We start from the raw sequence: 44341 nt of genomic DNA on the forward strand, positions 1-44341 counted from the left end.
CTTCTGCATCGGAGCAGAAAACCGTGAAGAGATCATGCAGGCGCTTGAAAACCGGCAAATCCACTCAGGCATATACTATCCGTGCTGTCTTCATCTTCAGGACGTCTACTCTTCATTGCAATACAAAAAAGGAGATTTCCCGGTGGCCGAATCATTGTCTGACACGCTTTTTGCGATTCCGATGGACCCTTTCCTTACAAGCGATGAACAGGATCAGGTCATCTCCGTGCTGCTTGCAAAAGGAGGAGGGAAGACGTGACGGTTCGATTTGGACTGATCGGCTGCGGCTATATATCAAAAAAACACCTGTTCACCTTAAGCAGGCGCCCTGAAGCAGAGCTTGCAGCGGTCAGCGATGTAACCGAAGAGCGTATGGACGAAGCAGCTGACTACTACCAGTCATTGAGAAGCTTAAAGCCTGAGGTCGCCCGCTATCGGGAATATCCCGACATGCTGGCAGATCCGTCGATCGATGCGGTAATCGTTGCGGCTGTGTCGGGTCTTCATGCAGAAATGGCGAAACGGTCCCTGCTAGCCGAAAAACATGTCATTCTCGAAAAACCGATGACACTGTCGCTCGAGAAGGCCGATGAGCTCATCCGGCTGGCGAAAGAGAAAAAACGTAAGCTCATGGTCTGCCATCAAATGCGTCATCGGCCGATCATGAAAAAAATTAAAGAAACGATCGAAGAGGGAAAATTAGGGGAGCTGTACTTAGGTACTGCGGCGCTTCGGCTCAACCGGTCTCCGGCCTACTACGCAGCGGCTTCATGGCGCGGGAATTGGGAAAAAGACGGGGGGATGCTCATCAATCAGGGGATCCATCTGGTCGACCTTCTGCAATGGTTTTTAGGAGACGTGACAAGCGCATACGGCGATATCCTGACTGCTTCGCCAGGGAAAGAAACGGAAGACGTAGCACTCGGCATCCTGACGTTTGCCAATCAGGCAAAAGGCGTCATAGAAGCCAACATCATCACACAGCCGAACAATCTGGGAAGCTCGCTGTCCATTTTCGGGGAAAAGGGTTCGATTTCGTTGGAAGGCCCGTCATTAAACCGGATCAGCCGCTGGTATATTGCAGGGAAAGAGACGGACAGGGAAGAAGCGGAAAAGCTGATTGATCTCCGGGGTGAACAGGAGGCGATGTACGACAACTTCATCCGTTCCATCCGAGCGGACGAACCGCTCTTGATTGACGGCAGCGAAGGAAAAAAAGCGCTGGACACGATATTCGGAATCTATCAATCCGCACTGACAAAGGAAGTGGTGCATCTCCCCCTTCCATCATTTCAAACGGCTGACATGAGAAAGAAATAGGTGTCGCAAATCGGTAAACCGTCCCTTTCAAAAAAAGAGATAAAACATATTTTATTAAAGGAATGTATGAAGGGGCGATTAAATACATGAATAATCAAGAACAGCAACACCGGACGATAGCTGTCATAGGCCTGGGGTTTGTCGGTCTGCCCTTGTCTATGCTGCTGATATCAAAAGGGTTTTCTGTCATTGGCATCGATTTGGACGAAACGAAAATCAAATCTTTGAAAGCCGGGAACAGCTATATTTCTGATATAAAAGGAGAAACGATCAAGAGCGCCATTACGAGCGGCTTTTTTCGGCCTGCCGCTGACTACGGGCTGATCAAAAAAGCCGAGGCGGTGATTATATGCGTGCCGACGCCTTTGGACGATGAATCGGCTCCGAACCTGGACTACGTGACAAAAGCGGCGGAATCGATCAGGGAGCACCTGCAAAAAGGCCAGCTTGTTGTCTTGGAAAGCTCGACATACCCGGGCACGACGAAAGATCTCGTCAAACCGATTTTGGAAAAAAGCGGCCTGGCGTGCGGGAAAGATTTTTATCTTGCCTATTCCCCGGAACGCGTCGATCCCGGCAACAAGTTTCCGATCGAAGTCGTTCCGAAAGTTGTCGGGGGAGCGTCGGACGCCTGCCGGGATCAAGTCTATCAGTTATACAGCAGCATCTATCAGGAAGTCGTTCCGGTCACATCTCCTGAAACGGCCGAGCTGACAAAGCTGCTCGAAAACACGTACCGGTTCATCAATATTTCATTTATTAACGAATTTGCGATGATCTGCGACAAGCTAGGTGTTGACGTATGGGAAGTCATAAGGGCGGCGAGCACGAAGCCGTACGGATTTGCTGCGTTTTATCCGGGTCCGGGAATCGGCGGCCACTGCATTCCGGTCGACCCTTTATATTTGCAATTTATCATCGAAAAAAAAGGCATCTCAAGCGACTTCATTCGGCTTTCGGAAGAGATGAACGAAAGGATCGTCCGCTATATTGCCGAACGCTCGCTGCAATTGGCGCAAAAAGAAAACACAACAGAAGCGAACATTCTCATCTACGGCGTCACCTATAAACGAAATGTCGCGGACGTGCGCGAATCAAAATCGCTCGACATCATCGAGAAGCTCGTCGGGATGGGGGCGGAGGTTTCCTATCACGATCCGCATTTTCCAGAGCTTCGAATCGGCGGAAAGGCGTTTTTCAGTCAACCAATTAATTCCGAAACGCTGAAGGAGTACGACTGTATCGTCATTTTGACGGACCACGCCGAACTGCCGAAAGAACTCCTCTTACAACACGCAAAAGTCATCTTTGATACGAGGGGAATTTTAACAGACAGCTCAGGAAACGCTAAAGTCGTTCAGCTCGGAAACGGTCTTTCACAGCCGTATCATCAGTCAGCAGAAAGCGGATGAAATATAACGGATATATCATGAGAAACAGGTTGAACGACCACCAGAACGGATCGAAATCCCCGCTGAACAGCCAAAAGGCGATCGCTTGCAGGCCGGAACAGAACGTTAGAACAAGGGATACCAGGGCGGCGCTTTTCCATAACGGCCGCTTTTTTTTATGCAAATATAAGCTGGAGAGTCCGCTGATCGAAATTAAAAGATCCAGCGGCAAAAACGACCAGTTCCAAGCGATGACGACCGGATCGTCATAATTCTTAAATGCCGCGCTTTCCGGAATGAGGTGAAAAAACGTAACGAACCAATATAAAATAAAGCCGATATCTGTAACAAGCAAAAACGGTTTCAAATATTTCACGGTTTCCTCCTGGTTCAATTGATTGACCGGTGCTCTGTTATATTCAATGCGACGACTCCGGTGATAATCAGAATGATAGAAACGGCTTTCACGATACTGACGCTTTCACCCAAAAAAAGAAAACCGATCAGCGAAATCAAGACGATTCCGACCCCGGACCAAACGGCATAAGCAACGGAAACGTCCATCGTTTTCAGGGTGAGCGTCAAAAACGCCAGGCTCGCACCGTAAAACGCAAGCAGTAGAACGCTCGGAACAACCTTTGAAAAGCCGTTCGACAGCTTCATGCTGACCGTTCCCGCCGTTTCAAACAATACCGCTAAACATAAATAAAGCCAGTGCACATCGATTCCTCCTCTAATCTTGTTTTGTGCTGATCCCGTGTATCAAAATATCGACGGCGGACTTCAGCATCTCTCCCATCGTAAAGCGGTTTTTCAAAGAAGAAGCGGGATCATAAATCTGATTCAGGCTCCCTGTATACATGTGAATGAATAACGGCAAATCGATCTCTTTGATGATTCCTTGCGCCATTCCCTGGTTGAACAGATCTTCTACAACGGCCCAATCGTCTTTTAAGAACGAATCGAGCTTCAGCCATTGGTCATAGTGATATTTTTTCAATTCCGCCAATAGGCGAATATCCATGAATTCAAAATCGGCTGGAACGGCAATCAAAATTTGTTCAATTTTTTCTATCGTGCCAAGCTGTTCATTAGCTGCGATGGCTTGCTCTTTTTCTTTAATCTGTGAGACGACATGATCGATGACTTCGGCTACAAGGTCGTCTTTTGATGCGAAGCATTCATAAATCGTGCGTTTGCTGACGGCCAGCTGTTTTGCTAAATCGTTCATCGTAAAGGTAAATCCTTTTTGCCTAATGAGATGAATTGTTTCTTTCAGCATTCGTTCTTTCATTCCTGTTTGTCCCCTTTCTGGTACCGATAAAAACATTTTAGTACCAAAGGTATTGTAATCCGGAATTGGACAAATGTAAAATTCTTCTCACTCACGCCCAGGTCAATTCAGAATACAATGTGGTAAAACAGTGCTTAAAGGGTGAGGGCCGTGTGGATCGGAGTATCGTTGATCGTCTTGGGGCTGGGGATCAGCATTTTTGCCGTCAGTCTCATTGTCAGCTATTTGTTTGTGATGCCAAACAGGAGCAGCTATGAAGAAACATTTTTCAGCGGGGTCAGGAATGGGGAGATTATTGACGATGTGTATCGGTCGCACGACAAAGAGGAGCTTTTTTTGACTGCTGAGGACGGCTGCCGGCTTCATGCGATGTATTTCCCGGCTCCGGACAGCCGGAAAGCCGTGATCATCGCCCATGGCATTAAATGGTCGCTGTTTGGGGGCTATAAATATGTTGAGCTGTTCCAGTCGCTCGGCTATCATGTGCTGCTTTGCGACAGCAGATGCCACGGATTAAGCGGCGGTTCGCATGTTTCCTACGGATATTATGAAAAGAACGATTTGGCGATGTGGGCAGATGAGCTTGAAAACAAGCTCGGCAAAAGCGTCTTTGTCGGTATGCTCGGCGAATCGCTCGGAGCGGCGGCCGCCGTTGAATTGATGAAACAGGATGAGAGGATTCGATTTTGCATCGCGGATTCGTGTTTCAGCGATTTAACAGAGCTTTGCCGCTACCAGCTGAAAGGTGCCGTCAAGCTGGTTGTACCGTTTCTCATTCCGCTGACGAGCAGGCTGATTAAACGGCGTCACGGCTGGAGCCTTGCCGACATTTCCCCGGTCCGTGATCTTGAAGAGACGGATACGCCGCTGTTCATTATCCACGGCAAAAATGATCAGCTCGTCCCGCCGCAAATGGCCGAAAGCCTGTACGAGCGGAAAACGGGAATCAAGAAGCTGTATTTGATCGAAGGAGCGGGACACGTCGGAGGATTTCGCCAAAACCCCGAAGAGTATATCCGGAAGGTTCAAGACTTTTTACTGCAGGTTGAAACGGTCAACTAGTTACTCGGCAGCCGCCGATTTGCGGGCTTCTTCTATTTTATCGGCATGCGACACTCCCCAGCTCATCATTTGGTTGATGATCGGAATTAACGTCTGGCCGAATTCGGTTAAACGGTATTCGACTTTTGGAGGAACCTGCTTATAAATTTCGCGGTGAACGATGCCGTCGCGCTCCAGCTCGCGAAGCTGCAGGGTCAGCATTCTTTGCGTCACTTTCGGGATTAAGCGGCGCAGCTCGTTAAACCGCTTTTTCCCGTCTATTAAATGAAACAGGATCACGCTTTTCCATTTGCCGCCGATAATGTCAATCGTCGCTTCAACCGGGCATGAATATCCGGCCGGTCCTTTACAGTCTGCCATCTTCATCTCTCCTTAGTATAAAAAATGATACTATCCAACAAAAATGTGCGTACTTTTTAACTTTTATTATAATAATTAGAATGTAATTGAGAAAGGAATACACTTTTTAGTAAAGGAGAGAAGCAAATCATGGCAGATCAATCAAAGAAACAGGAGATTCTTGAAGCATTTCGATTCAGACATGCCACAAAAGAATTCGACCCGGACAAAAAGATTTCAGATGAAGATTTTCAGCTTATTCTGGAGGCCGGCCGACTGTCGCCAAGCTCAGTAGGACTGGAGCCGTGGAAATTTGTCGTCGTTCAAAACAAAGAGCTGCGCGAAAAGCTCCGTCAAGTCTCATGGGGGGCACAGGGACAGCTCCCGACCGCCAGCCATTTCGTGCTGCTGCTCGGCCGCACGGCTAAGGAAATGAGATATGACTCCGACTATATCGCACATCAATTAAAGCATGTGAAGAAAATGCCGGATGACATCATCGAAAACATGGTAAAAGAAGACGGCGTGATCAAGAGCTTCCAGGACGGCGATTTTCACTTGTTCGAAAGCGACAGGGCGATGTTTGACTGGGTCTCCAAACAAACGTACATCGCGCTTGCCAATATGATGACGGCAGCCGCTTTGATCGGCATCGATTCCTGCCCGATTGAAGGCTTCAATTATGACAAGGTTCATGACATCCTTGAAAAAGAAGGCCTGCTTGAGGAAGGGCGGTTTGACATTTCGGTAATGGCCGCGTTCGGATACCGCGTTAAAGAGCCTCGTCCGAAAACAAGGCAGGAGCTTGATCAAGTCGTGAAATGGGTCAACTAAAAAAAAGCCGATTCTCCGCAGAATCGGCTTTTTTATATTTACATTTGATTGATTTTTTTCCGGTGGTAAAGGTAGAGACCGCTTCCGGATGCGAGCAGCAAAAGGCCGAACATGAGCCAATTGTAGATAGTAGAGGCCGTATCAGGCAATGATCCGTTTGCCTGATCAGCCGGGTCTTGTCCGCCGTTTACACCGTCTGTGCCGTTTCCGGAGCTCCCGCCGGCGGGAGCGTCTCCGCTTGCGGGCGGAGCTGAAGGCGTCCCGGCATTGCGTGCGTTTAAGACGGTATATTCGCTGAAATGATTCACATATCCGGCGACTGTTTGGTCTTTCGTGTAGCCGTTTTTCACTTTTGTGAAGCGGTTATGCTTCCGGTCGACGTGATAGACGCCTGCTTGTTTGTCAGGCTTATCGACTTGGAAAAACAGTCCGACCGGCTTTTTGAATGAGCTGACGGCTTTTCCTTTTTGGCGGATGCTGAAATCGTACACTTTCGTAACCGCCTGTTTGATGTCCTTCCCGATTTTGATGCCGATCTCCGTCTCTTCCTTTTTCAGATTTGCGGCCGGAAGCGCCATGGCGATTTTATTGTTTTTCAGCGTAATGTTTGGATCGTTTGTTCTTTCTTTGATGAGATTGGTTTGCGCTTTTGACATGTTCAGCTTAATGTCTTCCCGCTCTGTATCAGGGAAATAGACGATCGCCTTGTTGGCGTTTTGCGCGTATGTTTGAAACGGCTTTTCCTTCAGCGTCCATATGCCGGTTGCCTGCTTATCCGGCAGGAAAACCTCCGTGATTCTGTCTTCGATGCTCGGTGAGACCGAAGCGGATAATTTAAGCTGTTCCGTAAAGGTCTCATAGTCGGTAAATCCGAGATCCACTCCATTTTTCGCCTGTTTAAAGACAGAGTAACCGTCACCGCCTCCGCCCATAAAGTTGTTTGTGGCGACACGGTATGTTTTCTTTAGGTTAAGCGGCCTGGACTTGCCTTTTTCATCGGCAAGGTTCACGTCTAAAATTCGTTCCCCTTTCGGTTTATTCAATGTAAAAGTATACGTTAAACCGGCCACATGAGGAAACGCGCCGCCGCCTTCTTCCACCTGGCTGACGCCGTGCTCAAGCGCTTCTTTGATCTGTGCTCCGGTCAAATCGGCGGCATAAAGCGTATTTCCGAACGGCATCACGGTAAGAACCTCGCCGAGAGTGACGGGGCCTTTGTCGATTCCGCTTCTGATTCCGCCGCCGTTTGTAATCGCAATGTCAGCGCCGCCGGCTTGTTTGGCCTTTCTAAGCATACCGTCTGCAATGAAGTTCCCGAGGTTGGTTTCCTTTGACCTGACATGCTCGCGGGTTCCGTCCAGGGGAACATCGGCAATGCCGACGACTTCGGTTTTTAAGTCTTCAATTTCATTTTTAAAACCGTCAAGTATACCTTTGGCATCTTTATCCTCGGCCGTATTTTCATCGATTGCGATCAACCTGGAGCCCGATTTGCCCGTTTGAACGATTCCGTCCTCATCAAAGGCGACATCGACTCTCCCTAAAAACTGTCCGTAGTCTTTTGCCTGGGCGACGATTGTCGGCTCCTGATTCGGAACGACTTCCAACCGGTCGACGAGCGTATGCGTGTGTCCGCCGATGATCAAATCGATTCCCTGCACTTTTTTCGCCAGCTCCAAGTCGCGGCTATAGCCGATATGGGTGAGGGCGATGATTTTGTTGACCTTTTCTTTCTCCTTGATGTCCTTGACGGTTTTTTCTGCGGTTTGATACGCGTCATTGAAGGCGATGTTTGCCCCGGGACTTGACGTATATGACGTATCCTCAGTCGTCAGTCCGAAAACGGCTACCTTTTCGCCGTTCACATCAAGGAGAATGTACGGATAGATTCCCGTTTCTTTAGGTTCGCCGGCCTTTAAGACCGCCGGTTTTTGCGCGAATCGGTTCAGCTTCGGCTCTTTTGAGACATCGACATTAGAACTGACGATCGGAAATGCAGGCGCCTCGAATTTATGTTTGTTCCCCGGATCAACTGCGGCGCCGTTTCCGCCGAGAAAATCGGCCAGCACGCCCGGTCCTTTGTCAAATTCATGGTTGCCGAACGTCATCGCGTCATAGCCCATCATGTTCATCAGCTTCAGATCGGCGAGGCCGTTCCATTTTGTAAAATAAAGATCTCCGGAAAACACATCGCCGGCATCAAGCAGAATATTGTTTTGTGTTTGCGAGCGGACTTCTTTTACCTTTGCTGCGCGCCTTGCCGCATTGTCGAGGTGTGCGTGCGTATCATTCGTATGCATCACCGTTAACGTCCAGTTTTGATCATCTTTCGGCGGCTCTGATCCATCTCCGTCAAAATTCAGCTTGTATACGCCGTATCCGCTGTTTTCGGATTCTCTGACGAAACCGATGTCTTTTGCTTTCTCGGCAAAAGGCTTCGCAAGAAGGGAAGATTCAAACGTCACGTTTGCTCCTTTAATCGGCGCTATCGACCAGTTGTTGTCCGCGGCCGGATTGATCGTTCCTTTTTCTATAATGTAATTCATCAGCACCTGCCGGTTTTCGTCAGCAGCGGCGTACACGACTTTGTCCTGTGTCAAGTGAGGGAATCCGCCTCCGCCGGAAGCGCGGTAGTTGTTGGTGACAACGAGAAATTCCTGATCGTCCTTGACGGGCTTTCCGTTATAGGCGAGGTTTTTGACGCGGCTGGCCTCCGGATGTTTCAGCCCGCCTGTAGTGCTGTATTTCGCCGGCTGTGTGACATCGATCTGATACGTCACACCGTCAATCACATCGAAATTGTATGATCTGAAGTCCGGATTAAGGAGCGACTGTTCCCCCGTTTTAGATGGATCGATTTGGTTGAACTGCCCCGCGGACATCTCGATCCAGTCTTTGACCTCTTTTCCGGTCAGTTTGACGATATACAGCGTATTGTCGTACAAGTACAGGTCGCCGATGTTTTTAATGGCGAGATCGCCGGCTTTTATGTTCGTATAGTAATCAGCGCCGTTGCGGCCTCCCGCTTTAAACGGAGCGCCGGCCGACAAGATCGGCAGGTCCTTGTATTCCGTATCTTTCATGACGTCCTCGGCATACCACTTTTGCGCGTCAGTGACGATCTGGATGGACGGATCGTCCTTTACTTGGGAGAAAAAGCTGTTAATATCCGTTTCCGTTTTGCCGACGGGTTTGCGGACGTAGTCCAGCGTTTTCTCATGGGTATCCTGAATGGCTGACACCACCGTTTCGTTTTGCGAGGCTACGTTTCCGGAAACGGCTTCCGTTTTCGCGCTTGCATCCTTGACCATCCATTTTCCGCCGATTTTTTCAAGCTGCATATCGATAATGCCTAAATGGCTCCCCCAGTTTTTCGGCATTACGACAGGAATCCCGTTAATTGTGCCTTTTTGAATATCAATTTTCGCATTTCCGGCATAATCGGGGCCGGGGAACAGGCCGTGCTGGTGGCCTGAGATGATCGCGTCGATTCCGTCAGCTTTCAAAGCAAGGTCAAGCACGGCATTTTCCGCTCCTGCCGGCTGTTCTTCAGTTTCGATGCCGGTGTGAGCGATCGCGATGATCACGTCGGCGCCTTCCGCTTTCATTTTCGGAATCGTTTCTTTTGCTGATTCGGCAATGTCCTGCACCTTGATTTTGCCGTCCAGGTGCTTTTTATCCCATGTTAAAATCTGAGGCGGGACAAATCCTGTGTAGCCTACTTTCAGCTGCTGCTTTTGCCCGCTTTCATCGGTGAATGTCCGCTCTTCTATGTGAAACGGCTTGTATTTGTTTTGCCCGTCCATCGTTTTGATATTGGCGTTGACGATGGGAAATTGTGCACCTTTGAGGGTTCCGTCCAAAAATTCAAGCCCGTAGTTGAATTCGTGGTTTCCGAGCGTACCTGCGTCATATTTCAGCTTGTTCATGACATCAATGATCGGGTGTGTTTTCGAGCCGGAGATGATCGGTTCGCGTTCATGTTTGAAGACATATTCTCCAAGAGGGTTTCCTTGAATCAGGTCGCCGTTGTCGACGAGAAGCGTGTTAGGATTTCGGCTGCGGTATTTTTCGATGAGCTGCGCCGTCCGGGACAGCCCGAATTCCGCCGTCTCTTTGTCGGCATAGTAATCATAATTCATCATATGTGCGTGAATATCCGTCGTGCCCAATATGCTGAGATTGACAAGGGGATGTTCTTCCGCATGGGTCTGGGTGTTTGGAAAGAGTAAGCTAAGTATCATCGCTGAGGTAAGCAGAATACGGAGAACTGAAAACCGTCTATTCTGTATTCCCACCATTTCTCCACCTTTCAGATTAAAGTAACACCCTCTATTGTAAGAACTTTTTGTAAAGTTTTGTAGATATTTCGTTTCGAATATTGTAAACAGTCTGAAATTGATTCTAAAGTCTTCGTCTGTCTGACAATCCTTTTGGGTATTTCGGAGGATCCGGCCGCCGGATGTTTTATTTAGTGTGGCAGGGGTAAAAGGATTTATGTAGACAAAAGATGTTGGGAGTGAACGTAAATGGGCAAAAAAATTGCAGTCCTGCTGACAGACTACTTTGAGGATTCCGAGTATGCCGAACCTGCCAAATCGTTCAAAGATGCCGGACATGAGCTGACGGTCATCGAAAAAGAAAAAGGCAAAACGGTGAAAGGAAAGCAGGGACAGGCAGAAGTTGAGACAGACGCATCGATAGACGAAGTCAGTCCCGCCGATTTTGACGCCTTATTGATTCCGGGCGGATTTTCTCCTGATATTTTAAGAGCGGATGGACGGTTTGTATCATTTGCAAAAGCCTTTATGGATGAGAAAAAGCCGGTATTTGCGATCTGCCACGGACCGCAGCTTTTGATCACGGCCAAGGCGCTTGACGGCAGAAGCGCGACAGGCTACACATCGATTCGCGTTGATTTGGAAAACGCCGGAGCCAAATTTCAGGACAAAGAAGTTGTCGTGTGCCAAGACCAGCTTGTCACGAGCCGGACGCCGGACGACATTCCGGCATTTACGCGTGAAGCATTGAAATTGCTCGGCTAAGCAAAAAAGACCGGATGTGATTCCGGTCTTTTTTTTGCTGAGAGCCTATTTGCGCAGTGCAGCGAGCTCTTCGGCGATCGCCTGCATTTCAGCTTGGGCTGAAGGATTTCTTTTTCATTACCATTTTGTGCAAATATTCAAGATCATCAAGCTTTTCATCGCTGAAGTCCTCCGCTTTGATGACGCTGATGTTCAGCATGTTTAATTTTTGCGAGATCTCTTCGACCATTTTGTTCAGCACGGCTGTTTTTTGATCAGACAATCGGGCACTTCCTTTCCCTCGGATTTCGTAGTCTTTATTGTAACAGAAATGCCTGAGAAGAAAAGGACCATTGTCAGGTAAAGCGATTTCGGCAAGCCAGGGAGATTGATCAGATTCGCAATCGGTCCCGGCCGCTCCGTCTTCTACGGCCTGGACGAGAATGATAAGGCCGGAAAAGACATAAAATAAGGCTGTGGCCGGTGCCAGCCGGCAATGGCCGGGAGATTCACAAAAGTATAGCTGCCGATAGGCTTGAATTCGGAAGGAGCCTCGCCGTTACATATTCCCCTTTTATGACCAAAACCGCTCCGATAAAAACCAAACATTTTATCTTCGGGCTGCCGAAACTTCTCCTCGATCAGAGGCAGATATTCTGACCAAAGTTGAAAAAATAAGAAAAAACTTTAGTATAAAATCAAATACGTTTTTCTTTTAGAAAAGAGGGGAAAGAAATGATAAAGGTGTTATTCGTCTGCCTCGGCAACATTTGCCGGTCGCCGATGGCGGAAGCGGTATTCAACGACATGCTCAACAAAAGCGGGCTTTGCCGACATATAGAAGCCGATTCGGCCGGCACCGGAAACTGGCATGTCGGCAAGCCGCCGCATGAAGGAACGCGCGCGTTGCTGGCGGAAAAGCGGATCAGCTGTGAGGGGCTGTACGCGAGACAGCTCACGGCAAATGACTTGGAAGTGTTTGATTACATCATTGCGATGGATGCTGAAAACGAAGGGAATATCAGAAGGATGGCGGGCTTCGCCGAAAAGCCCGTGATCAGGCGGCTTCTTGACTTTGTCGATGACAGCAAAACGAAAGATGTCCCAGATCCTTACTACACGGGGAATTTTGATGAGGTGTACGGGCTTGTAGCGGAAGGCTGCCGTCAACTGCTCAACGAAATCAAAAAAGAACACAATTTATAAAAAAAGGGAGAGATCTTTGATGAAAGGTGAACGCGTCGTTCTTAGAAACATCCTCCTCGGCGCCTCGGTCGGGGCGGTCATGTCACTCTTGCACAAACCGACAAGGGAAGCCTGCGGTGCGAAATTGTCGGCCTGCAAAAGCAAAGTCAAACTCTACCGGAACAATCCGAATCTGTTAACCGACTGCATCAAAGAGAAGATTGAAGAAACGAAAAAACTGTCGGCATCTGTTACAGACGACCTGAGTTTTTTAAATCAACAGATCAGGGAATTGAAGGAAACCACCCCTAAGGTGATCGAATTAATCGAGGAAACGAGGGAGCATTTCTCCAAAAAATCTGACAATCGTCTGGAGTGAGAAAAGTGGTGAGCTTTGTAAAAGAGCTGGTATGGCGCTTTCTGCTGCATGAAGGGCCGAGCAAATCAGCAGAACTTGCGTATTTTTTCCTTTTGTCCTTGTTTCCGTTCATGATCTTTTTGCTCACGCTGATCAGGTATGTACCCGTCAAGACCGCGGATGTCATCGGCCTGATCGCGCAGTACGCCCCTGAGAATACGCTTTCGATTATCGAAGAAACCCTCAAAACGGGAAACAGGGGGCTCCTTTCCTTCGGTATCATCGCGGCGGTATGGTCGGCTTCAAACGGAGTAAACGCGATTGTCAGGGCGTTTAACCATGCCTATGAAGTAAAGGAAACCCGCTCTTTTATTATGGTTCGCCTGACCTCGCTTTTCCTGACTGCGGCGCTTGTATTTACGATCCTAATCGCCCTGCTGCTTCCGGTATTCGGCAGAGTCATCGGCCATTTTATCGCAGGTCTCGACGGTACGCCGCACATGTTTCTAGCGGCTTGGTCAGCGATTCGCTGGGGAATCAGCCCGCTCGTCCTTTTGATCGTATTTACGGCTTTGTACCTTTTTGCGCCGAACAAACGGCTGTCATTTACATTCGTGCTTCCCGGCGCGATTGCGGCAACCGCAGGCTGGATCATCGTCAGTGTCGCATTTTCTTATTATGTCAGCGAATTCGCAAACTACAGCGCCACCTACGGAAGCCTCGGCGGAATCATCGCTTTGATGGTCTGGTTTTATTTAAGCGGAATGATGATTATTTTAGGAGGCGAAATCAATGCCCTTTTGCATAAACGTAAAATCATTCCTGAAAAAAATCCGGCAAAACGAGCAACCTAAAAAGGAACCTTTTAAAAAGTTCAAAGCGGAGGGATCATCTTGACAAAGCATACGAAAAAAGGCGGAAGCCATAACAAGCAAAACTCAAAGCAAAGCTCAAAACATAAAACGAGCGGAAGCGCCAACGGACAAAACGGATATCATTAAAGGTTCCCCGGCATTCAAAAAGGCCGTCTGCATTCATGCAGGCGGCTTTTTAAAGCGGTTTTGCCTCTGACGGATGCCGGATGCCTTTCATACCTTTAGATCTTCCAAAAAGCACGCCAAACCAGATCAAAGCCATCACAAGCGTAATGAAATAAAACAGATTCCCGTTCTCAAATGTTTGCATATACCAGCCCCCGGCGACGGGTCCGAAAATGCTTCCGAAGCTGAAGGTAATCCCGCACATCAAGTTTCCGGCCGGAAGAAGGTGCTTTGGGAGCAAATCGGCCATAAAGCTGATGCCGAGAGAAAAAGTCGAACCGACGGCCATTCCCGCCGCAAAAAAACATCCCGCTAAAAACGGCGAAGAATCGGAGAACCCTGCTGTAAAAAAACACCCCGCACCGACGGCCAAAATCACAAGCAGCACCTTTTTTCTCCCGAATTTGTCGCTCATGATGCCGAGCGGGTATTGAAACACGATGCTGCCGATGGCAAAAGCAGGCAAAATGATCGATACGCCTTCAACAGAGATCCCCGATCTGAGCGCATACACCGGGAAGTTCCCGTTGAGCGCGGTCTCTAAAAACCCGTAGCCAAACGTAGGCAAAAAGGCGACCCATCCAAGCAAAAACGCCTGGAAAAAGCGCTTCAGGCTGTTATCGGCCCTGGTGTCTCCCGCGCTTTTTTCAGGGAAGTCATTTTTCAGGAAGAAAATAAACAGCCAGGCCATTAGACTGAACGCACCCGAGATGATAAACGGCAAGGAAGGTGCAACCTCAACAAGCGGCGTTAAAAAAGGTCCAGCGGCAAATCCGAGCCCGAAAGAAAGCCCGTATAACGAAATATTCCGCCCTCGCTTTTTTTCAGACGACAGGGTCGTCACCCATGTCTGTGTTGAGAAATGGAGCATATGATCGCCGATCCCGATCAACAGCCGCAAAAAGAACCAGACGATATACGACTGAATCAACAAAAAACTGAACAGGCTTGCGACCACCATCATCCCGCCGATCACGATCAGCGGCTTAAAGCCGAGCCTTCTCAGCGGCGCTTCCATGAACGGGGAAGCGATCAACACGCCGATGTAGAGGCCTGTGGCGTGAAGTCCGTTCAAAGCCGCGGAATGTCCTTCCTGTTCAAAAATAACCGAAATGACCGGGAGCAGCATCCCTTGGGAAAATCCTGATATACTGACAATTAAAACGAGTATGAAAAAGTGAAATCGTGACATCGCCAATTCTCCTTATCGTGGTCCTTCTTTGATCGTACAACTAGAGGAAGTTTTTAGGCAAGACGATTTTCAGCAAGAGGTGAAAACGATGGAAATGAAATCGAATGAAAACGGTTTTTATGCCGATTTCGAATATGGCCGTCTTACGGTCTCCGGCCAAGAGGAAGCAGGGTTCAGGCCATATCAGCTCATGGTCGCTTCAATCGCGGCTTGCAGCGGGGAGGTCTTTCGCAAAATCCTTGAAAAAAAGCGGCTGCAACTAAAAGGTATGACCATCAAGGCCAAAGAAGAACGCGTACCGGAAGAAGCGAACCGTCTGAAAAGCATTCATCTGCATTTTATTTTGAAAGGAGAACGCCTAAGACCCGACATCATCGAAAAATCGCTGAAGGGGGCGATGAAAAACTGCGCGATGGTCAAGTCTCTTCAGGGCAGCATAGACATTACCGAATCGTTTGAAATTCTCTTGTAGGCGTTTCAATCATTCGCCGATGCGGAATAGAACAGTATGTCCGTATATAATCGGACGGGTTCGTGCAAAAATAACCTACAACGATACGTATGAAATGAGGAATCTTCCATGGGCCGTATTTTCTTTATAATGATGGCTGCAGGCGTTCCGCTGTCGATTGCCGGAAGCGTTTTGCATTGGCCGTCTACGCTGATGTTCATCATTTACTGCCTTACGATTATCGCGCTTGCCAGCTATATGGGGAGAGCGACAGAGAGCCTCGCGATTATCGCCGGCCCGAGGGTCGGCGGTCTATTAAATGCCACATTCGGCAATGCTGTGGAGCTGATCATTTCCATTTTCGCATTGAGAGAAGGGCTGATCGGAATCGTGCTCGCTTCCCTGACAGGTTCTGTACTCGGCAATCTTCTGCTTGTAGCGGGCCTGTCGTTTTTCATCGGCGGCCTTAAATACAAGAGGCAGGAGTTTAATGTTTATGATGCCAGGCATAATTCAGGCCTGCTCATGTTTGCGGTCATCGTGGCGTTCGTCATTCCGGAAGTGTTCACGATCAACATGATCGAGCCCAAGAAACTGACGATGAGCGTCGGGATCAGCATCATCATGATTTTGCTGTACTTGGCCGCGCTTTATTTTAAGCTTGTCAGCCATCGAGGGGTCTATCAGTCAAATCTCGAAGCCGAGGAAGAAAAAGAAGAGCCGGAATGGTCGGGAATGCGAGCTACGCTGATTTTGTTTTTGGCGACGCTTGCCGTGGCTTACATTTCGGAAAACCTCGTTCATACTTTTCATTCGGTTGCCAGACAATTCGGCTGGTCAGAGCTTTTTATCGGCGTCATCATTGTCGCGATCGTTGGAAACGCTGCAGAACATGCGTCAGCTGTCTTGATGGCTTTTAAAAACAAGATGGATATCGCGGTTGAAATCGCCATCGGTTCAACCCTGCAGATCGCGATGTTCGTCGCGCCGGTGCTTGTGATCTGTTCTCTGTTTTTCCCAACCGGGATGCCGCTCGTCTTTACTTTGCCTGAGCTTGTCGCGATGGCCTCCAGCGTTCTTTTGATGATCGTGATTTCCAACGACGGGGATACGAACTGGTTCGAAGGAGCGACATTATTGGCGGCGTATATCATTATGGGAATCGGTTTCTTTCTTCTTTAAAAAAAGATGGATAAAGGCGTCTGTTACGGAAAACACTAAAGAAAAAGGAACAGAAAGAGTGATAGTATGAAAAAGCTTTTGTGTTTTACGCTGACCGCGTTTTTATCCTTTAGTTTTTTCGCTGTACAGGAAGCAGATGCAGCTAAACCGATCAAGATTCCAAGCTCTGTCACTAACATTTCCAAAGAAAACACGTATCCGAACGCCTCGCAGGACCAGCCGCGGCTGCAGCCGAGCGAATTGGCCCAAGAACTTCTGAAAACATCAGATACGGCGATCGAAAACCCGCATTTGATTAAAATGCTGAATGAAACAAGCATTTCGGGAACACCGACCGCCATTGGATACAGAGCGACGATTTATTTGGGAAGATGGGCGCTGGGATACACGTCCAACGAAACCGTCGCAAACTGGGAATACCGCAAAATCAACACAAACCGCTTTGACAACAGGGGCGGAAAAGCGCCTGCCGAGCTGACTTATTCGCAGGAGCAGACGAGTAAAATCAAGGGCGGCTTAACCGCAAAAGTGCCGAAATCAGACGATGTAAAAAATATGATGATGCTCAAAGCCATGGAAAAAACGAAGCTGCCGCTTGCATTTGAAACTGTCGTAGGAGCCGGCACAAAGCGGGATCAGGTGTATAAGATTTCGCCGAAAAAGCTCGGCTACCTGAATGCATACGCCCCGGCCGTAAATGAAAAGGGGAAAGTCACTTACGGAGAAGTCTACCTCGTCCTAAGAGGCAATAAAAGAAAGCTTGTCGTCAAAAATATTACCTCACAAGGAATCGGAGCTTGGATTCCTGTACAGGATCACCTGACTTTCAGCTTTCAGCTGAGCAATCAGCCAAAATAAAAAAGCAAGCCGAAAAAGGCTTGCTTTTTTAGATTCTTGCTTTTCGGGAAGAAAAATCGACATTCTCGTAATAGCTGTTTTTCACCAATACATTCGGGCCGAGGCACCTCACGTTTGGACAATGGCAGCTCAGCTCCCGGGCAAGGTCTGTTTTTCTCCATCTGCTGTAGGCATCTGTCAGGCTGTCTGTTTGAATATTGCCGAGCGGCGGAGTATCGCCGAAATCCGTCACAATAATATTGCCGTCGAAAATATTCACGTTCAGACGGGAACGCCCGTCAGGATCATTTCTGACCGTGACATTTTTGGCTGCGCGAAGGCGCTCGAGGAGAGCGTGGTCTTCGGGATCGGAGCTGCACGCATAAAAAGGCAGGGTGCCGAACAGCATCCACGTATTCTCATCGCGGATGTCGAGAAGGCGATGAATCGCTTCCCTCATCTCCTTCAAGCTCAATGATTCGAGCGCGCTTGCAAAATCGCTCGGATACATCGGATGCACTTCATGGCGCTGGCATTTCATTTCCTCAACGATCTGGCGGTGAATATGTTCGATATGAGGAAGCGTCCGCTTGTTCAGCATTGTCTCAGCTGATACCATCACCCCTTCATTGACAAGCGTCCTGCTGTTTTCGATCATTTTCTCGAAATAGCGGGCGCGCTGCGCAAATGTCGGCTTCTTATCCATCATCGCAAAGCCGATTTCGGCAAAGTCCTCGACCGTTCCCCAGTTGTGCGAGATGTGAAGAACGTCCAAATAAGGGATGATCAGCTCATAGCGGCCGATATCGAGCGTCAGGTTTGAATTAATCTGCGTCCTGACGCCGCGCTCGTGCGCATATTTTAATAAAGGAACGACATATTCCTTTACCGATTTTAACGAAAGCATCGGCTCTCCGCCGGTAATGCTTAAAGAGCGGAGCCGCGGAATTTCATCAAGCCGTTTTAACAGCAGGCTGAGCGGAAGCGCGTTCGGATCCTTCGGCTGAAGGGTATACCCGACGGCACAGTGCTCGCAGCGCATATTGCAAAGTGTTGTTGTCGTAAATTCAACATTCGTCAGCTGCATATCGCCGTATTGGTCAACGTCCATATACGCTTCCCACGGATCATATTCCGGCGTGATCGGACGGACCGTCATTTTTTGTGTCATGGCATATCTAACTCCTTTATCGATAGGACATACTAATATAGCCCAACTATTCATTTTAGACCTCATCCCTGAGCTCTGCAAGTGAAGGATCATTGAAAAAAAGCGTGGAATAGGCTACCATAAAGGAACAAAAAGGAGGAGAAGCATGGGCAACGCAGTAACTGATAAAGCACAGCAAGTGAATTATTTGAAAAACAGATTGGATATGTTTATGTCTGTCATCGATTCTTTAGACCCTGAATCGACGGACATTGAAGATATTGACAGGCTGATCGGCATGCTTGACGACCTTGAAGCCAAGTATGAACGATTTAAAAAAGACTGGAAGTAAAACCGCGAGCCACCCCAAAGCCGCGGTTTTTTTCGTGTTTTCCAAGTGTTGCTTGGTATGAAAAACAGAGCTCTTTTGCACAATAAGGAAAAATGAAGCTGGGAGCGAAGATCATGAAACGAATCTGTGCCATATGCTGCGGATTTCTGATGATGCTGGCTTTTTCGGGCAATGCGCAAGCGATATCCAACAAGCCGTTTCATTGGGGATTCGCCAAAAGCAAAAACCATCAGCCGGTAGACGCGGGAAAAGAGTTCAACGAAATGTTAAAAAAGTACGACGCCTTTTATTTGGGCAATACAAAGGAAAAGACGATCTACTTAACGTTTGATAACGGCTATGAGAATGGATATACCCCGAAGGTGCTCGATGTCTTGAAAAAACAAAACGTCAAGGCGGCTTTCTTTGTGACAGGCCATTTTGTCAAAGACAAGCCCGAGCTCATCAAAAGGATGGCAGATGAAGGCCACATCATCGGCAACCACTCATTCCACCATCCAGACCTCACGACGAAAACGAGCCGCGTCATTCAAGAGGAATTGGAATCCGTCGATGAGGAAGTGTTTAAAATCACAGGCAAAAAGAACAATCTCTATTTGCGCCCGCCGCGGGGCGTATTCAGCGAACGGGTGCTGGCCGAAGCGAAAAAGCTCGGCTATCAGACCGTTTTCTGGTCAGTCGCCTTTGTCGACTGGAAAATCGACGCCCAAAGAGGCTGGAAATACGCCTATGACAACATGCTGAAACAGGCGCATCCAGGCGCCGTCTACCTGCTGCACACAGTGTCAAAAGACAATGCCGAGGCACTTGACAAGGCGATTACCGATTTGAAAAGAGAAGGGTATACATTCAAAAGCCTCGACGACCTGATGTTTGAAAAATATATGATGCTAAAGCCCCTATAATGAAAATCCTCCGGAAATCCGGAGGATTTTTCTTTAGGCTTAAAAATAATGCTTCCGGCTCTTTCAATTCCTCCAGGCAATCCCATAGAATAAAAAACCATTTTATATNNTTACTAGATTTAAAAACGAAATAGGTTTATTATTATATTCGAAGGGGGAATTACCATGTCAAATTCAGTGAAGTCAGTCACATCACCTAAAAAATTTATCACGGGAAAACGATTGCTTGAGAATTTGAACGATTATATTAAAGATTTTGGCGACAAGGCTTACATCATTTGCGACGCATTTATTTTGGAACGGGCCCAAAAAGAAGCCGGAGAATCTATTAAAAAAGCAGGCAATCAAGCCGTTTTTGAAAAATTTAATTATGAGTGTACACAGGAAGAAATCGATCGAAACAGGGAGCTTGCACGCGAAGCGGGCGCGAACATCATCGTTGGGATCGGGGGCGGAAAAACGCTTGATACGGCAAAAGCGACAGCATATTATGAAAATCTGCCGGTCGTGATTTTCCCAACCATCGCTTCAACAGATGCTCCTTGTACGGCGCTGGCCGTCATCTATAAACATAGCGGAGCATTTGACCGCTATTTATTTTTGCCGACAAACCCTGACGTCGTTCTCGCTGACTCAGATATTTTATCTGCAGCGCCGCCGCGCTTTTTCGCCGCCGGAATCGGTGACGCGCTGGCGACATACTTTGAAGCGCGCGCATGCTATCGCGCCAACGGGGATAACCTTGTGCTGATGAAGCCTTCAACAACGGGCCTCGGCCTTGCCCGCCTTTGCTATGATACGCTATTGGAAAACGGCGTAAAAGCGATGCAGGCTGTCAAAAACGGAATTTCGACGCGCGCCGTGGAAGATACCATTGAAGCGACGATTTATTTGAGCGGAGTCGGCGCGGAATCAGGCGGTCTTGCCGCAGCCCACGCCATCCACAACGGAATGACGGCCGTACCGGCCCTTCATCATGCTCAGCACGGCGAAAAAGTCACCTTCGGCCTTCTCGCTCAGCTCGTCCTTGAAAACGTGCCGACAGAAGAATTGGAAACGGTCATCAACTTCATCAAAGGCGTCGGCCTCCCGCTGACATTAAAAGACCTTGGAGTCGAGGAATTCGTCGAAGAAGAATGGCGCCAAGTCGCTCAAAGCGCTTGTGCGGAAGGCGACACAATGGGCAACATGCCGTTCCCTGTCACACCTGACGACGTCTACAACGCCATCATCGCCGCCAACGCGATCGCAGAGTCTTATCACGATTAAGGCGGACAAGCTGCTTCCCGGGGAGGGGAGCAGTTTTTTATGTGCGACGAAATGGGGATTATGAGAATCTAAAAAAGCAGGCAGGGCGCCTGCTTATTCTTTTTCTCCGATGTCTTTTAGGTATTGTTCGCGTTCTTTTTTATCCGGATAGGCTGTTTTTATGTACTCTTCCATTTCTTTTTTCGTATATTCGCTCCAGTCGGTGAAGCGGTCTGCAACGTCTTTTGAATATCCCATACTACTTTTGTTAAAGGCGATGTGAATGAAGCGGTTTCCCCGATTGGTTTGAATAAGTTCGGGCTGTATTAAAAGTTGGATACCCGCCCGGCTTTTTATTTTTTCACCTTAATTTCAAACTCCGGTGCTTCAAGATCACCAGATATTCCCACATCTTCATTCCCGGGGGCCGTGAACGTGATGTCGTACGTTTTTTGCGAATGTGGCGGCGCTTCCAGCGTTTCCGGCTTGAATTGAAATTCATAGACATCGACAGGCGAAAGCGAGACCCGTTCGGTGTTTGTTCCATAATTGTTCACTTTGACCGTACAGTTCATCTCGCCGCCTTCTTCATTTCCGTCATAGCTGCATGAACTTTCTCTGCTTATGTACTCGACCGCATCAGAGCCCGTTGCGTTCCATTTCAAAAAAACCATCAATTGCTCGGTGACAAGCGGGTAAAGCGCGGTCAATCCCATTATAAACAGGAACAGCTTAAAGCGGATCCACGGCGTTTTTCTGTAATGGAGCGAAGCAAGCACGAATCCGGCAATAATGAGAAAAATACCGGCAACAGCGGCGTAATAAAGGCCGCCATGGCTCCGGGCGGGTCCGCCAAACATGCGGATGATCGCTTCGCCTGCCGGAAACTCCTGGTGGGTGTTGGCGCCAAACAGCAAACCGAACACAATCAGGCCGATTCCGACCGATCCTTTGTGAAGCTTCATGTTGCCCCTCCTTATTTATATCGTCTCATATAGTAGTCGAAGCGGAGCTCAAAAGGTTTCCTTTTTTACTTGAAAATGTCAAACCATCCTTTGTGGCGAAACCAGATGATCATGCCGGCGACGACGGCGGCCATGACGCCGAGTATGAAAAAATACCCGTAGCGCCAATGAAGTTCGGGCATGTTGTCAAAATTCATGCCGTATACGCCGACGATAAACGTCAGCGGAATGAAAATCGTCGATACAATCGTCAGCGTCATCATGATCGCGTTCATCCGGTTGGAGTTCAGCGTCTGGTAGCTGTCTCTTAAATCAGCGGTCATGTCGCGGTTGTTTTCGACGATTTCAGTCAGCTTGAGAAGATGGTCGTAGATGTCATTGTAATAGGCTTTTCGTTCGCGGTGATCTTTTAAATGCTCTATATTTAAGATCCGATAGAGCAAATCGCGCATCGGAATGATTGTTCTCCTGAGCTTCAAAAGATCGCTTCTGATGTCAAACACTTCGTTCATCAGCGTTCCAAACGTTTTCCGGTTGTCGCTTTCGGCAATTTCATTGAGCCGGTCTTCGATTTGATACAAGATTGGAAAATACTCATCGACAAGCTGATCCATAATCATATAGGCAATATGGTTCGGACCTTTCTTCCAAAGGGATTTGTCTTCTGAAAACCGCTTTCTCACCTTTTCAATACCCGTTGATTGATGAAAGTGGAATGAAACAACGTAATTTTTTCCGACGAATAGGTCGACTTCTTCAGAAGCTAAAGTTTTTTGATTTAAAGCATGAATAACGAAAAAAAGATATTCTTCATATTGATCAAGCTTCGGGCGCTGCAAATAATGAAAGCAGTCCTCAATCGACAATGGGTGAAAGTCAAAATGGTCTTTCAGCAAAGAAGCTTCCTCTTCAGTAGGCTGATCGAAATCGGTCCAATACCATTCTATCTCTTGATCTGCCAGCCTTTCCGTAGAAATGCCGGATAAAAGCCGTCCATCTTTTGTAATCGCGGTATGTGTAAACATTGGCAACCCTCCACCTTCATCATAGCATGCTCCCGGCACCTGGTATCATTCAGTTAAAAAATTAAATTTCCGCCGTTTTATAAGTGAAAAGCAAACATGGTATACTGTGGACAAAGAAGAAAAGGGATGGGAAGCCATGTGGAAGGAAATCGTAAGCGTATCACCCCCTTATCAATTCGACCGCGTTCTTGAGAGACTGTCTCTTGATCCGCTCAATGCGGTCAGCCTTGAACAACGGGAAGTCAGGCTCCCGCTTCGCAATCTGAAGAAAAAGCCGTCCGTCGTTACGGTCAAAGGGGCAGGGACGGCTGACGCTCCTCAATTTATCGTCAGCGGAACAGACGATCAGGAGTTCATGATGGAAGAAGTGAAGCGGATTTTCGGGTGGAAAGAAAGCCTTCAGCCCGTTTTGGATCATTTTTCAAAAACGAGCTTGTCCAAGCTGTTTGAAGATCATGCGGGAACGCCGCTAGTCCTCGATTTTCAGCTGTATCATTGCCTGATGAAATGCATCATCCACCAGCAGCTGAACCTGTCGTTCGCTTTTACGCTGACGGAGCGGTTCGTTCATACATTCGGCGAACTGAAAGACGGCGTCTGGTTTTATCCGCTTCCCGAAACGATTGCAAAGCTCGATTACGGCGATCTCCGCGACCTCCAGTTCAGCATGAGGAAGTCCGAATATGTGATCGATACATCAAGAATGATCGCTGAAGGGGAGTTAAACCTTGATGAGCTGTCATCGCTGACAGATGAAGACATCATGGAAAAGCTGGTGAAAATCAGAGGGATCGGCCCGTGGACCGTGCAAAACGTCCTGCTCTTCGGGCTCGGGCGCCCAAACCTGTTTCCGATGGCTGATATCGGCCTGCAAAAAGCGATCAAGCGCCATTTTGGCTTAACAGATAAACCGACAAAAGACGAAATGCTTGAAATGAGCAGGGAATGGCAGCCTTATTTAAGCTATGCTTCCCTGTATTTATGGAGGAGCATTGAATAGAAATGGAGAGAACATGAGTGAAACGTGAAAGCAAAAGATCATCAGCAGAAATAAAAGTCGGACAGCAATTTCCGCTGACGATCAAACGCCTCGGCATCAACGGCGAAGGCGTGGGCTATTTTAAGAAAAAAGTCGTCTTCGTTCCGGGCGCCCTGCCCGGCGAGGAAGTCGTCGTCGAGGCGACAAAGGTTCATCCGAAATTTTCCAAAGGCCGTGTCAAAAAGGTGCGCAAACGCTCGGAGCACCGTGTCAAACCGCCCTGCATCATCTATGAACAGTGCGGGGGCTGTCAGCTTCAGCACCTGGCATACGATCAGCAGCTGAAAGAAAAGCGGGACATCGTCATTCAGTCGCTTGAACGCCACACCCGCTTTGACATCGGCAAGATGGAGATCAGGCCGACGATCGGGATGGACAATCCGTGGCATTACCGGAATAAAAGCCAATTCCAGCTCGGCACGAAAAACGGAAAAATGGTTGCCGGCCTGTACGGGCTTGATTCGCATCGCCTCGTTCCGATTACTGAATGCATCGTCCAGCATCCGGGGACAAACAAAACGACGCAGACCGTCAAGCAGATTCTCGAGGACTTCGGCATCTCTGTCTATGATGAACGGAAGCGGACCGGCGATGTCCGGACGATCGTCACAAGAGTGGGCTTTGAAACGGGAGAGGTGCAGGTCGTGCTCGTCACAGCAAAAGACGAACTCCCGCGCAAGGAGCTGATAGCTGAAGAAATCAAAAAACGCCTGCCTGAGGTGACATCGGTCATCCAAAACGTCAACAAAGCGAAAACATCGGTGATCTTCGGCGAAGATACAAGGCTGCTTGCCGGCAATATGGTCATTCAGGAATTTCTCGGAGACGTCTCATTTGAGCTGAGCGCCCGCGCCTTTTTTCAGCTCAACCCGATCCAGACCGTCAAGCTCTACGACGAAGTGAAAAAAGCCGCCAAGCTGACCGGCACAGAAAAGGTCGTCGACGCCTACTGCGGGGTCGGCACGATCGGAATGTGGCTCGCAGACGGCGCCGGAGATATCCGCGGCATGGACGTCATAAAAGAATCGATCGAAGATGCCAACAAAAACATGAAAAAGCACGGCATCGAAAACGCCCGATATGTCACAGGCACGGCCGAACACTGGCTGCCAAAATGGACGAAAGAAGGCTTCCGCCCTGACGTCGTCATCGTCGACCCGCCGAGAACCGGCTGCGACCGGACGTTTTTGGACACGATCAAACAGGTCAAGCCGAAGCGGTTCGTCTACGTCTCATGCAACCCGTCAACGCTCGCCAAAGACCTGCAGTATGTAGCGAAAGATTACCGCGTCGAATATATTCAGCCTGTCGATATGTTTCCGCAGACCGCCCATGTGGAGAGTGTCGTATCGCTCAAGCTGAAATAAAACGCCTTCCACAAGGCGTTTTTTAGCGGAATCACAAGGAGGTACAAACGATGAAAAGACTCTGCATCATCCCCTGCGGCAAGAAAAAGATCTGGGATGTCGACCCGTCTAAGGGGCCGTCTGCCGCGCGGGACGTGTATCTCAGCCCGTTCCATCAGGCGTGCCGTACATATGCGCAAACCTTTTTTGCCGATTGGACGATCCTCTCCGCCAAGCACGGTTTTCTGCGGCCGGACGATATCGTGCCGGAAAACTACGATGTCACCTTCGGCATTCGCCACCCGGAGATCATGCCGCTTGATGAGCTGAAGGCGCAAGCCGAACAGAAACACCTCACGCAATACGATGAAATCGTGATGCTCGGCGGAAAAAAATACCGTCCCGTCCTTCTGAGCGTGTTTGGAAAAGAGCAGCAAATCACCTATCCGCTGGCCGGGTACCGGGGAATCGGCTACATGCTTCAGGCGCTGAAAGAGGCCGCGGATGAAAGATTAGAACTTGGGACAAAATGAGTTTTTTCATTTTGTCTCTTTTTTTATGAAAAGTGTAACAAATGAACCATTTGCGGCCACTAAATACTTGGGAAGAAAAATGTCAGGTGCCCACAGGTTTGGGGATTCAGCCGGCGGTCAAAACGATCGCTTTTTTTCATTGCCAAACATGTGTTGAAAAAGGCTTTTCGCTCCAAGCAGCATAGAGCCGGTCCAGGAGCATCTTTTTCACAGGAAAAACGAAATGGAGGGATACCATGGAGGATAAGACGCGCTATATTATTCGCGATTTGCTTCCTCTGTACCGGGAAGGACTGCTGAGCGAAGAGACCGCGAAGTGGTTTGAGGAGCAGGTCAAAAACAACCCGGAATACAAAAAGCTGGCGACAGAAACCCCGCTTCCAAAGAAAATCATCGATCACAGGCTTTCTCTTTATCAGATCTTGTTTACGGCCATTTCTTTTTTTCTCGCGATCAAAACGTCGCTTTTAAATGGAAGCTTTGGCTTCATATTATGGTATGCGGTCCTTGGCCTCTTCATCTATCTGTTCTACCGGAATGTTAGAATTGTTTTCCTGCTCTCATTTGTTCCGATTTTCATTTGGGGAGTTGCCGATTCGCTTGCAGAACTCGCCGGCGGGGAGGCCATCGGGGGAACGACGCTTGGGGAATATGTGATCAGCTCGATTTGCGGGGCGGTCTGGCTCGCCGTGATTCACTGTTTATTCGCCATTGTCGGAAGCTTTATCGGCTGGCTGTGCATCAAACTGGCAGAAAGCGGGTCATGTCATGAAAAAGAAAATCGTATATAGTGTGCTCCTTTTCATTACCGTAGCTTTCGTACTTGCCGCATACAATTCATTTAACGGCAACCCGGTAAGCGGGATGTTGTCGAAAAAAGCGCTGGAGCGTTATTTGGCAGAGCGCTATCCTGACAAGGAGCTGGAAATTGAAGAGGGCGTATACAACTTTAAGTTTGCGGAATATGTGTTTGATGTCACGGAAGTTGGCGATCAAACAAGAACGTATCAGTTCACGCTTACGGGGTTTTTCAAACCGGAGGTCAACATTGACGGCATTCACGATGCGAATCTTGATGAGCAGTTGATGAAGCGGCTGGGCGGCGAAGCTTCAAAAGAACTGAAAGCAGTTTTAGAGCGAAAAGTGAGGCATCTCGTGGACGCCGACGTTTATCTGGAGGTTTTAAAGGACAAACTCGCAGATAACGCAAAATGGAGCAAAGACATCAAGCTCGATGGACCGATGCAAATCGAACTTGTACTGGATGCGGCAGACAGCAATCAGGAAGACATTTATCGCGCCGCGAAAACGGTTCAGCATGTTTTGAAAGATCAAGGATATGATTATGAATATGTCAATATCAACGCAAATGATTTTGCTGGAGAGGACACAAAAGATATGGAAAGCGGTTATGTCAAATATGCCGTATCGTTTGAAAAAGGCGCTGATATCAAGCTCAGCGATGTTGAAACACTCAATCAATAAACCATTCACCCCTATTTCCTGCGATTGGAGATAGGGATTTATTCTTTTTTCATTCCGCTGCAAAAAGAGACGACCGTCTGTTTCACAAATGCGTCTTTTACAATTTTTTGAAATCGGCCTGCAGCAAGCGCATTTGAGGAGAAAAATCCGTATAAAGTTGTCAGAAACACGAAAGCCTGCGAACCTGCATCACCTGCTTTGACCAGGTCTTTCTTTTGCATTGCGACAATATAATCTATCACATAACGAAGGAGTTCTTCCGTGTGCTCCAAAATAAAACCAAACAGATCAGAAAGCCTTTCTCCCTCTTGGACGGCGATAAGATACAGCGGTTTGTTGTTTTCCATGAGCTGCAGATAGGATTCGGCAATCAGCGTTAAATCTTTTTCCAAATCCCATGTAATGCTGTTTTCAAAGATCGTTTTAAAGGCGGGGATATATGAAAATTTTTGAACGGCGGCTTCCAAAAGTCCTTTTTTTGTTTTGAAATGCCGGTAAACCGTCATTTCGCTTACGCCTGCAGAAAGGGCGATATCCTTGATCGTCACTGATGTAAATCCGTCATTTTGCATTAAGTCCAAGGCAGCAGAAATAATCCGGTCGTTCGTCTCTTGCATGCATGAATCCCTCCATTTTATGATAGTTAGTAGTAACTAACATCAGTCTAAACAGGCGGCATTTGCATGTCAAGCTGTTTAAAAATGGACGAAAAGGAGTTTTACAGATGGCAAACGTATTAATCGTAAACTTTCCGGCAGAAGGTCACGTCAATCCAACTTTAGGCATCACAAAGGCCTTTGTTGACAGGGGAGACAATGTTCATTACATTACAACGGAAATATTTAAAGACAGGTTGGAAGGTGTAGGTGCGACTGTCCATCTGCATGAAGATTTGCTTAGAACCGCGAGCATCGATCCGGGGTCTCCTTCCGGTCTTCTTTCGTTTTTGAAGATTCACCTGCGGACATCGCTGTATATATTGGAGGTCGTGAAGGAACTGGCCAAAAGCATTCAGTTTGATTTCGTTTATTATGATACATTCTGTGCGGGGGAACTGGTCAGGGATTATTTAAATATCCCGGGAGTCGCGTCATCTGCTTCATTCCTATTCGGAGAGGAGCATCTGGATATTCTGCCGCTGCACCCGGATTCGGGCGTGCCGCTCAAAATGGACAAAGAATGTGAAGACCTGCTTGCCGAGATCAAAGAAACATACGGAGTGTCCCCGCGCCATGTCTCTCAATTTATGAGCAACCGGGCTGAGTTGACCGTCGTGTATACTAGCCGTTATTTCCAGCCTGAGAGCGGCCGGTACGGGGATGACTATTTGTTTATCGGCCCGAGCTTTCCGAAACGGCTGGACAAAAAGCACGACTTTCCGCTTGAGAAGCTAAAGGAGAAGAGGGTCATTTATATTTCAATGGGCACGGTTTTGGACAAAACGGCGGAATTTTTCAACTTGTGCATTGATGCGTTTTCTTGTTTTGAAGGCATCGTGGTGATAGCGGCGGGAGAAAGAGCCGACTTCTCGCATTTGAAGGATGTTCCCGAAAACTTCATCATAGCCCCTTATGTTCCGCAGCTTGAAGTGTTGAAAGAAACGGATGTATTCATTACCCATGGAGGAATGAACAGCGTAAATGAAAGCATCCATTTTCAGGTTCCGATGGTCGTCGTGCCCCATGATAAGGATCAGCCGATGATCGCCGCGCGGCTTGCTGAATTGAATGCAGGCTATACGATTTTCAAAGACAAGCTTGATGCGAACACATTGCGGCACGCTGCAGATCAAGTATTGAACAACAGCCTATATAAAGAAAACATTCAAAAAATCGAAGAGAGCTTCCAGAGCAGCATGGAGATAAACGAAGCGCTTAAAGTTATTGATCAATATGCCGCCCAAAAAGCAAACCGCTAACCGGTTTGCTTTTTTTTGCTAATTGCGATGCATAATTCGCCTGAAAAAGAAAAAAATAGAATGAATAAATTTTGAGAAAGGGTGTTGTGCAATGCGCAAATTATGGCTGTCTTTATTGGTAATCGCGCCGTTGTCCTTCTTCGCCCCGCTTTCTGAGGCGCATGGGGAAACGCGCGATCTTACAGAGCAGCAAAAAAATGAACTGGCTTCGATGCAAAGGGATATTATGGAGAAGAAAAAACAGCTGATCAACAAGTATGTCGAGTACGGAATTATCGATCAAGAGAGAGGGAAAGAGATCAAATCCCATATTGAGCAACGCTATGAAAAAGAGAAAAAGAACGGGTTTATGCCGAAGTGGCATCATGACAAGGAAAAGAAGTTCTATAAACATCATATGCCATAAAAACGCATGCCTCGGAATGACAGCGTCAATTTCTTCGTGACAAAAGTGTAAAGACAGGTGTAAACTAATACTCATGTAAAATCAGCTAAGAGGTGAGTGAGTATGAAGAACAACCGTCCGGCTTCCGAGCGGAAGCTGCTCGGCGTTGCTGGTCTCGGCTGGCTTTTTGATGCCATGGACGTCGGAATATTGTCGTTTATTATCGCTGCTTTACACAAGGAATGGAAATTGACGCCTGAAGAGATGAGCTGGATCGGCAGCATCAACTCAATCGGCATGGCTGTCGGGGCTTTTTTATTCGGGCTATTGGCCGATCGCATCGGCCGTAAAAACGTATTTATCATTACCCTGCTGTTTTTCTCGGTGGGCAGCGGCTTATCTGCTTTTACAACGACACTTGCGGCATTTTTGGTTTTGCGCTTTGTTGTCGGCATGGGGCTGGGAGGAGAGCTTCCGGTCGCATCAACGCTCGTATCGGAGACCGTTGCCCCCGAGCGGCGGGGAAGGGTCGTCGTCCTGCTGGAAAGCTTTTGGGCATTCGGCTGGCTGGCCGCAGCACTGATTTCGTATTTTATTATTCCGCATTACGGCTGGCAGATCGCCTTGCTCATTACCGCGCTTCCGGCGTTTTATGCGCTGTATCTGCGCCTGGCGCTTCCCGACTCGCCAAAATACGGCACGATTGCTAAAGAGCGGAAGCCGTCCATCGTTGACAATATAAAAAGCGTCTGGTCCGCCCGCTTCGTCCGTCCGACGGCGATGCTGTGGATCGTCTGGTTTTGCGTCGTTTTTTCCTATTACGGGATGTTTTTATGGCTGCCGAGCGTGATGGTCATGAAAGGATTCAGCATGATTCAAAGCTTTGAATATGTATTGGTCATGACTTTGGCCCAGCTGCCCGGCTATTTCTCGGCCGCCTGGCTGATCGAGAAAGCCGGCCGGAAAATGGTCCTCATTCTTTACCTACTCGGAACAGCCGCCAGCGCCTACTTTTTCGGAACGGCCGAGTCGCTCGCCCTCCTGTTGGCGGCAGGAATGTTTTTATCATTCTTCAACCTTGGCGCATGGGGAGCGCTTTACGCGTATACGCCTGAGCAGTACCCGACGCAGATCAGGGGGACCGGCGCCGGAATGGCCGCTGCGTTCGGCAGAATCGGCGGGATTTTGGGGCCGCTCCTTGTGGGCAGTCTCGTCAGCCAAGGCACATCGCTTTCTGTCATTTTCCTGATCTTCTGCCTGGCGGTTTTGGCAGCCGTCGGCGCGGTTCTCTTTTTGGGAACGGAAACGAAGCAGCAAGAGCTTGCTTAGTTGTGCGAAGGGCGTAAAGAGGGATCGGAAAAGGATAAACATCGCTTAAAGACGTTGAGAGAAGGTGAGCCGCACCTTCTCTTTTTGTGAAAATAGTACTATTGATGCAAAAGCCTGAACAGAATAGAATCGTAATAAGAACAAAATATCGGCGGGTTTGTTACTGGTAAAGCAGGCAAGACCTAAAATATGACGAAGGACCCACTCCTTTCAGTGCGCTTTCTTGCGCCTATCGGCAGACGTCCTTCGCATGTTTTAGGTCTTTTTTCGTTCTTTGGCCGGCGCGTTTTTCCCGAATGTCACATTTTTCATTTTGATCGCTGGCTGCTCATTTGATAGGATAAAAAAATTGAAGGAGGAGACACCGGTTATGGAGCATAAAGAAATCGCAAAAGAACTGTTGTCCAGGATCGGCGGCAGCGAAAACGTCATCGATATCAGCCACTGTACGACAAGGCTGCGTTTCAATGTCAAAGATGATACAAAAATAGATATTGCCTCTATCGAAAAGCTGGAGCACGTGCAGGGGACTTTTTTTAGGTACGGCTTATTTCAAATCATTTTCGGAGCGGGCACCGTTAATAAAATCTACAAAGAAATGCTTCAATTATGTGAACCGGCTCCTATAGAGAAGGAAATAAAACCTCAATCTCGAATGAATCGTTTTACGAGATTTGCAAAAACGTTGTCTGATATATTCGTCCCGATCATTCCGGCAATGGTCGCAAGCGGGCTGATCAAGGGGCTGATCGGGGTCCTCAAGGAATTTGGACTAAGCGCAGCGGACGTCCCGGCTATGAAAATGCTCGATATTTTTTCGAGTTCCGCATTTATCATTCTCCCCGTGCTGCTTGGATTCAGCGCGGCGAAGCAGTTTGGTGCGAATCCGTATCTGGGGGCGGTCATCGGCGGTATTCTCACCCACCCGGATTTGCTCGATCCTTCATTGCTCGGCAGCAAAGCACTGCCATCCGTTGATGTTTTCGGGCTTGAAGTGCCATTGATCGGATATCAGGAGACGGTCATCCCGATTCTGTTGTCCGTTTATATCATGAGCTGCATTGAAAAGCTGCTGAAAAAAATCGTTCCCCGCTCTTTGGATTTGCTTGTCATTCCATTTGTAACGGTGATGATTACAGGGTTTGCCGCACTGTTTATCATGGGGCCTGTTTCTTTATTCATCGGCCGTTTGATGAGTGAAAGCCTGGGCTTTGTTTATCAATATGCGGGACCGGTTGCCGGCCTGTTATTTGGCGGACTTTACTCATTGATCGTCCTGAGCGGCCTGCATCACAGCTTTTATGTGATCGAAGCCTCGCTGCTTGCAGATCCCGAATACGGCGTCAACTTTTTGCTTCCGATCTGGTCGATGGCCAACGTCGCTCAAGGGGGAGCCGGGCTTGCCGCATTTATTAAAACGAAAAACGCCGATATCAAAAAGATTGCGATACCCGCCTCACTTACCGCCTTTCTCGGAATCGTCGAACCCGTGATGTTCGGCGTCAATTTAAAATATCTCAGGCCGTTTATCGGTGCAGCGATCGGCGGCGCGCTTGGCGGTGCATATGTGACCTTCGTCCACGTCGCCGCCAATTCATACGGGCTGACCGGCATTCCGATGATTTCGATCATTTTGCCGCTCGGAACCGCCAATCTTGTTCATTACTTGATCGGTTTTGCGATTGCCGCGGTTTCTGCGTTCGTTGCGACGCTGTGTCTTGGCTTGAAAGAGGAAAAAGAATAATTCCGTTTTCATTACCAAAACAGGGATGAAAGGAAGGCAGCTATGAAAATCAAGAAAATCTTAAATAACAACGCGCTGGTAGTGAAAGACCGTGATGAAGAAAAAATCGTGCTGGGGTCCGGAATCGCCTTTCAGAAAAAGAAAAATGATGTCGTGGACAGGTCTAAAATCGAAAAAATCTTTGTCAAGAAAGATTCAACAGAGTACCGCCAGTTTAAGAATATATTAAAAACGCTTCCGGAGGATCACATTCAGATTGCAGAGGACATCATCTCTCATGCGGAAAAGGAGCTGGGGATTAAAATCCACGAACGGATCCATGTTGCTTTCTCAGACCACCTGTCGTTTGCGATTGAACGCCTCAGCAAAGGAATGGTCATCAAAAATCCGCTTCTTCATGAAGTCAAAGTCCTATATACGAAAGAATTCCAAATCGGACGCTGGGCGAAAGCGCTCATTAAAGAGAAGCTTCACATCGACATTCCCGAGGATGAAGTCGCAAACATCGCTTTACATATACATACCGCCAAAACAAACGCCGGGGATATGACCAAAACGCTCGACCTTACGACAATGATCAGGGATATCATCAGAATCATCGAAAACAGATTGAACATCACGATCAAAGACGAAACGATTTCATATGAAAGGCTTGTCACGCATCTCCGCTTTGCGATTCAGCACGTCGAAGCGGGTGAGACCTTTTATGAACTTGATGCTGACATGATGGACCTGATTAAAAAGAGGTTCAGACAAGCCTTTTTGTGCGCGCGCGAAATCGGGGAATTCGTCAAAAAAGAGTACGGGTTTGAATTTCCGGAAAAGGAATTATGCTATATTTCAATGCATATTCAAAGGTTTTACCAGCGGTCGGTTTAACCTTATGAGAAAACACCGGCAGTCTGAGCCGGTGTTTTTTATTGGACGAGCATGCCTTTAGCGACTGCATCGGCTTTCTCTTTGCCCTTTAACAATTCAGCCAGCTTTAAGGCAAACGGGATCGTTGTCGCAGGCCCGCGGGAGGTAATGATATTCCCGTCTATCACGACGTTTTCATCTGTGACGATGTCCGCTCCTGTAAGCTCCTTCTCAACGCCGGGGTAGCAGGTTGCTTTTTTGCCGCTGACAAGCCCCGTTTTTCCAAGCGTCATCGTCGCGGCGCAAATGGCGGCAACGTATGTTCCGGATGCTGCGGCTTCTTTTAAAGTCTCATGCAGGGCATCATGCTCAAGCATTTTTTTGCTTCCCACGTTTCCACCCGGCAGAATCAGCATGTCCGCTGCACGAAAGTCGGCGTCGTCAAACATTTTGTCGGCTTCAACGACGATGCCGTGTCCGCCTTGGACGCTTCGTTCTGGATCGAGGGAGACGGTGACGGTTTCCACTTCCGCCCTCCGTAAAATATCAATCGTTGCAATCGCTTCGATTTCTTCAAATCCGTCAATTAAAAAGACATATGCTTTTGTCATGGAATCGACCTCCTTACTCTCCATTCTAACGGCCAAAAAGTTTTTCTGGCAAATCATTCGTAGACAAAACGAGACGCGGGTCTCATTTTGTTTCTTTTTTCGCCCGTCTCTTTGAGAGCCATCTGCGGCGGAGCGGCTTTTTTTATGTTGGCACGATTTTTGCTTAATAAAAAGTGAGCGATAAAAGATAGGGAGGTTTTGCATAATGGAAGCGGCATTGACAAAGGAAAAAGCGGAATGGATGTACAAAAAAATGCTCGAAATCCGCAAATTTGAAGACAAGGTGCATGAGCTGTTCGCCCAGGGAATATTGCCGGGATTTGTCCACCTTTATGCTGGGGAAGAAGCGGTGGCGGTCGGCGTCTGCGCCCATTTAAACGACAAAGACAGCATCACGAGCACGCACCGCGGTCACGGGCATTGCATCGCAAAAGGGTGCGACATCAAAGGAATGATGGCTGAGATCTACGGAAAAGCGACAGGGCTTTGCAAGGGCAAGGGAGGATCGATGCACATCGCAGACTTTGACAAAGGAATGCTCGGCGCAAACGGGATTGTCGGCGGCGGTTTTCCGTTGGCCTGCGGGGCTGCTCTTACAGCCAAATATAAAGGCGAGAAAAATGTAAGCGTTTGCTTCTTTGGTGACGGCGCAAACAATCAAGGCACTTTCCACGAAGGGATCAATCTCGCTGCCATCTGGAAGCTGCCCGTTATCTTCGTTGCCGAAAATAACGGCTACGGCGAAGCGACGCCGTTTTCCTACGCGTCGAGCTGCAAAGCGATCGCCGACCGTGCCGCGGGCTACGGAATTCCAGGCGTACAAGTGGATGGAAAAGACGTGATGGCCGTCTATCAAGCGGCCGAAGAGGCGGTAAAACGGGCGAAGAACGGCGAAGGCCCGACGTTAATCGAATGCATCACATATCGCAATTACGGTCATTTTGAAGGGGATGCCCAGCGCTACAAGACGAGCGAAGAAAAACTGGAGCATCAAGAAGAAAAAGATGCGATCTCCATTTTCAGACGCGAATTGCTGGCAAGTCAGAAGCTGACTGAAGAGGAGCTTGACCGGATTGAAACATCTGTCGCAAAAGCGGTAGAGGAAGCGGTCGAGTTCAGCGAAAAAAGCCCGTATCCTGATCAGGCCGAACTGCTGACAGACGTGTATGTTTCCTATTAATCGATTCAAAGGGGGAATTGAAAAATGGCGAGAGTATTAAGCGTGTCAGGCGCGCTCAATGAAGCGATCAAACTGGCGATGAGAAAAGACGCCGATGTTATTTTAATGGGGGAAGACGTCGCCGGCGGAGCGAACGTCGACCACCTGCAGGATGATGAAGCGTGGGGCGGCGTGCTTGGCGTGACAAAGGGGCTCGTTCAGGAATTCGGAAGGGAACGGGTTCTCGATACGCCGATCAGTGAAGCTGGGTATATCGGCGCTGCAATGGCTGCCGCTTCAACGGGTCTCAGGCCGATCGCCGAATTGATGTTCAATGATTTTATCGGCACCTGTTTGGACCAGGTGCTGAACCAAGGTGCGAAGTTCCGCTATATGTTCGGCGGAAAAGCGGAGGTGCCGATAACGATCAGAACAACGCACGGGGCTGGCTTCAGAGCGGCTGCCCAGCATTCGCAAAGCCTGTATGCCCTTTTTACAAGCATTCCGGGGCTGAAGGTGGTCGTACCTTCTGCTCCTTATGATGCCAAAGGCTTGCTGCTTGCGGCGATTGAAGATCAAGATCCCGTCATCTTCTTTGAAGACAAAACATTATACAACATGACCGGTGATGTCCCTGAAGGTTATTACACGCTTCCGATCGGCAAGGCAGACGTGAAGCGGGAAGGTTCTGACGTGACGATCTTCGCCGTCGGCAAACAGGTCAACACGGCTTTAGAAGCAGCAGAACAGCTTGCGGCCCGGGGAATCGAGGCGGAAGTCCTTGATCCGCGCAGCTTGTCGCCGCTTGATGAAGAGGCGATTCTGGCTTCAGTAGAAAAAACAAACCGGCTCGTGATCGTTGATGAAGCGAATCCGAGGTGCGGCATCGCCGCGGATATCGCCTCCCTGGTCGCAGATAAGGGATTTGATTTGCTGGACGCCCCGATCAAAAAGGTGACGGCGCCGCACACACCTGTCCCGTTTTCGCCGCCGCTTGAAGACATCTATCTGCCGACGCCTGACAAGGTAATGAACACCGTTTTGGAGCTTGTTGGAGAGACATCGTCTCAAGGCGTGTGACATTAAGAAAGGAGAGAGAAAACATGGCCGTCGAAGTTGTCATGCCAAAGCTTGGAATGTCAATGAAAGAAGGGATCGTGTCCGCCTGGAATAAAAAAGCCGGGGAAGCCGTTGAAAAAGGAGAAAGCATCGCTAGCATCAACTCTGAAAAGATCGAAATGGACATCGAGTCGCCGGCAAAAGGGACCGTTTTAGAAATTAAAGTGCCTGAAGGAGAAGGTGTGCCGCCGGGAACCGTCATCTGCTGTATCGGCGATGAAAGCGAACAGGCCCCAAAAGAAAAGGAACCGAAACCGGCGGGAGAACGCCTGAAAATTTCTCCAGCCGCCCGTAAAATCGCTGAAGGCGCAAACGTGGACATTCATTCGATACAGGGCACTGGACCGGGCGGAAGGATTACGAAGGCTGATGTTTTAAAGGCGCTTCCTGAAGCGCCGAAAACACAGCCGGCCAAAAAGGATCAGCAGCCTGTAAACACGATGAGGAAGACGATCGCCGCAAGGATGACAGAAAGCCTGCAAAACAGCGCACAGCTTACCATCACGATGAAAGCCGATGTAACCAAACTGACCGCCCTGCAGCATCAGCTTAATGAAACGGCCAAAACAAAATATGATACAAAGCTGACGCTGACCGATTTTGCCGCAAGGGCGGCGACGCTTTCGCTATTGGAGCACCCTGAGATGAACAGCTCATATCAAGACGAAAGGCTTTCGGTTTATGAACACGTCCATTTAGGAATTGCGGCCGCATTGGACGGCGGTTTGGCGGTTCCCGTCATCCGCCATGCCGAGCGCCTGCCGTTAATTGAACTGGCAAAAAAAATAAAATGGTACGCTGAAAAAGCACGCGAAGGCCGGCTTCTTCACGATGAGATTGAAGGTTCAACTTTTACGATCACAAACCTGGGCGCGTACGGAGTCGAGCATTTCACGCCGATCTTGAATCCGCCTGAGGCGGGGATCCTCGGAATCGGCCGGATGTACGAAGCGCCCGTTTACAAGGAAGGGGAATTGTGCAAAAGCGATATCCTTCCGCTGAGCCTGACGTTTGATCATCGGGCGCTCGACGGGGCGCCGGCCGCGGCGTTTCTGACAACCGTAAAAACGTATTTGGAAAACCCTGCATCGATTCTTTTATAGAAAGAAGGTGAAAACATGACACTCGCCATAATCGGAGGAGGACCGGGAGGATATGTGGCGGCGATTACGGCCGCCCGCCTCGGCAGGGAAGTCATATTGATTGACCGCGGGCCATTGGGAGGAACGTGTCTGAACGAAGGCTGCATCCCGACAAAAGCGCTGCTTGAAAGCGCGGATGTGTATGAAAAAATCAAGGCGGCCAATGAGTTCGGCATTGATCTGCCGCAAGAAGGAGCCGTCATTCGATGGCAGGGCGTTCAGAAGCGAAAAACGGCGATCGTCCAAAAGCTTTTAGGAGGCATCACCTATTTAATGAACAAAAACAGGATCAAGGTGCTGAACGGAAAAGCGTCTTTTCTCTCCGAACGCGACATCCTTGTGGAAGGAGAAGGGCAGAGGGAGGTCGTCAAAGCTGATCAAGCGATCATCGCCTCGGGTTCTGAATCGGCGGAGCTACCGTTCGCCCCTTTTGACGGGAAGTGGATCATCCATAGCAGCGATGCCATGGCGCTTCCGTCCATTCCCGACACGATTTTCATCATCGGAGGAGGCATCATCGGCTGCGAATTTGCGAGCATTTTCAGCAGAATGGGCGCTAAAGTCGTCATCGCTGAGAAAGCCGGGCAGATTCTGCCTGAAGAGGACCCTGACATCGCCGCATTTTTGCGCAGCAAGCTTGAACAATCCGGAGTCGACGTCATGACATCCGTATCTGTTGAACGGCTTGATCACATTCAGAAGAAAGCTTTTTTGAACAATGGAGTAGAAATCGGTGCGGACGTTTGTTTAATCGCGATTGGCCGGAAGCCGAGGGTGTCGGATTTAAACCTTGATCATATCGGAATTCAATATGACAGCAGGGGCATTTACGTTAATCAGCATATGCAAACGAACCTTCCGCATATCTATGCCTGCGGGGATGTGACGGGCGGCGTACAGCTTGCACACGCCGCCTTTCACGAAGGGAAAATCGCCGCTTCCCACGCTTCAGGCAAAGACGTGCAGGCAAGCGGCGAGATCATCCCGCGCTGCATCTATACTTCACCTGAAATCGCCGGCGTCGGGCTGAATGAAAAGAAAGCAAGGGAACGATATGGCGATATTCGGGTGGGAGAGTTTTCGTTTTCCGCAAATGGGAAAGCGCTTATCTTACACGAACCTGTCGGCAAGGTGAAAATCATCACGGAGCCGGAATATAACGAGATCGTCGGCGTATCCATCATCGGGCCGAATGCCACCGAACTGATCGGGCAGGCATCCATTATGATGCATGCCGAGATGACGGCTGACGCAATGGAGAATTTGATCGCCGCACATCCGACTCTTTCAGAAACGATTCACGAAGCATTACTGCAAACCACGGGGCAGGCCGTCCATTGCTGATGCATCTAAAAAAGCAATGTTGAAAGCGCTTTTATAATTCTCTATAATGAGAAAAAAGCCTTTAGGAGAGGATGGAATGAATCCGACGCCCTGCTATTTAAATACGTGGAAGCGCTTCATTCAGGAGGGGCTGCTTGACAGGTCCCGCCTGAACAAAAGAGTCATGGAATCATGGTACCGCTGTAAAAATGCAAATGTGAATCCGTATTTAGATAAAGGACGGTCGATATTGCAAAAGGATTTGTTCAACGCTCAAAAACAGAAGCATTCCGAATTTTTTGAGGCCGCCCTGCCTTATTTGAAAAAGATCAGCCTTGAATTGGAAGAATCGGAAATGATGGCTCTTCTCATCGATGCGGACGGCTATGTGCTAAGCTTGGCGGGAAGCAAAAGAACGCTTGAAGAAGCAAGAAAAATCAATTTTGTCGAAGGGGTGTGCTGGACAGAAACGGAAGTCGGTACAAACGCAATCGGTACGGCGCTTGAAATCGGCGAGGCCGTCTCGATTAACGGAACAGAGCATTACTCCGTCGCCTCCCATCAATGGAGCTGTTCAGCCGCCCCGATCCGGCATGAGGACGGAACGACCTTAGGCATCATTGACATTTCCTGTCTCGCTGACAGGCGGCACCCTTTTATGCTCGGCATGGCAGCGACCGCGGCCCATGCCATTGAACGCGAAATCAATGTCCGCTCAAAACGAAAAGAAGTGGAACTCGTCAACCGTTGTCTTGAGATCATCGATGCTGATGAACCGTTTATCGTCTGCAATGATAAAAAAGCGATCGTTTCGGCAAGCAAGCCGGTGCGCGAACGTTTTTCAGACTGGCGCGGCATGAATGTCAATGAATTGCTTAGCCGAGGGTGTTACACCCGCTCGGAACAGAAAATTGTCTCAGACATAAACGGAGAGCCGCTCGGAACCTCAATCTCATTGAGAGAAGCCCCGCAAAAAGAACATACCGGAACATTTATATCCTATTTCAGCTATAGAGGAGCCGCAGGTACAAGCGAGGTATTTCAAAAGGCGCTCAACGAAATGAAAATGGCAGCAAATACGGATGCCAACGTATACATATGGGGGGAAACAGGTTCTGGAAAAGAATTGGCGGCAAGGGCGATCCATGAGGGGAGCGCCAGAAGAAACGGCCCTTTTATTGCCGTAAATTGCGGCGCCATTCCCGAAAGCTTAATGGAAAGCGAACTGTTCGGTTATGCGGAAGGCGCGTTTACCGGGGCGAAACGCCGCGGCTCAAAAGGGAAATTTGAGCAGGCTGACAAAGGAACGATCTTCTTGGATGAAATCGGAGAAATCCCCCATGCGATGCAAGTTGCGCTGTTAAGGATCATCGAGGAGCGGAAGGTCACCCCGATCGGCGGCACTCATGAAATTCCTTTGGACATCAGAATCATTTCTGCAACCCATCGCGATATAACCGAGCTTTTACGAAAAGGGAAGATTCGCAAAGATTTGTACTACCGCCTTCATGTCTACCCCGTCAACATTCCGCCGCTGAGGGAACGGAAAGAAGATATTCCCGATTTGTTCACCCATTACAAAAAGAAGCATCAGTGGAATGCCGAATGTCCTGATCATTTTTTTCGGCGGCTTGAAGCATACCATTGGCCTGGAAACATTCGTGAACTTTTCAATGTTTTTGAACGTCTGAGAGTGTTGTTTCCTTCCGGAGGAATGATCTGCGAGGCCGATTATGAACCGGTCCTGAGCGCGCTTGACTGGCAAAGCTCAGAACCGCCTGCCGCAGATCGCTGTTCAAGCGCCCCGCTTACATTCAGGGAGCATATCCAAAAACATATGATGATGGAGGCTTTGCAAAAAACGAAAGGCAATGTGACAAAGGCCGCAAAGCTGGCAGGCATTCCGAGAAGCACGTTCTACAAGCGCCTGCAAAAGTATAATTTATAGCTATCCTCTCGGCGCCCAAAGCATGATGCATACACCCGCTAAACAGATGACAGCCCCGACCCAGTCATAGAGGTCAGGGGTTTTTTTGTCGACCCACCAGCCCCACAGAACGGCAAGAATGATAAACACACCTCCGTAGGCGGCATACACGCGGCCGAATGACGGGAACTTCTGCAACGTTGGGATGATCCCGTAGGCGATTAAAATCAGGCTTCCGCAAATTCCGTACCAAGCCGGCTTGGACTCCCTCAGCCACAGCCAAACAAGATAGCCCCCGCCGATTTCAGCCAAACCCGCGAGCAGAAATAATAGCAGTGCAATCAGCATAAACGAAACACTCCAATTACGATGTCTTACACTGATTGTACAATAATCCCATGGGAAATTTCCCGCTTTCCGTGAAAATAAACAGAACACGATTATAGGAACTGTCTGCCCCAAACCTGTTGGATGCCGATGTAAAGCGTGATATAAGTAACATGTAAACGCTTATAAGGGGGCAATAAAATGAACAAATCGTATTCGATCGTCATAGCCGGAGGAGGAAGCACTTTTACCCCGGGAATCGTTTTGATGCTGCTGGACAATCTTGATGACTTTCCGATCTCCCGCCTGAAGCTTTACGATAATGACGAGGAGCGCCAAAACAAAATCGCAGGCGCCTGTGAAGTGTTGATTAAAGAAAGGGCGCCTCATATTGAATTTTTGGCGACGACTGATCCGAAAGAAGCGTTTTCTGAGGTCGATTTTGTGATGGCTCATATCAGGGTCGGAAAATATGCGATGAGGGAGCTCGACGAAAAAATCCCTCTGAAATACGGAGTTGTCGGCCAGGAAACGTGCGGACCGGGAGGAATCGCCTATGGAATGAGATCCATCGGCGGCGTTCTCGAGCTGATCGATTATATGGAGACCTATTCTCCTGATGCGTGGATGCTCAACTATTCCAATCCGGCTGCCATTGTCGCCGAGGCGACGAGAAGGCTGCGCCCGACTTCAAAAGTGCTGAACATATGCGATATGCCGATCGGCATTGAAGACAGAATGGCCCAAATCCTTGGATTATCTTCCCGGAAAGAAATGGTCGTCCGTTATTACGGCCTCAATCATTTTGGCTGGTGGACGTCAATCTGTGACAAGGCCGGAAACGATCTGATGCCGGCGATCAAGGAACACGTCGGGAAGTTCGGCTACATTCCGAAAAACGAACAAGAACAAGCAGAAGCAAGCTGGAATGATACCTTCAAAAAGGCCCGTGAAGTCTACCAGCTTGATCCGGATACGCTGCCAAACACATATTTGCAATATTATTTCTACCCGGATGATATGGTGAAAAAATCGAATCCCGATTTTACCCGGGCGAACGAAGTCATGGAGGGCAGGGAAAAATTCATTTTCGGCGAATGCGAAAAAATCGTCAGGGCGCAATCGTCTGCAGACAGCCAAATCAAAATTGATGACCATGCTTCATATATCGTCGACCTTGCCCGTGCGCTCGCATATAATACGGGGGAACGGATGCTGTTAATCGTTGAAAACAACGGCACGATCGAAAACTTTGATCCAACGGCGATGGTTGAGGTACCGTGCATCGTCGGCAAAAACGGGCCTGAGCCGATCACGGTCGGCCGGATTCCGCAGTTCCAAAAAGGACTGATGGAGCAGCAGGTATCCGTTGAAAAGCTGGTTGTCGAAGCGTGGATTGAAAAGTCGTATCAAAAACTGTGGCAGGCGCTGACGTTGTCTAAGACGGTTCCAAACGCACGAACGGCAAAGCTCATTTTAGACGACCTGGTTGAAGCAAACAAAGATTACTGGCCGCCGCTGGCAGAGAAAAACCTTCAGCCGTCATAAAGGACGTCGCGTTTTACATGCCAACCGGCAGTTGATTCATTGCTTGGCATAACCCCCATTTTTTCTCGTATTTTATATAATAAAAATAGAGAAAAAATGGGGTGAACATGATGCAATTGGAAGAATTGATGAACAAGCATTATAAAAAACTAAATGAAAATGATTTTCATATTTTGAAATATATTTTGAATCATCAGGATACCTGCTACAAGCTAGGCATAAATGAACTGGCTAAAAAGTGCAATGTATCACGCACTTCTATTTTAAGGCTTTCTCAAAAGCTTGATTTCAGCGGATACAGCGAATTTCGGGTGTTTTTGAAATGGGAGGCGGAGAAGCGGGCGGAAGAGCGGGATGAATGCCGTTCTTTCGAAGGGCTGATGAGGGATATGGAAGCCAGCATGAAATATTTAAAAAATACGGATATGCGGAAGATGTGCAAACTGATTGACGAAGCAGACCGTATTTTTGTGTACGGCTCCGGCACGGCCCAAACTTCCTGCGCTTGTGAGCTGCAGCGCATGTTTATACCCCGGCACAGGTATTTGATGGTCATCAAAGATCAAATCGAATTCGAAATGATGATGTCTGATTTTACCGATCAAGATCTTATCATCATCATTTCGCTGTCCGGGGAAACCCCGTCTCTGATTCCGCAAGCCCAAACGCTCTCTGCCAAAGGGATTCCGTTTATTTCCCTGACCAACCTGAAAAATAATTTACTCGCTCAATTGACGCCGTACAACCTCTATGCGACGAGCCAGCCTGTAACGATTTCTTCTCATACAGAACTGACGGCGTTTGCTCCTTTTTTTCTCGTCGGGGAAGCGTTGTTTCGCAGTTATATCGATTACACTGAAGAAAAGAACCGGACCGAAAAAAATCATGTTTAACAAACAAGGGGGGGTTTACATTGATGCAAAAAGTGCAACGATTCGGCAGCGCCATGTTTGTTCCGGTCTTGTTATTTGCGTTTGCGGGAATCGTCGTGGGACTGAGCACTTTATTTAAAAACGAGCAGCTGATGGGAGCGATCGCCCGGCCTGACACCTTTTGGTATCAATGCTGGTATATCATTGAGGAAGGGGGCTGGACCGTATTTAGGCAGATGCCGCTGTTGTTCGCGGTCGGCATTCCGATCGCACTCGCGAAAAAAGCTCAGGCGCGCGCATGTTTGGAAACGCTTACTACCTATTTGACCTTTAACTACTTTATCAGCGCCATCCTCACCGTTTGGGGCGATTTTTTCGGCGTAGACATGAGCAAGGAAGCCGGGGGAACCAGCGGACTTGCAGAAATTGCAGGCATCAAAACCCTTGACACAAACATCATTGGCGCGATTTTGATTTCTTCTATTGTCGTGTATATCCACAACCGCTACTTTGATAAAAAGC

General features: G+C 48.5%; 46 protein-coding genes and 1 pseudogene. 33 read left to right on the forward strand and 14 right to left on the reverse strand.

Translation table 11 applies throughout. From position 1 onward, the window contains the following. The 3 genes from V7126_RS13050 to V7126_RS13060 all read left to right on the forward strand — a co-directional run. Nucleotides 1-259 (forward strand): DegT/DnrJ/EryC1/StrS family aminotransferase (locus tag V7126_RS13050; RefSeq protein ID WP_335497639.1); only part of this gene is annotated, 259 nt, incomplete at its 5' end. Next, entirely contained in the window at nucleotides 256-1320 is a 1065-nt protein-coding gene (locus tag V7126_RS13055) for a Gfo/Idh/MocA family protein (RefSeq protein ID WP_175076910.1), read from the forward strand. The genes V7126_RS13050 and V7126_RS13055, both read left to right, overlap by 4 nt. An 86-nt stretch (nucleotides 1321-1406) precedes the next feature. Next, complete coding sequence (locus tag V7126_RS13060) at nucleotides 1407-2732, forward strand: nucleotide sugar dehydrogenase (RefSeq protein WP_216899062.1); 1326 nt, start codon at nucleotides 1407-1409, stop codon at nucleotides 2730-2732. Here the strand turns inward: V7126_RS13060 and V7126_RS13065 are convergent. From V7126_RS13065 to V7126_RS13075, 3 genes are read right to left on the reverse strand one after another with little or no spacing between them, the layout of a single operon-like run. Then, nucleotides 2668-3087, reverse strand: a complete 420-nt coding sequence (locus V7126_RS13065; protein ID WP_175076908.1) for a YvaD family protein — start codon at nucleotides 3085-3087, stop codon at nucleotides 2668-2670. The two genes, V7126_RS13060 and V7126_RS13065, sit on opposite strands and share 65 nt — an antisense overlap. A 14-nt stretch (nucleotides 3088-3101) precedes the next feature. Further along, on the reverse strand, nucleotides 3102-3431 hold the full coding sequence (locus V7126_RS13070) for a DMT family transporter (protein WP_175076907.1): 330 nt from the start codon (nucleotides 3429-3431) through the stop codon (nucleotides 3102-3104). Between the two features lie 13 nt (nucleotides 3432-3444). Next, a complete protein-coding gene (locus tag V7126_RS13075) occupies nucleotides 3445-4005 on the reverse strand; it encodes a TetR/AcrR family transcriptional regulator (protein ID WP_046133040.1) in 561 nt (186 codons plus the stop codon). Between the two features lie 150 nt (nucleotides 4006-4155). Between V7126_RS13075 and V7126_RS13080 the strand changes: the two genes are divergently transcribed. Continuing rightward, the gene (locus V7126_RS13080) at nucleotides 4156-5067 is read left to right on the forward strand and encodes an alpha/beta hydrolase (protein WP_175076906.1); all 912 of its coding nucleotides are present in this window, start codon (nucleotides 4156-4158) and stop codon (nucleotides 5065-5067) included. On the opposite strand, the gene V7126_RS13085 is transcribed toward V7126_RS13080, so the two are convergent. Continuing rightward, entirely contained in the window at nucleotides 5068-5427 is a 360-nt protein-coding gene (locus V7126_RS13085; protein WP_373688017.1) for a winged helix-turn-helix transcriptional regulator, read from the reverse strand. A 129-nt stretch (nucleotides 5428-5556) separates the two neighbouring features. Here V7126_RS13085 and V7126_RS13090 point away from each other — a divergent pair, with 129 nt between their 5' ends. Next, entirely contained in the window at nucleotides 5557-6240 is a 684-nt protein-coding gene (locus V7126_RS13090) for an NAD(P)H-dependent oxidoreductase (protein WP_046133037.1), read from the forward strand. A gap of 38 nt (nucleotides 6241-6278) precedes the next feature. Here the strand turns inward: V7126_RS13090 and V7126_RS13095 are convergent, their stop codons facing one another. After that, entirely contained in the window at nucleotides 6279-10541 is a 4263-nt protein-coding gene (locus V7126_RS13095; RefSeq protein ID WP_175076904.1) for a bifunctional 2',3'-cyclic-nucleotide 2'-phosphodiesterase/3'-nucleotidase, read from the reverse strand. Nucleotides 10542-10769: 228 nt separating this feature from the next. Between V7126_RS13095 and V7126_RS13100 the strand changes: the two genes are divergently transcribed. Then, on the forward strand, nucleotides 10770-11285 hold the full coding sequence (locus V7126_RS13100) for a type 1 glutamine amidotransferase domain-containing protein (RefSeq protein WP_046131029.1): 516 nt from the start codon (nucleotides 10770-10772) through the stop codon (nucleotides 11283-11285). 45 nt (nucleotides 11286-11330) lie between these two features. On the opposite strand, the pseudogene V7126_RS13105 reads toward V7126_RS13100, so the two are convergent. Next, nucleotides 11331-11514: pseudogene (locus V7126_RS13105) on the reverse strand (DUF1128 domain-containing protein). Between the two features lie 485 nt (nucleotides 11515-11999). Here V7126_RS13105 and V7126_RS13110 point away from each other — a divergent pair. Genes V7126_RS13110 through V7126_RS13120 form a run of 3 tightly spaced genes read left to right on the forward strand, consistent with a single transcriptional unit; the run spans nucleotide 12000 to nucleotide 13661 of the window. Next, nucleotides 12000-12470, forward strand: a complete 471-nt coding sequence (locus tag V7126_RS13110) for a low molecular weight protein-tyrosine-phosphatase (RefSeq protein ID WP_175076903.1) — start codon at nucleotides 12000-12002, stop codon at nucleotides 12468-12470. A 19-nt stretch (nucleotides 12471-12489) separates the two neighbouring features. Further along, nucleotides 12490-12828, forward strand: a complete 339-nt coding sequence (locus V7126_RS13115) for a hypothetical protein (protein ID WP_175076902.1) — start codon at nucleotides 12490-12492, stop codon at nucleotides 12826-12828. Nucleotides 12829-12836: 8 nt separating this feature from the next. After that, nucleotides 12837-13661 carry a YihY/virulence factor BrkB family protein gene (locus tag V7126_RS13120; protein WP_046131031.1) on the forward strand — a complete coding sequence of 275 codons (825 nt, stop codon included), beginning with the start codon at nucleotides 12837-12839 and terminating at the stop codon, nucleotides 13659-13661. A gap of 196 nt (nucleotides 13662-13857) precedes the next feature. Here V7126_RS13120 and V7126_RS13125 read toward each other — a convergent pair whose 3' ends face one another. Then, on the reverse strand, nucleotides 13858-15039 hold the full coding sequence (locus tag V7126_RS13125) for an MFS transporter (protein WP_175076901.1): 1182 nt from the start codon (nucleotides 15037-15039) through the stop codon (nucleotides 13858-13860). Between the two features lie 88 nt (nucleotides 15040-15127). Between V7126_RS13125 and V7126_RS13130 the strand changes: the two genes are divergently transcribed. The 3 genes from V7126_RS13130 (at nucleotide 15128) to V7126_RS13140 (ending at nucleotide 17530) form a co-directional block, all read left to right on the forward strand. Continuing rightward, on the forward strand, nucleotides 15128-15511 hold the full coding sequence (locus tag V7126_RS13130) for an OsmC family protein (protein WP_175076900.1): 384 nt from the start codon (nucleotides 15128-15130) through the stop codon (nucleotides 15509-15511). 108 nt (nucleotides 15512-15619) lie between these two features. Then, nucleotides 15620-16672 carry a calcium/proton exchanger gene (cax, locus tag V7126_RS13135; protein ID WP_175076899.1) on the forward strand — a complete coding sequence of 351 codons (1053 nt, stop codon included), beginning with the start codon at nucleotides 15620-15622 and terminating at the stop codon, nucleotides 16670-16672. Between the two features lie 66 nt (nucleotides 16673-16738). Continuing rightward, the gene (locus V7126_RS13140; RefSeq protein ID WP_046131021.1) at nucleotides 16739-17530 is read left to right on the forward strand and encodes a YfkD famly protein; all 792 of its coding nucleotides are present in this window, start codon (nucleotides 16739-16741) and stop codon (nucleotides 17528-17530) included. A 28-nt stretch (nucleotides 17531-17558) separates the two neighbouring features. Here V7126_RS13140 and yfkAB read toward each other — a convergent pair whose 3' ends face one another. Beyond that, nucleotides 17559-18680: a radical SAM/CxCxxxxC motif protein YfkAB gene (gene yfkAB, locus V7126_RS13145; RefSeq protein ID WP_046131020.1), complete on the reverse strand. Its 1122-nt coding sequence runs from the start codon at nucleotides 18678-18680 to the stop codon at nucleotides 17559-17561. 145 nt (nucleotides 18681-18825) lie between these two features. Here yfkAB and V7126_RS13150 point away from each other — a divergent pair, with 145 nt between their 5' ends. The 3 genes from V7126_RS13150 to V7126_RS13160 all read left to right on the forward strand — a co-directional run bounded on the left by V7126_RS13150 (nucleotide 18826) and on the right by V7126_RS13160 (nucleotide 21185). Further along, nucleotides 18826-19011 (forward strand): SE1561 family protein, encoded by a 186-nt coding sequence (locus V7126_RS13150; RefSeq protein ID WP_046131019.1) that lies wholly within the window; start codon nucleotides 18826-18828, stop codon nucleotides 19009-19011. A 113-nt stretch (nucleotides 19012-19124) separates the two neighbouring features. Continuing rightward, nucleotides 19125-19916 carry a delta-lactam-biosynthetic de-N-acetylase gene (pdaA, locus tag V7126_RS13155; RefSeq protein ID WP_046131018.1) on the forward strand — a complete coding sequence of 264 codons (792 nt, stop codon included), beginning with the start codon at nucleotides 19125-19127 and terminating at the stop codon, nucleotides 19914-19916. A 165-nt stretch (nucleotides 19917-20081) separates the two neighbouring features. Next, nucleotides 20082-21185: a glycerol dehydrogenase gene (locus tag V7126_RS13160; RefSeq protein ID WP_175076898.1), complete on the forward strand. Its 1104-nt coding sequence runs from the start codon at nucleotides 20082-20084 to the stop codon at nucleotides 21183-21185. 93 nt (nucleotides 21186-21278) lie between these two features. Here the strand turns inward: V7126_RS13160 and V7126_RS13165 are convergent, their stop codons facing one another. The 3 genes from V7126_RS13165 to corA all read right to left on the reverse strand — a co-directional run bounded on the left by V7126_RS13165 (nucleotide 21279) and on the right by corA (nucleotide 23154). Beyond that, nucleotides 21279-21422: a hypothetical protein gene (locus V7126_RS13165; protein WP_236809826.1), complete on the reverse strand. Its 144-nt coding sequence runs from the start codon at nucleotides 21420-21422 to the stop codon at nucleotides 21279-21281. A 95-nt stretch (nucleotides 21423-21517) separates the two neighbouring features. Next, nucleotides 21518-22129 carry a hypothetical protein gene (locus V7126_RS13170; RefSeq protein WP_175076897.1) on the reverse strand — a complete coding sequence of 204 codons (612 nt, stop codon included), beginning with the start codon at nucleotides 22127-22129 and terminating at the stop codon, nucleotides 21518-21520. Nucleotides 22130-22194: 65 nt separating this feature from the next. Next, on the reverse strand, nucleotides 22195-23154 hold the full coding sequence (corA, locus tag V7126_RS13175) for a magnesium/cobalt transporter CorA (RefSeq protein WP_175076896.1): 960 nt from the start codon (nucleotides 23152-23154) through the stop codon (nucleotides 22195-22197). 136 nt (nucleotides 23155-23290) lie between these two features. On the opposite strand from corA, the gene V7126_RS13180 reads away from it, so the two are divergent. The 5 genes from V7126_RS13180 (at nucleotide 23291) to V7126_RS13200 (ending at nucleotide 27557) form a co-directional block, all read left to right on the forward strand. Beyond that, nucleotides 23291-24154 (forward strand): DNA-3-methyladenine glycosylase family protein, encoded by an 864-nt coding sequence (locus V7126_RS13180; protein WP_175076895.1) that lies wholly within the window; start codon nucleotides 23291-23293, stop codon nucleotides 24152-24154. A gap of 17 nt (nucleotides 24155-24171) precedes the next feature. Further along, on the forward strand, nucleotides 24172-25560 hold the full coding sequence (gene rlmD / locus V7126_RS13185) for a 23S rRNA (uracil(1939)-C(5))-methyltransferase RlmD (RefSeq protein ID WP_175076894.1): 1389 nt from the start codon (nucleotides 24172-24174) through the stop codon (nucleotides 25558-25560). A 50-nt stretch (nucleotides 25561-25610) separates the two neighbouring features. Further along, entirely contained in the window at nucleotides 25611-26072 is a 462-nt protein-coding gene (locus tag V7126_RS13190) for a DUF6884 domain-containing protein (protein WP_175076893.1), read from the forward strand. 236 nt (nucleotides 26073-26308) lie between these two features. Beyond that, nucleotides 26309-26863 carry a hypothetical protein gene (locus V7126_RS13195; protein WP_046131011.1) on the forward strand — a complete coding sequence of 185 codons (555 nt, stop codon included), beginning with the start codon at nucleotides 26309-26311 and terminating at the stop codon, nucleotides 26861-26863. Beyond that, nucleotides 26841-27557, forward strand: a complete 717-nt coding sequence (locus tag V7126_RS13200; RefSeq protein WP_046131010.1) for a hypothetical protein — start codon at nucleotides 26841-26843, stop codon at nucleotides 27555-27557. The genes V7126_RS13195 and V7126_RS13200 overlap by 23 nt, the downstream gene beginning before the upstream one ends. A gap of 38 nt (nucleotides 27558-27595) precedes the next feature. Here V7126_RS13200 and V7126_RS13205 read toward each other — a convergent pair whose 3' ends face one another. Next, on the reverse strand, nucleotides 27596-28174 hold the full coding sequence (locus V7126_RS13205) for a TetR/AcrR family transcriptional regulator (RefSeq protein ID WP_175076892.1): 579 nt from the start codon (nucleotides 28172-28174) through the stop codon (nucleotides 27596-27598). Nucleotides 28175-28281: 107 nt separating this feature from the next. On the opposite strand from V7126_RS13205, the gene V7126_RS13210 reads away from it, so the two are divergent. From V7126_RS13210 to V7126_RS13230, 5 genes are all read left to right on the forward strand, one after another. Beyond that, a complete protein-coding gene (locus V7126_RS13210) occupies nucleotides 28282-29475 on the forward strand; it encodes a macrolide family glycosyltransferase (RefSeq protein ID WP_175076891.1) in 1194 nt (397 codons plus the stop codon). A 91-nt stretch (nucleotides 29476-29566) separates the two neighbouring features. Further along, nucleotides 29567-29881, forward strand: coding sequence for a YckD family protein (locus tag V7126_RS13215; RefSeq protein WP_046131007.1), 315 nt, complete (start codon nucleotides 29567-29569; stop codon nucleotides 29879-29881). A 102-nt stretch (nucleotides 29882-29983) separates the two neighbouring features. Next, nucleotides 29984-31189 (forward strand): MFS transporter, encoded by a 1206-nt coding sequence (locus tag V7126_RS13220; protein ID WP_335497640.1) that lies wholly within the window; start codon nucleotides 29984-29986, stop codon nucleotides 31187-31189. Between the two features lie 370 nt (nucleotides 31190-31559). Further along, a complete protein-coding gene (locus V7126_RS13225; protein ID WP_216899066.1) occupies nucleotides 31560-32933 on the forward strand; it encodes a sucrose-specific PTS transporter subunit IIBC in 1374 nt (457 codons plus the stop codon). A 42-nt stretch (nucleotides 32934-32975) separates the two neighbouring features. Further along, the gene (locus V7126_RS13230) at nucleotides 32976-33812 is read left to right on the forward strand and encodes a PRD domain-containing protein (RefSeq protein ID WP_046131004.1); all 837 of its coding nucleotides are present in this window, start codon (nucleotides 32976-32978) and stop codon (nucleotides 33810-33812) included. A gap of 38 nt (nucleotides 33813-33850) precedes the next feature. Here the strand turns inward: V7126_RS13230 and V7126_RS13235 are convergent, their stop codons facing one another. Continuing rightward, on the reverse strand, nucleotides 33851-34402 hold the full coding sequence (locus V7126_RS13235) for a DJ-1 family glyoxalase III (protein ID WP_175076889.1): 552 nt from the start codon (nucleotides 34400-34402) through the stop codon (nucleotides 33851-33853). Between the two features lie 205 nt (nucleotides 34403-34607). On the opposite strand from V7126_RS13235, the gene V7126_RS13240 reads away from it, so the two are divergent. The 5 genes from V7126_RS13240 (at nucleotide 34608) to V7126_RS13260 (ending at nucleotide 41093) form a co-directional block, all read left to right on the forward strand. Continuing rightward, the gene (locus V7126_RS13240) at nucleotides 34608-35582 is read left to right on the forward strand and encodes a thiamine pyrophosphate-dependent dehydrogenase E1 component subunit alpha (protein WP_046131002.1); all 975 of its coding nucleotides are present in this window, start codon (nucleotides 34608-34610) and stop codon (nucleotides 35580-35582) included. 24 nt (nucleotides 35583-35606) lie between these two features. Continuing rightward, a complete protein-coding gene (locus V7126_RS13245; protein ID WP_046131001.1) occupies nucleotides 35607-36641 on the forward strand; it encodes an alpha-ketoacid dehydrogenase subunit beta in 1035 nt (344 codons plus the stop codon). Nucleotides 36642-36664: 23 nt separating this feature from the next. Continuing rightward, the gene (locus V7126_RS13250) at nucleotides 36665-37783 is read left to right on the forward strand and encodes a dihydrolipoamide acetyltransferase family protein (RefSeq protein ID WP_335497641.1); all 1119 of its coding nucleotides are present in this window, start codon (nucleotides 36665-36667) and stop codon (nucleotides 37781-37783) included. A 15-nt stretch (nucleotides 37784-37798) separates the two neighbouring features. After that, the gene (gene lpdA, locus V7126_RS13255; protein WP_216899069.1) at nucleotides 37799-39166 is read left to right on the forward strand and encodes a dihydrolipoyl dehydrogenase; all 1368 of its coding nucleotides are present in this window, start codon (nucleotides 37799-37801) and stop codon (nucleotides 39164-39166) included. Nucleotides 39167-39242: 76 nt separating this feature from the next. Continuing rightward, nucleotides 39243-41093 carry a sigma-54-dependent Fis family transcriptional regulator gene (locus V7126_RS13260; RefSeq protein ID WP_175076887.1) on the forward strand — a complete coding sequence of 617 codons (1851 nt, stop codon included), beginning with the start codon at nucleotides 39243-39245 and terminating at the stop codon, nucleotides 41091-41093. On the opposite strand, the gene V7126_RS13265 is transcribed toward V7126_RS13260, so the two are convergent. Further along, nucleotides 41094-41420, reverse strand: coding sequence for a YnfA family protein (locus V7126_RS13265; RefSeq protein WP_046130997.1), 327 nt, complete (start codon nucleotides 41418-41420; stop codon nucleotides 41094-41096). Nucleotides 41421-41600: 180 nt separating this feature from the next. On the opposite strand from V7126_RS13265, the gene glvA reads away from it, so the two are divergent. The 3 genes from glvA to V7126_RS13280 all read left to right on the forward strand — a co-directional run. Then, the gene (gene glvA, locus V7126_RS13270; RefSeq protein WP_046130996.1) at nucleotides 41601-42947 is read left to right on the forward strand and encodes a maltose-6'-phosphate glucosidase; all 1347 of its coding nucleotides are present in this window, start codon (nucleotides 41601-41603) and stop codon (nucleotides 42945-42947) included. Between the two features lie 110 nt (nucleotides 42948-43057). Beyond that, nucleotides 43058-43840: a MurR/RpiR family transcriptional regulator gene (locus V7126_RS13275; RefSeq protein ID WP_046130995.1), complete on the forward strand. Its 783-nt coding sequence runs from the start codon at nucleotides 43058-43060 to the stop codon at nucleotides 43838-43840. A gap of 20 nt (nucleotides 43841-43860) precedes the next feature. Then, the coding region (locus tag V7126_RS13280; protein WP_335497642.1) for a PTS transporter subunit EIIC at nucleotides 43861-44341 on the forward strand (481 nt) is incomplete at its 3' end.

The sequence above is a fragment of the Bacillus sp. JJ675 genome (assembly GCF_036963165.1).
Taxonomy (GTDB): domain Bacteria; phylum Bacillota; class Bacilli; order Bacillales; family Bacillaceae; genus Bacillus; species Bacillus glycinifermentans.

Excerpts from the sequence above, each read along its gene's own strand:
- V7126_RS13125 (WP_175076901.1), bottom strand. The coding sequence starts at position 15,039 with ATGTCACGATTTCACTTTTTCATACTCGTTTTAATTGTCAGTATATCA.
- V7126_RS13215 (WP_046131007.1), top strand. The coding sequence starts at position 29,567 with ATGCGCAAATTATGGCTGTCTTTATTGGTAATCGCGCCGTTGTCCTTC.
- V7126_RS13235 (WP_175076889.1), bottom strand. The coding sequence starts at position 34,402 with ATGACAAAAGCATATGTCTTTTTAATTGACGGATTTGAAGAAATCGAA.
- glvA (WP_046130996.1), top strand. The coding sequence starts at position 41,601 with ATGAACAAATCGTATTCGATCGTCATAGCCGGAGGAGGAAGCACTTTT.
- cax (WP_175076899.1), top strand. The coding sequence starts at position 15,620 with ATGGGCCGTATTTTCTTTATAATGATGGCTGCAGGCGTTCCGCTGTCG.
- V7126_RS13060 (WP_216899062.1), top strand. The coding sequence starts at position 1,407 with ATGAATAATCAAGAACAGCAACACCGGACGATAGCTGTCATAGGCCTG.
- V7126_RS13195 (WP_046131011.1), top strand. The coding sequence starts at position 26,309 with ATGGAGGATAAGACGCGCTATATTATTCGCGATTTGCTTCCTCTGTAC.
- V7126_RS13275 (WP_046130995.1), top strand. The coding sequence starts at position 43,058 with ATGCAATTGGAAGAATTGATGAACAAGCATTATAAAAAACTAAATGAA.
- V7126_RS13200 (WP_046131010.1), top strand. The coding sequence starts at position 26,841 with ATGAAAAAGAAAATCGTATATAGTGTGCTCCTTTTCATTACCGTAGCT.
- V7126_RS13205 (WP_175076892.1), bottom strand. The coding sequence starts at position 28,174 with ATGCAAGAGACGAACGACCGGATTATTTCTGCTGCCTTGGACTTAATG.
- V7126_RS13170 (WP_175076897.1), bottom strand. The coding sequence starts at position 22,129 with ATGAAGCTTCACAAAGGATCGGTCGGAATCGGCCTGATTGTGTTCGGT.
- yfkAB (WP_046131020.1), bottom strand. The coding sequence starts at position 18,680 with ATGACACAAAAAATGACGGTCCGTCCGATCACGCCGGAATATGATCCG.
- V7126_RS13190 (WP_175076893.1), top strand. The coding sequence starts at position 25,611 with ATGAAAAGACTCTGCATCATCCCCTGCGGCAAGAAAAAGATCTGGGAT.
- V7126_RS13220 (WP_335497640.1), top strand. The coding sequence starts at position 29,984 with ATGAAGAACAACCGTCCGGCTTCCGAGCGGAAGCTGCTCGGCGTTGCT.
- V7126_RS13110 (WP_175076903.1), top strand. The coding sequence starts at position 12,000 with ATGATAAAGGTGTTATTCGTCTGCCTCGGCAACATTTGCCGGTCGCCG.
- V7126_RS13075 (WP_046133040.1), bottom strand. The coding sequence starts at position 4,005 with ATGAAAGAACGAATGCTGAAAGAAACAATTCATCTCATTAGGCAAAAA.
- V7126_RS13245 (WP_046131001.1), top strand. The coding sequence starts at position 35,607 with ATGGCGAGAGTATTAAGCGTGTCAGGCGCGCTCAATGAAGCGATCAAA.
- V7126_RS13230 (WP_046131004.1), top strand. The coding sequence starts at position 32,976 with ATGAAAATCAAGAAAATCTTAAATAACAACGCGCTGGTAGTGAAAGAC.
- V7126_RS13240 (WP_046131002.1), top strand. The coding sequence starts at position 34,608 with ATGGAAGCGGCATTGACAAAGGAAAAAGCGGAATGGATGTACAAAAAA.
- V7126_RS13180 (WP_175076895.1), top strand. The coding sequence starts at position 23,291 with ATGTGGAAGGAAATCGTAAGCGTATCACCCCCTTATCAATTCGACCGC.
- V7126_RS13265 (WP_046130997.1), bottom strand. The coding sequence starts at position 41,420 with ATGCTGATTGCACTGCTATTATTTCTGCTCGCGGGTTTGGCTGAAATC.
- V7126_RS13130 (WP_175076900.1), top strand. The coding sequence starts at position 15,128 with ATGGAAATGAAATCGAATGAAAACGGTTTTTATGCCGATTTCGAATAT.
- V7126_RS13260 (WP_175076887.1), top strand. The coding sequence starts at position 39,243 with ATGAATCCGACGCCCTGCTATTTAAATACGTGGAAGCGCTTCATTCAG.
- V7126_RS13140 (WP_046131021.1), top strand. The coding sequence starts at position 16,739 with ATGAAAAAGCTTTTGTGTTTTACGCTGACCGCGTTTTTATCCTTTAGT.
- lpdA (WP_216899069.1), top strand. The coding sequence starts at position 37,799 with ATGACACTCGCCATAATCGGAGGAGGACCGGGAGGATATGTGGCGGCG.
- V7126_RS13150 (WP_046131019.1), top strand. The coding sequence starts at position 18,826 with ATGGGCAACGCAGTAACTGATAAAGCACAGCAAGTGAATTATTTGAAA.
- V7126_RS13090 (WP_046133037.1), top strand. The coding sequence starts at position 5,557 with ATGGCAGATCAATCAAAGAAACAGGAGATTCTTGAAGCATTTCGATTC.
- pdaA (WP_046131018.1), top strand. The coding sequence starts at position 19,125 with ATGAAACGAATCTGTGCCATATGCTGCGGATTTCTGATGATGCTGGCT.
- V7126_RS13085 (WP_373688017.1), bottom strand. The coding sequence starts at position 5,427 with ATGGCAGACTGTAAAGGACCGGCCGGATATTCATGCCCGGTTGAAGCG.
- V7126_RS13095 (WP_175076904.1), bottom strand. The coding sequence starts at position 10,541 with ATGGTGGGAATACAGAATAGACGGTTTTCAGTTCTCCGTATTCTGCTT.
- V7126_RS13160 (WP_175076898.1), top strand. The coding sequence starts at position 20,082 with ATGTCAAATTCAGTGAAGTCAGTCACATCACCTAAAAAATTTATCACG.
- V7126_RS13210 (WP_175076891.1), top strand. The coding sequence starts at position 28,282 with ATGGCAAACGTATTAATCGTAAACTTTCCGGCAGAAGGTCACGTCAAT.
- V7126_RS13250 (WP_335497641.1), top strand. The coding sequence starts at position 36,665 with ATGGCCGTCGAAGTTGTCATGCCAAAGCTTGGAATGTCAATGAAAGAA.
- V7126_RS13115 (WP_175076902.1), top strand. The coding sequence starts at position 12,490 with ATGAAAGGTGAACGCGTCGTTCTTAGAAACATCCTCCTCGGCGCCTCG.
- V7126_RS13225 (WP_216899066.1), top strand. The coding sequence starts at position 31,560 with ATGGAGCATAAAGAAATCGCAAAAGAACTGTTGTCCAGGATCGGCGGC.
- V7126_RS13165 (WP_236809826.1), bottom strand. The coding sequence starts at position 21,422 with ATGGGATATTCAAAAGACGTTGCAGACCGCTTCACCGACTGGAGCGAA.
- V7126_RS13100 (WP_046131029.1), top strand. The coding sequence starts at position 10,770 with ATGGGCAAAAAAATTGCAGTCCTGCTGACAGACTACTTTGAGGATTCC.
- corA (WP_175076896.1), bottom strand. The coding sequence starts at position 23,154 with ATGTTTACACATACCGCGATTACAAAAGATGGACGGCTTTTATCCGGC.